The organism is Nitrospirota bacterium, assembly GCA_020846775.1.
In the GTDB taxonomy this organism is placed as follows: domain Bacteria; phylum Nitrospirota; class 9FT-COMBO-42-15; order HDB-SIOI813; family HDB-SIOI813; genus RBG-16-43-11.
Map to the genome: position 1 here is coordinate 1 of JADLDG010000005.1, position 42,130 is coordinate 42,130.

The 42,130-nt window shown below is 44.5% G+C and carries 45 protein-coding genes and 1 tRNA gene; 9 read left to right on the forward strand and 37 right to left on the reverse strand.

The window, feature by feature from the left end; translation table 11 throughout:
* Window positions 1–807, forward strand: an 807-nt coding sequence (locus tag IT392_00395; GenBank protein ID MCC6542947.1) for a sodium:calcium antiporter, incomplete at its 5' end; no start/stop codon positions are given.
* A 10-nt stretch (window positions 808–817) separates the two neighbouring features.
* Here IT392_00395 and IT392_00400 read toward each other — a convergent pair.
* The 4 genes from IT392_00400 to IT392_00415 form a co-directional block, all read right to left on the reverse strand.
* Entirely contained in the window at window positions 818–1,717 is a 900-nt protein-coding gene (locus tag IT392_00400) for an FAD:protein FMN transferase (protein ID MCC6542948.1), read from the reverse strand.
* A 95-nt stretch (window positions 1,718–1,812) separates the two neighbouring features.
* Window positions 1,813–3,039 (reverse strand): DUF3570 domain-containing protein, encoded by a 1,227-nt coding sequence (locus IT392_00405; protein ID MCC6542949.1) that lies wholly within the window; start codon window positions 3,037–3,039, stop codon window positions 1,813–1,815.
* A complete protein-coding gene (locus IT392_00410) occupies window positions 3,026–3,250 on the reverse strand; it encodes a DUF4266 domain-containing protein (GenBank protein MCC6542950.1) in 225 nt (74 codons plus the stop codon). Before IT392_00410 ends, IT392_00405 begins: the two co-directional genes overlap by 14 nt.
* A gap of 7 nt (window positions 3,251–3,257) precedes the next feature.
* A complete protein-coding gene (locus IT392_00415) occupies window positions 3,258–3,773 on the reverse strand; it encodes a TlpA family protein disulfide reductase (protein ID MCC6542951.1) in 516 nt (171 codons plus the stop codon).
* Between the two features lie 154 nt (window positions 3,774–3,927).
* Between IT392_00415 and IT392_00420 the strand changes: the two genes are divergently transcribed.
* The 3 genes from IT392_00420 to IT392_00430 are packed head-to-tail and all read left to right on the forward strand — an operon-like array spanning window position 3,928 to window position 8,327.
* Complete coding sequence (locus IT392_00420) at window positions 3,928–5,145, forward strand: hypothetical protein (GenBank protein MCC6542952.1); 1,218 nt, start codon at window positions 3,928–3,930, stop codon at window positions 5,143–5,145.
* A gap of 18 nt (window positions 5,146–5,163) precedes the next feature.
* Window positions 5,164–6,069, forward strand: coding sequence for a cytochrome C (locus tag IT392_00425; GenBank protein ID MCC6542953.1), 906 nt, complete (start codon window positions 5,164–5,166; stop codon window positions 6,067–6,069).
* Between the two features lie 29 nt (window positions 6,070–6,098).
* Window positions 6,099–8,327, forward strand: a complete 2,229-nt coding sequence (locus tag IT392_00430) for an OmcA/MtrC family decaheme c-type cytochrome (protein MCC6542954.1) — start codon at window positions 6,099–6,101, stop codon at window positions 8,325–8,327.
* Between the two features lie 64 nt (window positions 8,328–8,391).
* Here the strand turns inward: IT392_00430 and thiI are convergent, their stop codons facing one another.
* Window positions 8,392–9,531, reverse strand: coding sequence for a tRNA 4-thiouridine(8) synthase ThiI (thiI, locus tag IT392_00435; protein ID MCC6542955.1), 1,140 nt, complete (start codon window positions 9,529–9,531; stop codon window positions 8,392–8,394).
* Window positions 9,532–9,601: 70 nt separating this feature from the next.
* Here thiI and IT392_00440 point away from each other — a divergent pair, with 70 nt between their 5' ends.
* The gene (locus IT392_00440; GenBank protein MCC6542956.1) at window positions 9,602–9,802 is read left to right on the forward strand and encodes a hypothetical protein; all 201 of its coding nucleotides are present in this window, start codon (window positions 9,602–9,604) and stop codon (window positions 9,800–9,802) included.
* 1 nt (window position 9,803) lies between these two features.
* Here the strand turns inward: IT392_00440 and IT392_00445 are convergent, their stop codons facing one another.
* The 18 genes from IT392_00445 to IT392_00530 all read right to left on the reverse strand — a co-directional run bounded on the left by IT392_00445 (window position 9,804) and on the right by IT392_00530 (window position 28,571).
* Window positions 9,804–11,090, reverse strand: coding sequence for an adenylosuccinate synthase (locus IT392_00445; protein MCC6542957.1), 1,287 nt, complete (start codon window positions 11,088–11,090; stop codon window positions 9,804–9,806).
* 122 nt (window positions 11,091–11,212) lie between these two features.
* On the reverse strand, window positions 11,213–11,848 hold the full coding sequence (locus IT392_00450) for a hypothetical protein (protein ID MCC6542958.1): 636 nt from the start codon (window positions 11,846–11,848) through the stop codon (window positions 11,213–11,215).
* A gap of 100 nt (window positions 11,849–11,948) precedes the next feature.
* A complete protein-coding gene (ychF, locus tag IT392_00455; protein ID MCC6542959.1) occupies window positions 11,949–13,043 on the reverse strand; it encodes a redox-regulated ATPase YchF in 1,095 nt (364 codons plus the stop codon).
* Window positions 13,044–13,162: 119 nt separating this feature from the next.
* Window positions 13,163–15,160, reverse strand: coding sequence for a sodium-translocating pyrophosphatase (locus IT392_00460; GenBank protein MCC6542960.1), 1,998 nt, complete (start codon window positions 15,158–15,160; stop codon window positions 13,163–13,165).
* Window positions 15,161–15,184: 24 nt separating this feature from the next.
* Window positions 15,185–15,742, reverse strand: a complete 558-nt coding sequence (locus tag IT392_00465; protein MCC6542961.1) for an aminoacyl-tRNA hydrolase — start codon at window positions 15,740–15,742, stop codon at window positions 15,185–15,187.
* The gene (locus IT392_00470) at window positions 15,739–16,428 is read right to left on the reverse strand and encodes a 50S ribosomal protein L25 (protein MCC6542962.1); all 690 of its coding nucleotides are present in this window, start codon (window positions 16,426–16,428) and stop codon (window positions 15,739–15,741) included. The genes IT392_00465 and IT392_00470 overlap by 4 nt, the downstream gene beginning before the upstream one ends.
* A gap of 48 nt (window positions 16,429–16,476) precedes the next feature.
* Entirely contained in the window at window positions 16,477–17,421 is a 945-nt protein-coding gene (locus IT392_00475; protein MCC6542963.1) for a ribose-phosphate pyrophosphokinase, read from the reverse strand.
* Between the two features lie 140 nt (window positions 17,422–17,561).
* Window positions 17,562–17,633: transfer RNA gene (locus tag IT392_00480), tRNA-Gln, on the reverse strand.
* A 6-nt stretch (window positions 17,634–17,639) separates the two neighbouring features.
* Complete coding sequence (gene spoVG, locus IT392_00485; GenBank protein ID MCC6542964.1) at window positions 17,640–17,909, reverse strand: septation regulator SpoVG; 270 nt, start codon at window positions 17,907–17,909, stop codon at window positions 17,640–17,642.
* A 20-nt stretch (window positions 17,910–17,929) separates the two neighbouring features.
* Window positions 17,930–18,895, reverse strand: coding sequence for a 4-(cytidine 5'-diphospho)-2-C-methyl-D-erythritol kinase (gene ispE / locus IT392_00490; protein MCC6542965.1), 966 nt, complete (start codon window positions 18,893–18,895; stop codon window positions 17,930–17,932).
* Window positions 18,892–20,280, reverse strand: a complete 1,389-nt coding sequence (locus IT392_00495; GenBank protein ID MCC6542966.1) for a sigma-54-dependent Fis family transcriptional regulator — start codon at window positions 20,278–20,280, stop codon at window positions 18,892–18,894. The genes ispE and IT392_00495 overlap by 4 nt, the downstream gene beginning before the upstream one ends.
* A gap of 65 nt (window positions 20,281–20,345) precedes the next feature.
* Window positions 20,346–21,989, reverse strand: a complete 1,644-nt coding sequence (locus IT392_00500; GenBank protein MCC6542967.1) for a PAS domain S-box protein — start codon at window positions 21,987–21,989, stop codon at window positions 20,346–20,348.
* A gap of 28 nt (window positions 21,990–22,017) precedes the next feature.
* Window positions 22,018–23,223, reverse strand: a complete 1,206-nt coding sequence (locus IT392_00505) for a type II secretion system F family protein (protein ID MCC6542968.1) — start codon at window positions 23,221–23,223, stop codon at window positions 22,018–22,020.
* The gene (locus tag IT392_00510) at window positions 23,223–24,314 is read right to left on the reverse strand and encodes a type IV pilus twitching motility protein PilT (protein ID MCC6542969.1); all 1,092 of its coding nucleotides are present in this window, start codon (window positions 24,312–24,314) and stop codon (window positions 23,223–23,225) included. The genes IT392_00505 and IT392_00510 overlap by 1 nt, the downstream gene beginning before the upstream one ends.
* 50 nt (window positions 24,315–24,364) lie before the next feature.
* On the reverse strand, window positions 24,365–26,071 hold the full coding sequence (gene pilB, locus IT392_00515; GenBank protein ID MCC6542970.1) for a type IV-A pilus assembly ATPase PilB: 1,707 nt from the start codon (window positions 26,069–26,071) through the stop codon (window positions 24,365–24,367).
* A gap of 78 nt (window positions 26,072–26,149) precedes the next feature.
* A complete protein-coding gene (locus IT392_00520) occupies window positions 26,150–27,028 on the reverse strand; it encodes a shikimate dehydrogenase (GenBank protein MCC6542971.1) in 879 nt (292 codons plus the stop codon).
* Window positions 27,029–27,073: 45 nt separating this feature from the next.
* Window positions 27,074–27,601, reverse strand: a complete 528-nt coding sequence (locus tag IT392_00525; protein MCC6542972.1) for a CDP-alcohol phosphatidyltransferase family protein — start codon at window positions 27,599–27,601, stop codon at window positions 27,074–27,076.
* A 7-nt stretch (window positions 27,602–27,608) separates the two neighbouring features.
* Window positions 27,609–28,571: an HD domain-containing protein gene (locus IT392_00530; GenBank protein MCC6542973.1), complete on the reverse strand. Its 963-nt coding sequence runs from the start codon at window positions 28,569–28,571 to the stop codon at window positions 27,609–27,611.
* Between the two features lie 146 nt (window positions 28,572–28,717).
* On the opposite strand from IT392_00530, the gene fbp reads away from it, so the two are divergent.
* On the forward strand, window positions 28,718–29,725 hold the full coding sequence (gene fbp / locus IT392_00535; GenBank protein ID MCC6542974.1) for a class 1 fructose-bisphosphatase: 1,008 nt from the start codon (window positions 28,718–28,720) through the stop codon (window positions 29,723–29,725).
* Window positions 29,726–29,846: 121 nt separating this feature from the next.
* Here fbp and IT392_00540 read toward each other — a convergent pair whose 3' ends face one another.
* The 7 genes from IT392_00540 to IT392_00570 form a co-directional block, all read right to left on the reverse strand.
* On the reverse strand, window positions 29,847–29,972 hold the full coding sequence (locus IT392_00540) for a transposase domain-containing protein (protein MCC6542975.1): 126 nt from the start codon (window positions 29,970–29,972) through the stop codon (window positions 29,847–29,849).
* A 19-nt stretch (window positions 29,973–29,991) separates the two neighbouring features.
* Entirely contained in the window at window positions 29,992–30,465 is a 474-nt protein-coding gene (locus tag IT392_00545; protein MCC6542976.1) for a hypothetical protein, read from the reverse strand.
* Between the two features lie 35 nt (window positions 30,466–30,500).
* Window positions 30,501–31,031, reverse strand: coding sequence for a DUF488 domain-containing protein (locus IT392_00550; protein MCC6542977.1), 531 nt, complete (start codon window positions 31,029–31,031; stop codon window positions 30,501–30,503).
* A gap of 63 nt (window positions 31,032–31,094) precedes the next feature.
* A complete protein-coding gene (gene folK / locus IT392_00555; protein ID MCC6542978.1) occupies window positions 31,095–31,637 on the reverse strand; it encodes a 2-amino-4-hydroxy-6-hydroxymethyldihydropteridine diphosphokinase in 543 nt (180 codons plus the stop codon).
* Window positions 31,630–32,004 (reverse strand): dihydroneopterin aldolase, encoded by a 375-nt coding sequence (gene folB, locus IT392_00560; protein ID MCC6542979.1) that lies wholly within the window; start codon window positions 32,002–32,004, stop codon window positions 31,630–31,632. Before folB ends, folK begins: the two co-directional genes overlap by 8 nt.
* Window positions 32,005–32,010: 6 nt before the next feature.
* The gene (locus IT392_00565; protein ID MCC6542980.1) at window positions 32,011–32,775 is read right to left on the reverse strand and encodes an SDR family oxidoreductase; all 765 of its coding nucleotides are present in this window, start codon (window positions 32,773–32,775) and stop codon (window positions 32,011–32,013) included.
* A 21-nt stretch (window positions 32,776–32,796) separates the two neighbouring features.
* Window positions 32,797–33,444: a GTP cyclohydrolase I gene (locus IT392_00570; GenBank protein MCC6542981.1), complete on the reverse strand. Its 648-nt coding sequence runs from the start codon at window positions 33,442–33,444 to the stop codon at window positions 32,797–32,799.
* Between the two features lie 600 nt (window positions 33,445–34,044).
* Here IT392_00570 and IT392_00575 point away from each other — a divergent pair.
* Both IT392_00575 and IT392_00580 read left to right on the forward strand, forming a co-directional pair.
* Complete coding sequence (locus IT392_00575) at window positions 34,045–34,767, forward strand: FAD-dependent oxidoreductase (GenBank protein ID MCC6542982.1); 723 nt, start codon at window positions 34,045–34,047, stop codon at window positions 34,765–34,767.
* 20 nt (window positions 34,768–34,787) lie between these two features.
* Entirely contained in the window at window positions 34,788–35,138 is a 351-nt protein-coding gene (locus tag IT392_00580; GenBank protein ID MCC6542983.1) for a DUF488 family protein, read from the forward strand.
* A 114-nt stretch (window positions 35,139–35,252) separates the two neighbouring features.
* Here IT392_00580 and IT392_00585 read toward each other — a convergent pair whose 3' ends face one another.
* Complete coding sequence (locus IT392_00585; GenBank protein ID MCC6542984.1) at window positions 35,253–36,290, reverse strand: NAD(P)/FAD-dependent oxidoreductase; 1,038 nt, start codon at window positions 36,288–36,290, stop codon at window positions 35,253–35,255.
* Entirely contained in the window at window positions 36,256–36,540 is a 285-nt protein-coding gene (locus IT392_00590) for a hypothetical protein (GenBank protein ID MCC6542985.1), read from the reverse strand. Before IT392_00590 ends, IT392_00585 begins: the two co-directional genes overlap by 35 nt.
* An 833-nt stretch (window positions 36,541–37,373) precedes the next feature.
* Here IT392_00590 and IT392_00595 point away from each other — a divergent pair.
* Window positions 37,374–38,519: a hypothetical protein gene (locus IT392_00595; protein MCC6542986.1), complete on the forward strand. Its 1,146-nt coding sequence runs from the start codon at window positions 37,374–37,376 to the stop codon at window positions 38,517–38,519.
* A gap of 91 nt (window positions 38,520–38,610) precedes the next feature.
* Here IT392_00595 and IT392_00600 read toward each other — a convergent pair whose 3' ends face one another.
* The 5 genes from IT392_00600 to IT392_00620 all read right to left on the reverse strand — a co-directional run bounded on the left by IT392_00600 (window position 38,611) and on the right by IT392_00620 (window position 42,127).
* Window positions 38,611–38,910 (reverse strand): hypothetical protein, encoded by a 300-nt coding sequence (locus tag IT392_00600; GenBank protein ID MCC6542987.1) that lies wholly within the window; start codon window positions 38,908–38,910, stop codon window positions 38,611–38,613.
* Between the two features lie 118 nt (window positions 38,911–39,028).
* The gene (locus IT392_00605; GenBank protein ID MCC6542988.1) at window positions 39,029–39,835 is read right to left on the reverse strand and encodes a restriction endonuclease; all 807 of its coding nucleotides are present in this window, start codon (window positions 39,833–39,835) and stop codon (window positions 39,029–39,031) included.
* Window positions 39,836–39,919: 84 nt separating this feature from the next.
* A complete protein-coding gene (locus IT392_00610) occupies window positions 39,920–40,243 on the reverse strand; it encodes a type II toxin-antitoxin system RelE/ParE family toxin (protein MCC6542989.1) in 324 nt (107 codons plus the stop codon).
* The gene (locus IT392_00615) at window positions 40,240–40,461 is read right to left on the reverse strand and encodes an addiction module protein (GenBank protein ID MCC6542990.1); all 222 of its coding nucleotides are present in this window, start codon (window positions 40,459–40,461) and stop codon (window positions 40,240–40,242) included. The genes IT392_00610 and IT392_00615 overlap by 4 nt, the downstream gene beginning before the upstream one ends.
* Before the next feature lie 724 nt (window positions 40,462–41,185).
* Window positions 41,186–42,127 (reverse strand): MBL fold metallo-hydrolase, encoded by a 942-nt coding sequence (locus IT392_00620; GenBank protein MCC6542991.1) that lies wholly within the window; start codon window positions 42,125–42,127, stop codon window positions 41,186–41,188.
* Between the last annotated feature and the right edge of the window lie 3 nt (window positions 42,128–42,130).

Consider the following 42,130-nt stretch of genomic DNA (forward strand, 5'->3'; position numbering starts at 1 on the left):
CCTGACATAGCTGTTGGTGATGTACTTGGAAGTTGTGTGTTCAACATGTTCATACTTGCCTTCCTTGATGTCTTTTACAGGCCAATGCCGGTATCAACAAAGGCCAATCAGGGGCATGTATTATCTGCAGGTTTCGGTATACTCATGTTGAGCATAATTGCGCTGAGCCTGTTTGCACAGAGTTATGTTCCTGCAATATTATGGATTGGGGCATACAGTCTTTGTACTTTGTTTATATATATTATTGCAATGAGGTTGATTTTCTATTATGAAAAGCGCCAGATGTCTAAATATCTGGAAGAGATTGCAACTGAAACAAAATATGAAGATGTAACAATAAACAATGCAGTTATGCATTACGGAATTAATGCATTTTTCGTAATCGTTGCAGCCGCCTTTCTGCCAGGTTTAGGCGAAGGCATTGCAGAAATGACCGGTCTTGGACAGACATTTGTTGGAAATATTTTTATTGCAGTATCCACTTCCCTGCCTGAAGTTGTGGTTTCAATAGCCGCTATAAGGATGGGCGTTATAGACCTTGCGGTGGGGAATTTATTTGGAAGTAATATCTTTAATATACTCATTCTTGCAATTGATGATATTCTTTTCACCCGGAGCCCCATCCTCTCTGTCGCCAATCCTCACCATATCGTCTCGGCAATAGCTGCTATAGCAATGGCTGTAATCGCCATAATCGGTCTGACTTATCGTGCTGAAAGGAAACCGTTTTACTTCATGGCATGGGATTCCCTTGGAATAGCGACAGTCTATATTGTCAATCTTATGCTCCTCTACAGGATGAGATGACTCAAAACGATTAGTCTTTTTTTTCGATCCCCTGTGAGTAATGAATCCTGCCGTTGCTGTCTACAATTATTCCTTCAACACCAGGAAGGCCCTGTATCAGTTGCATCCCCTTTTCCGGTCCTAGGACAAAGACAGTTGTGGATAATGCATCTGATGTCATTGTATCCGGCGCAAGTATGGTTACGCTCGTACAGCCCCTTGCCGGCATGCCGGTTTTTGGATCAATTATATGGTGATAGAGGACGCCATCTTTAATGAAAAACCGCTCATAATCACCTGATGTTGAAACTGATATGTTGCTTAGGGGAAGCGTGGCCATGACCTTGTCTTTATCCCTCGGATGCTGAATTCCAATATCCCATGCCGCCCCGTCATTCGTCCCCTGAATCCGCATATCCCCGCCTGATTTTATAATCGCATCAGTTATACCCTGTTTAACCAGGACATCCATCGCCATATCTACAGAATAACCTTTCGCTATCCCCCCAAGACCGATGGCCATACCCTGCCTCGTCAGGAACACTGATTTCTTTGTTTCATTCAACTTAATTTCCCTGTAATTTAAATACGGCAATTTCTCTGCGATTTCTTCCAATGAAGGGACACGCTCTTCCCCTTTCGAAAACTTCCATAATCCGCGCATTGCTGCCCATGAAATATCAAAGGCGCCACCGGAAAGTTCAGCAATCTTCTGAGAGGCAGCTATTACATTAAACAGCTCCGCAGGGACTTCAATCTCTGCCCTCCCGGCATTTCGATTAATTTTAGAAACGTATGACCCATCCTTCCACTCGCTCATCTCCATCTCGATACGTTCCATTTCCCTTACAGCAAGGTCAAATGCCTTTTCAACCTTTAAGTCATCTGAATCAGATGAGATTGATGCAATCAGCTCAACATCCGTGCCCATGAGAACGACATTCCGTTTAATCAACTTCGCTGAACATACAGATGGGCTCAGAAACAGCAAAAAGGTAAGAATATATAAGAGGGGGTATTTCAATATTAGAAAATAAATTTTAGACTGACTATAAAATCATGTGCACTGACATTGGTAGATTGCGTATAAAACTCATATCCACCTTCCAGATAACTGTTTGCAAATATTCCAATATCTGGATCATCCGCAAATTGGTGTGATAGTTTTACTCCAAAAAGATATGTATCCTGCTTTTCCAATTGTGGTGACACGGACAGGTATTTATCACTGCTTGTGTAAATACTTCTGACAAAGGATGCCTTTGACTGCTGATACATTCTTGCGTCTAATCTCAACAGGTTTTGATAGGGAAGATACTGATAATACTCTGCCTGCTCTGTAAACGAGTCTACGTTCCAGTCATCCTTATAATATCGTAAGGTCAACCTGACAGATGCTGCTGAAGGAGAATAAATTAGGCCATGCTGCAAATAATGGTTAATCCCAAGTATTAATGCATCACGATTTCTTGAGTCAGGAAATTTCTCAACCTTGCATGTTGTTGATATGTCAGTGCATGACAACGCAGTTGCACCATTTACAGGCACAAGCCTGTTTCCCTCAGACAAAAACCCTGCTGCCTCACTCCTTAAATAACCGATCTGTGCGATTGTCTTAGATGTTATTATCTGTGTAAAACCTGCATAGTAATTATTAGTGTTCTTTTTCTCCGTTAATGTCATGTACTTACCATCAACACTATCCATGTTCTTTGAATATCCAAGTATCAATGTCGTGTTTTTCAGGAACAGATCCTTTTTCAGAGTTATTCCAGGTGTGTTCGACACATAATCTTTTTCAGCGCTATAGTCATAACCTGCCTCAACACTGATTATATTGTCAAAGTTATGGGTTAAACCTAATGTAATGTTATTTCTTGTATCTGTCGCCGCACTACTGCCTCCTATGGTAGATGCGCCTGAGACTGCGGCAAGGGCCTTTGGAGCCGACTTCTTATCTGCCTCCACACCCCCACCGCCTCCTCCACCGCCTTCTTCAAACAGATTTGGATTTATCATATCTACAGTGTACTTAAAATATGCCGTTGTATTGAGAGATACGTCCTTGTTAAGGGCAAATACACCGGTGTAAACAGTTATGTTATTGCTGAATGCGTGTATATACGTCTGTGCCGTTGCATAATCTTCAGAGAAAGCAGGCGAAACGGTAATTAAGAAGATGAAAAGGTTTAAAAGTAAACAAAGGATCAGCTTGTACTCATGTGGCTGTCTATTATGTTTAATTGCAGCCACAACCGCCTCCGCTCACTCCAAAACTTCCGGAACTGGCCTCTCTGGTACTTAGAAAATGCTCCCGGACAGCCTTTTCTTCCCTGCAGTAATCAAACTGCATGATCGGATCAGCAAGATATTCCCTTTCCCAGGGCTGTACAACAGCACATCCTGAAAGCCCCGGCAGTATCAGGACAATTAAGATGAATATAACCCTTCCAGTCAGGGGGATGCGTTTTTTATTTGATGAGGCTGTCAATTTCCTTAATCCATTTTGACGGGTCAGTCTCACTAAACCCAAAGTGTATATACCTTACAACCCCTTCTTTATCAATGATAAAGGAAGTCGGCATTGCCCTTGGACCGTAAGATGATATGACAGAAAATTGCGGATCTGTCAGTACCTTCATGTTAGAACTTGATATGGGATTCTTATCGAGAAATTCCACCATACCTGACCTGGTCTTGTCCTGATTTATCGCAAGTATAAAAAGACCAGAGCCGGAATACGTTGCGGCAAGTTTTTCAAGCTGTGGAAACTCCTGTTTACATGGTCCGCACCAGCTTGCCCAGAAATTTATATAGACTACTTTTCCCTTTAGACTGTTAAGAGATACGGTTTTCCCATAGATATCAGGCAGGTTAAATTCAGGCGCCTTGTTATTAACCTGAATAGCCCACGAGTTAGTTGCGATGAGCAGCACTATGACAGACAGGGTAATGCTATTTACTATTTTATTGAGTCCTAAAACCACGTTGTCTTATCCCAAATCAATATTTGGGAATATTATCACAAATTTATTTATATGCAAGAACTATTTTTTCATCATTAAATCAATCGAATTATTTAATACGCCCGGTTTAACTTTCAACTGTAACCTCCGATGAAAAACTCAAAGGAGGTTGTAAATGAGGCTGGTAATTCTTTCCGCCTTCTCTGCCTTATTGTTTTTTGTCTTGCCGTTAACGGCAGATTCAGCCGAGGTTAGCGGCCGAATCTCTACACAGCTCCTGTGGTATAACGATATTGTTGACGCAAGCCGGCAGAATGATGTTTCCGAGTATCTTCGTTTCTCTGTCACTCACTTAGATAAAGAAAACAACATTTCTCTTACCGGTTATGGCAGACTGCTCTGGAATATCAAAGGCAGCAATACAAGGGATGAAGTTGAAACAAGACTGTACTATCTGTATGCCGATTACAGAAATTTTCTTAATGTATCTGACCTGCGGGTTGGCCGTCAGTTCGTGAACTTCTCCGCTGGCAGTGCACTGATGGAAGGTATACAGGCAGACATACGTGATATCGGACCTGTCGGGTTGGTGGTCATAGGGGGCCGCAATGTCATCTTCGGCGAAGATAAATTACTCACGAACCATTCTTATTCTGCCGGTTTTTCTGTGTATATTACCGGTAAATCCATGAACTATTTTGATGTCAGCTACTTACGAACCTACGATCACGGCGATATAGCTCGCGACATAATCGGCAGCAGTTATAAACAATATATATCAGAGTTGTTTAAACTTTATGCTAATGTGCGATATGATTTGACTGCAGAAGTCTTAAACGAGATACTGGGAGGCATCAAGTATTTCCCCACAAGCGATCTAATCTTAACCGCTGAGCACTACCAGAGTTATCCCACATTTGACTCTACATCTATATATTCTGTATTCGCTGTTGACCATTTCAAAGAGAATATTGTAAGGGCTGATTATACAGCAGCAGAGTGGGTTGATATCAACCTTCGTTACGGTTATGAGAGCTTCGGTGAAGGCACTGATGCCACGCTGTATGAAGCAGGATTAAAGGTCCGGCCTTCTGTTCAAACTGCAATAGGCCTGTTTCACGATAGACGATGGGGTTATCCAGGAGACCTCGATGGATACAGGGTATATGCAGAATTCAACAATACGGCGAAGTGGAATGCTGCAATAGGAATTGACCATGACGTATACAACAGAGACAACATGACCGGAGAGGAATCGGCCAGGAGATACTGGGCTTCAGGCAGATATTCCTTTGCAAGGAAAATGTCAGGTTCATTCCGTCTTCAGGACAGCGTGGACGTCAACTACAAAAAAGACATTCAGGGGAGGCTGACCTTCGATGTGGACTTCTAAGGTATTACGGAGGCATTTATGAACAAACCTGTTACTCTTCTGATATTCATTATCACCTTTGCTATTACAGTCTCAGCCGGCTTCAGCAGATTGCCAATGGCACAGGACATTCCCGGGATGCCGGAGGAGACTAAAACAGACGCCAATGTTTCGGCACCAGTAGCGGAGGGAACATCAGCACCCTCCGGGGACAAACAGGTAACAGAGAAAAAGAGCTTTATGGTTAAGCTCTCCCACAAAGAGTTTGCAGATATGGATCTGAAGAAGTGCGCCGAATGCCACATGGGCTCAGGTGTCGCTCCCACCCATGGTGGAGATCAGATGCGGGAACATGTATCGACCGCCCGTCGGGAAGAAGGGAACTGCGTTGACTGCCACAAACAGCAGTTCTGCCTTGATTGTCACACTGGCGGCGGAATAGATGCCAAATTGAATGTCGCAAATTACCGTGGGAACTATGTACCAAATACCCACAGGACCAGCTTCAGGGAAATCCATCCGCTTAAGGCTCTGGATAACCCGCAGACCTGCATTCGCTGCCATGACACAAAGTTCTGCACTGAGTGCCACGAAAAGTTCCGGGGCGAGGATTTGAGAACCCTTTCTCACCGGAGGTCTTTCTCTGACCTCTCTGCAGGGACAGGCCCTTCTCATTCAAACTTTACTACAGGCCAGTGCCGGACCTGCCATCCCGGAGGACTTTTGCCGAAACAGGCCTGGTCGGCTGACCATGCCGCAGAGGCACGAAGGAATTTGCAGTCATGTCAGGCCTGCCACAGCGACGGAGATATATGTTTAACATGCCACAGCGCCAGGCAGGGATTGATAGTCAACCCCCACCCGCGTAACTGGAGCGATGTCAAGGACAAATACAGATTTAAGAGCGGGGGGCGAAGCTGTAATAAATGCCATGATAACTTTTAGGGATATTTTTTGTTAAGGAGGACCGGGTAATGGTTAAGCGGAACAAGGCACATGCAATTGTCCTTATAGCGATTATATTGGCTGGTATTGTCACAGGCTGCGGGAGCAACAAAAAAGAAGGCGCTCAGGCGCCAAAGGCTGCGGTCAGTCCCGGTGGAAATCTCCAGTCAACTATTCAAGGCTTTGATACTAATGGTCCCAAACCAGTAGTCACCTTTACGCTGTTTGATGAGAAGGGGGAGCCGATTGACCCCTCTACACCAGGCATGAGCGTGAGGTTTACTCTTGCCCGGATAGGCGCTGACGGTAATTACAGGAACTACATTAAGTCTTCTACCGCTGGTCAGCCAGGGCTGGACTCTGGAGGAACCTTTGCCGCGACAGACCAAGACGGCACCTATACATATACTTTCGGGACCGACATTAAAGACACAACAAAGACATTAGGGGGCCTGGCGTTCGATTCATCTTTAACCCACACGGTCGGGGCACAGATACAGCGTACAGTAGTTTCTGCAGCCGGCACCCCATTTCAGCAGGCAGTGAATCCATACCTGAACTTCAGGCCCGACGGCAAGGCAGTAACAGTAAGCAGGGAGATAGTTTCTATCTCTGCCTGCAACGGTTGTCACGGTAAGCTTGGACTTCATGGGGGAGGAAGGCGGGAGATTGCCCTGTGTATACTCTGTCATAATCCGGGACCGACTGACCTTGAAACTGATCAGGCAATTGACATGAAATCACTTATACACAAGATACATATGGGTGAAAAACTTCCAAGCAATGCTGCAGGCGGCGACTACACTATTATAGGCTTCGGTGGCGCCGTTCACAGTTACAAGACAGTGGCCTTTCCTTTTATGTCAGGAGACACTACTATAACTGCTACGCCGATAGAGTGCATCAAGTGCCATGTGTCAGGGACGGATCTTTCAGGCAATAGTTATGGCAAAGATGCAGATAAATGGAAGGAATCCCCGACAAGAGAAAAGTGCAGCACCTGCCACGATTTAACGACATATGACGACAGCGTTACAAAAGTGGTTAAGAACGGAAAAGACAACATTACTGCTACAGCAGTGCCGCACACAGGAGGTGTACAGACCGGTGATAGTCTTTGTGCAGGATGTCACCCTGATACGGGCGGCAATGATTATGATATTACACCGAAAGATGCAGAGGAGCCCAGGGTGCCTGTCCCAAGCGCACACACTATACTGGAAAGATCAACCGTATATTCCGGAATAAACTTTGCGATTATTTCAGTTATTGACGCAACTGCAGGCAGCGCCCCGACTGTGACCTTTAAGGTAACAGACGATGAAGGAAATATAATTTCGCCTGCATCACCGTCAAGCTTCAGTTTAAAGGTCGGGTATTTTTCTCAGACGGACTATATCAATAACGGGATGGTAGAATATGGTCAGCCGTTAACACAGGCGCTCACAGGGGCCACAGCAAACGGAGACGGCAGTTATACTATAACCTTTGCCTCACCAATCCCGGCGACGGCAACAGGCGTCGGCGTCATCGGTATAGAGGGCAGAAGACCATACTCAGTGTCTACACCACATAAGGGGACACAAAATTACAATGTGGGTGGAAAAGCAGTGCAATATTATTTTGACCTCGCAACTGGATTAAAGATCACTGATCCATCAAAACAGAGGCGTCAGGCAGTAGACACAAACAAATGCCTGGTCTGTCACAGCAGGTTATCATTGCACGGTGCAAACCGTGTCAACAATGTGATGGAATGTGTAATTTGCCATAACCCTAACGCTACTGACAGGAGCAGAAGACCTGCTACCCCGGTAGACGGCCTCACAGAGCGGCCTATTGACTTCAAGGTTATGATCCACAGCATCCACACAGGTGAAAACCTCGACCTGTCAAAACCATACGTGATTTACGGTTTTGGAAACAGCGTCAACGACTTCTCCGAGGTCCGGTTTCCGAGGGATCGCAGGGACTGCCTTGCCTGCCATATTGATGCAGAGCCAGTGACGTATGGAGTTCCTTTGACGGCAAATATACTTGGTACGACTTCCAATACCGGTACGGATCTGAATAATAAAGTGTCAGATGACAACTCAAGGACACTGCCGCATAAATCCGTATGCGTATCGTGTCACAATAATGCCATAGCATCCGGCCATGCTGACGGCAAGGTAGTTAATGGAGTGGAAACTTGTTCACAGTGCCACTCTACAGGGCTGCTACTCGGACCGGATTTTGCTCATTTACCTGCGAGATAACTGAATGAAGCCTGTGACCGTCAGTGTTTCGTAAATTGAAGAAGCCCGATCTACCTCATAGGTATTAATTGGTATGAAACAGGGCCATCTTGATCAGCTTTTCAACATCAAGCCTTTGTTCCGACCTTTCTATCTCCCTGATTTTCGTCTTTACTGCAGGATTTTTGGGGATAAACAACTGACAGCAGTCCTGATCAGGGATTATTGATATTTCATAAGTGCCTATACATTTAGCCTGATCTATTATCTCTCCCTTGTCCATCCCGATAAGCGGTCTTAACACAGCAAGCGTTACTGCATCCTCAGTTGTAGTTATGTTCTCAAGTGTCTGGGAGGCCACCTGTCCGAGGCTGTCACCTGTTATAAGGGCAAGGGCGCCTGTCTCACCTGCAACACGTTCAGCAATCCTCAGCATCATCCTCCTGTATATCACAACCCTGTACTTCGCAGGCACACTCAAGACTATCTCCTTCTGTATCTCCCCAAATGGAAGCATATATGTCTTAACAGGCGGTTGATATTGATTCAAAATCTCTGTGAGGTCCTGAACCTTCTCCTGCGAGGTCTTGCTGAGAAATGGATAGCTGTGGAAATGGACATAGATAACAGAGCATCCCCGTTTCATCATCCTGTACGCAGCCACAGGTGAATCTATGCCGCCGGAAAGCAGACAGACTACAGTCCCTCCGGTGCCAACAGGAAGACCGCCGGGGCCCTGGACCCTGTCAAGATAAAAGTATGTCTCTCCTGACAGGATCTGGATAAATATAGTAAGTTCAGGTTTCGTTAGATTAACCTTTGCGCCTGTGGACTCTTTTATGTGGGCGCCGACTATCCGGTCTACATCCATTGAAGTAAGAGGATACCCCTTATAACCCCTTCTTGCAGAAACCCTGAAGCTTTTAAACTCTCTGCCCTTTATGTACCGGAGGATCTCCTCCCGGAACACATTGACATCATTTGAAATCTTATGGGTCAGGACAAAATTAGCAATTCCAAAGGTCTTTGACAGCCTGTCAGATATCATTCCTTCCCGGGCCCCTGCTGAAATGTCCAGTATAAGCCTGCCGTCTTTGTGCCTGATCTGTTTTACACCAAGGCTTGTCGTTGCGTACTTGATATTCTCTATCAGCTTGTTGACGAAGATATACCTGTTTTTACCTTTAAGGATGATTTCCTGATAGTGTACGATAAAGTGCTTCATAACTTTCCTATTGAACTCCTTGACCCATATATCCGATATCCCTTATACTTAGAATATAAGGGGGTTATCAATGAACACATTATGTCCTTTCATGAGTACACCAGCGGAAGAGGTTATCTGTAAAGAAAATTGCACTATGTATATTGCCGGCCAGGGGAAAAACTGTGTCTTCTCAAGGCTGCCTATATATTATAATCAGACGAGAGAGTCATTGACCGTTCTCTCAAACAAGTTAGAATCGCTTCTGAATGTAAGTAAAGAAAAAATATAACTTAGAAGATTTTTCTTAGGATTATGGTCTCATCTCTCCTGATACCTGTAGAGATGATTACTATGTCAACTCCTATTAATTCCTTTATGCGGTCAATGTATTTTTTTGCATTCAGAGGCAGTGCCTCATAATCAGATAGTCCCGCCGTTGATGCCTTCCAACCCTTAATCGTTTCGTATAGAGGCTCACATTCCTCCAATACATTCAACTGGGATGGCATGTCTGTATACAGCTTCCCCTTATATCTGTAACCGGTGCATATCCTGATCTCATCAAGCTCATCAAGAACATCCATCTTGGTAAGCACCATACCGGTAAATCCGTTGACATCCGCGGCATACCTTGTCGCCACTGCATCAAACCATCCGCATCTCCTCGGTCTGCCTGTTGTTGCTCCATATTCCCTTCCCTTGTCCCTGAGGAAATCCCCTGTAGCGTCATTAAGCTCAGTTGGAAATGGGCCACTCCCGACCCTGGTAGTATAAGCCTTGACCACCCCGACAACCTTGTCTATCTTAGTAGGTCCCACGCCGGTGCCAGTGCATGCCCCCCCTGATGTTGCATTTGATGAGGTAACATATGGATAGGTGCCGTGGTCTACGTCAAGATGAGTCCCCTGAGCCCCTTCAAAAAGTATGTTCTTTCCCTCCCTTAATACCCTGTTAAGGAGTACAGCAGTGTCGGTAATATAATCACGCAGTCTCTCTGCATATCCTGTATATTCATCATATATATCTTCAAGATCAAAACCTATTGCACCATAAAGCCTGTCGAGAAAGTAATTCATCTCCTGAATGTTAGTTTTTAGCTTTTCCCTGAAGACCTCTTTGTCAAGGAGATCGGCAACCCTGATCCCTACCCTTGCCATTTTATCCGCATAGGTCGGACCTATTCCGCGGCCTGTAGTGCCTATCTTGAGCGAACCCTTCTGCTTCTCACTCTCTTTCTCAATAGCACGGTGATAAGGCATGATTATGTGTGCCCGTCCACTGATTAAGAGATTCTCTCTTACAGCAATTCCTTTTTTGAACAATCCATCAATCTCTGCAAGCAGCGCCTGTGGGTCTATAACAACACCATTCCCGATTACACATATTTTACCTGGCCGGAGTATCCCTGAAGGTATAAGATGGAGGACAAATTTACTCTCTCCGATCACAACCGTATGACCTGCATTATGTCCACCCTGATAACGGACGATATAGTCAGCGTCTTCCGTCAGGATATCTACGATCTTCCCTTTTCCTTCATCACCCCACTGGGCGCCTGTAATTACTACTGTTGACATATCACCCCTTTATTTACTCGAATATCCTTTTCCCACATTTTCCCAGCTTACTGCTTTTCACGAATTGCTTTTTACTCATTGCTCTACACTCATTGCTCATTGCTTCTTATACTCATCACTTCTTAAAAAGGGCTTATCGCCATATAACCTTCCGGAATAACGAATAGCGACGGATCTATTACATCTTTCTTAATATTTTCATATTCAATTATTTTTTTACTTTCATCAGAGAAATCGAACTCGTATCTGACAGGCATCCCATCCAGGGCATCAGCCTCCCACAAGAGATATTTCTCAATTATACGGTCTTCTTTATCCCTGCCCTTTTCTGCCTTCTTGATTACCTTTATTTCATATATAGTCGTATCATAACCTTCTATTGTATCCTTGCCTTTCCTGGTCTTTTCAACCTTGAGCTCTTTCCTCAAAAAATATTTTTTATCAGGAGGCTGTTCAAACATTATGGCATCCTTTTCAGCGGCAAGGTCCTGTTCCAGATATAACTTCACATTCAACATAATAGTGAATAATTTCTTTTTCTTAAAATCATAAATCTTTATGCCCGGATTACCTTCTATCCCGGATGATTCCTCTTCGACCCTAAGTACATCCCCGTCCGAGAAGAACTTCTGCTCAAGCACCACATTATCTTCATCCTTTGTCACAATTCTGGTCTTCTTAACAAATGAAAGACCGGCAAAGGCGGAGTCAGCCATAAAAATCGCCAATATAATTATTAATGATAATGTTTTATTCATATTTGCTTACCCCTCCGACTCCGCGTTAAATAGGGACAGCGACTATTTATTTGAACATCAATAAATAGTCGCTGTCCCTATTTAACAATTTAACCAAAAGCTACACGTTAAAACGAAAGTATACCACGTCTCCTTCCCTCATAACATAATCCTTCCCTTCAAGACGGAGCAAACCTTTTTCTTTAACCGCAATTGACGAACCCAGTGAATCAAGGTCAGAATATGACATGACCTCGGCCCTTATGAAACCTCGTTCTATATCTGTGTGTATCCTGCCTGCTGCCTGAGGGGCCTTCGTCCCCTTTAGCACTGTCCACGCCCTGACCTCTTTCTCACCTGCTGTAAAAAAGGTCAGAAGATTTAGCAAATCGTATCCAGCACGGATTAATTTATACAATCCTGGCTCTGAAAGCCCCATCTCTTTCAGAAACTCCTCATGCTCCTCAATTGGCATAGTTGACAACTCGTCCTCTATCTTACCACAAATCGTAACTACAGTAGCCCCCTCTTTGGCCGCAATATCTTCTATCAAGCGAACGTATTGATTCCCTTTAAGCATCTCCTCTTCACTCAGGTTAGCTGCATAGAGGACAGGTTTTGATGTCAGGAGATGCAGCTCATCGAGGATTTTATTTTCACTATCAGAATAGTTTAAATGTCTTAGAGGTTTCCCTTTTGAAAGCTGGTCGTTGAGCATTATCAGGAATTCCACTTCAGCTTTGACGTTCTTGTCACCTGACCTTACCTGCTTTTCAGCCCTCTGAATCCTCTTGCTTATTGAATCTATATCAGCAAGGGCAAGTTCTGTCTCAATTATTTCGATGTCACGGATAGGGTCAACATTACCATGAACATGCACAACATCAGGGTCTTCAAAACATCTCACAACATGCACAATAGCATCAACCCCCCTTATGTGCCCGAGGAATTTATTGCCAAGCCCCTCTCCAGCAGAGGCTCCTTTAACAAGACCCGCTATGTCAACAAACTCCATTGTAGTTGGAGTAACTGCCTCTGGCTTGAACATCTCAGTGAGTCTCTTCAACCGTATATCAGGGACAGAGACTACACCCACATTCTGGTCAATAGTACAAAAGGGGTAATTCGCCACCTGCGCACCAGCTGACGTCAGTGCATTGAATATTGTGGACTTGCCGACATTTGGCAGTCCGACTATGCCGCAATTAAAACCCATATTACTCCTTCAAAAATATAAAGGGGACATTCCGCGTCCCCAGTTTAAATCCCCCCTCACCCCCCTTTGAAAAGGGGGATTAAGGGGGGATTTGCTTTGTCCTTAGTAAACCTAACTGCCTACCCTATCAACAGCGGTGCAATAACCAGCGACACAATTGACATCAGCTTTATCAATATATTCATTGCAGGGCCTGATGTATCTTTGCACGGGTCACCTACGGTGTCGCCTACAACTGCGGCCTTATGGGCATTAGAACCCTTGCCGCCAAGGTTTCCCTGTTCTATATATTTCTTTGCATTATCCCATACGCCGCCGGCATTTGCCAGAAAAAGCGCCATTGGAACACCGACTACCGTAGCGCCTGCAAGGAATCCTCCAAGCGACTGTGCGCCCAGCACAAAACCGACAATAATAGGGGCAACCACTGCCAGCACGCCAGGGATAATCATCTCCTTCAGGGCTGCAGTTGTACTGATTTCAACACACCTTACTACATCCGGCTCTGCCTTACCCTCCATTAGACCTTTGATCTCACGGAACTGGCGTCTTACTTCCTCGACCATCTTGCCTGCGGCCCTTCCAACTGAAGACATTGTTAGTGCAGCTATAAAAAACGGCATAATTCCGCCAAGAAGCACTCCCATAACCACAAAAGGCTCAGTTAACGATATAACCTGTATTTTTGCTGCCTGTGAATAGGCTGCAAAAAGGGCGAGGGCTGTAAGCGCGGCAGACCCTATCGCAAATCCTTTACCGATAGCCGCCGTTGTATTACCCAGTGCATCCAGACTGTCTGTTATCGCCCTCGTGTCTTTACCCAGACCAGCCATCTCTGATATACCTCCTGCGTTGTCTGCTATCGGGCCATAGGCATCTACTGACATGGTAATCCCGATAGTTGCAAGCATGCCTACTGCTGCTATACTTATGCCGTACAGACCAGCAAAATAATTTGATAAATAGATACCTATTATAATTGCAATCATTGGAAGGGCAACACTCTCCATGCCTATTGCAAGTCCGGTAATAATATTGGTTGCAGCGCCTGTGTTCGAGGCATTTGCGGTCTTTGCGACCGGTGACCCGGCTGTATACCATTCAGTTATAAGACCAATAGAAATACCTACTATACACCCGACAGCAATAGCCCAGAAGACTCCCATATCAACACCGATAGACTGAGTCATAAAATATGCCAGAACCAGGAAAATCCCGGCTGCAATGAATGTAGCATACCTGAGCGCTGCAGCAGGACTTAACTTCTCCAGTATCAGCATTGAACCTATTCCAAGTAGAGATGAAATAAGGCCGACTATTATTACTGCAATTGGAAATGCCATGTAAGTAGTTAACATTCCGGTGCTAAGTATGGATGAAGAGGTTGTAGCAAGCGCTATTGTGGCAATAACTGCTCCGACATAAGACTCAAACAGGTCGGCTCCCATGCCTGCTACATCACCCACGTTGTCGCCGACATTATCTGCAATAACGGCAGGGTTTCGCGGGTCATCCTCGGGAATACCCGCCTCAACCTTGCCGACGAGGTCTGCACCGACATCGGCGGTCTTTGTATAGATACCGCCGCCTACACGGGCAAAAAGGGCTATAGAACTTGCCCCCATCGCATAACCGCTGACTGCAGATATAGTCGAGAGGTCATGTCCGTATAAATAGTATAATATCCCTATGCCAAGCACACCTATACTCGCTACACACAACCCCATGACTGAACCGCCTGCAAAGGCAATAAAGAGTGCCCTGGCAGAATTAGGCTTGTATAAATTGGCTGCATTTGCCGTCCTGACATTAGCACGGGTCGCAGCGTTCATCCCAAAAAAACCTGCGAGCATGGATGAAATGGCTCCTCCAACATATGCTATTGCAGTCTGGATTCCAAGACCATACATAAGTGCAAAGAATATAATAATAATGAAGACGGCCAGTATTGTATATTGCCTCCTGAGATATGCCATAGCACCTTCGTGGATCTTGTTTGCAATGCTGCGCATCTTATCATTGCCGTCAGGCTGCCTGCTTATATAGAGGAATATGAATCCAGCAATAATCAAACCTCCTGCTCCGAATAACCAGGCAAAATCTACCAGTCTTTCCATCTCATCCCCTTTCTTGAAAAAAAATTAGTTATATTTGTTCATTGCCGCAACAATATTATTCCCGACGGTCATCCTTACTGCATCTACTGCGTTGTCCACTGCAGTTTCAATAAGCGGAACCTCTTGACGGGAAAATCTTGACAAGACATATCCCACCACATCAACTCTACCTGCCGGCCTTCCTATCCCTACCCGAATCCTTATAAAATCTTCCGTACCAATGGCAGCTATTACAGATGAACACCCATTATGGCCGCCGCTTCCGCCTTGTGTCTTTATCCTGATATCACCGGAATCAAGGTCCATGTCATCATATATAAGGATAAGGTCTGATGGCAACAGTTTGTAATATCTCATCAACTCTCTAACGCCATCACCGCTTCTGTTCATATATGTTACAGGCATCGCAAGCATTACATCTTCACCTGCTATCTTACCTTTCCCCGACATGTAGAGACTGCTTTCTTCTCTGATCTTAATTGAATGGTACGCAGCAAGTTTTTCTATCACAAGAAAACCGGCATTATGTCTTGTATCCTTATATTTATCTCCAGGATTGCCAAGTCCAACAATCAACTTCAGGCCTTGCCCTCCTTCTCAGCTGCCTTCTCACCTTCCTTAACAGGCTTCTTTATAACCTCAGGCTCCTTTGCCGCCTCTCCAGGGGCAGGTGCTGACAGTAGTTCCTGCATCTTCTCCTGAGATACAGGTGCAGCTATATTTAGAATTACATGCTCTGGTTCAGTAACGAACCTGATCCCATCAGGTATACTTAAATCACTGACATGTAGGCTGTCTCCAACCATCAGAGCTGAGGCATCTGCAAGGATATTGTCAGGAATCAATGATGGAAGGCACTCTATCTCTACCTCCCTGCTCACGAGCTGGAGAAGACCTCCCTCTACAACGCCTAAAGGGGTCTTTCCTGTCAGTTCAATCGGCACTGTAACCCTGATCTTTTCGTCCATTGAAACCTCAAAAAAATCTACATGCAAAAGCTCTCCGGTCAAAGGGTCTTTTTGATAATCCCTTAATATGGCAATCTTGTCAGACTTATCAGCAGCGCCTTCAAGTTTAAGATCAATGAGTGTACTTTCAGCATGTCCCAGCATTATCAGCTTCCTCACCTTTGAAGGATCAAGACTGAGACTGGTTGACACACCTTTACCACACAGAACTGCAGGGATACGTCCGCTCCTTCTAAGGCTTCTTGCAGCGCCTTTTCCGCTTTCGCTCCTGACATTTGCATTTAATGATATTCTTTCCATGATACTAACTCCTCCTTAATTGTTGTTGTATTTAGATTTCTTTTCTGTTTATAGAAAGAGAGAGCTTACAGATGTCTCATTGTGGGTATTTCTTATAGCCTCACCCAGAAGAGGTGCAACTGATAAGGTTGTGATCTTTTTACAGGACAGGTCTTTCCCGTTGAGAGGAATAGTATTCGTTACTATAACTTCATCAATCACTGATCCATTCAGACGATCTATCGCTGAACCTGACAATACAGGATGGGTACATGCAGCAAAGACTTTCCTTGCCCCGGCCTTTTTCAATGCACCTGCTCCCTGAGTAATTGTGCCTGCCGTATCTATCATATCATCCAGCAATAGTGCATCTCTGCCTTCTACATCACCTATTATGTTCATTACTTCCGAGACATTAGCCTTCTCCCTCCTCTTATCTATAATAGCAAGAGATGTGTCCAGTTTTTTTGCAATCGCCCTCGCCCTCTCCACACCGCCGGCATCCGGTGATACGACCACCAGGTCCTTTAAGTCTAATTTCTTCAAATACTCCAGAATTACCGGAGTTGCAAAGATATTATCAACTGGTATGTTGAAAAAACCCTGTATCTGACCAACATGCAGGTCTAAAGTAAGAACCCTGTCAGCGCCTGAAACAGTAATAAGATCAGCAATCAGTTTCGCCGTAATCGGAACCCTTGGCTCAGCTTTTCTATCCTGCCTCGCATATCCATAATAGGGCAGAACTGCAGTTATCCTGTATGCTGAGGCCCTTTTAAGGGCATCCATCATAATCAGCAACTCCATCAGATGCCTGTTAACCGGATTTGAGAATGTCTGAATGACAAAGATGTCTTTGCCCCGTACATTCTCATTTAACTGCACATTTATTTCACCATCACTGAAAGTGCCAACTGAGGCCTTACCTAAAGTTATCTGTAAATATTTACATATCTCCTGAGCAAGGTCCCTGTTAGAATTTCCGGTAAAAATCTTCATTTCATGATCAATCATTATACCCTTGAATAAAAACTAAATTCTAAACCCTAAACATGATGAATCAAAAATACTTATACCCAAACTGCTGATTGTCCTCGAAAAACACAATGTGCCGCTTCAGTGTTTAGGAGTTAGAACCTGGTATTTATCTGAAGCTGGGGCGGGAGGATTCGAACCTCCGGATGCGAGATCCAAAATCTCGTGACTTACCGCTTGTCGACGCCCCATTACGTTTACTGAATTACATTCCTGCCTAATTCTTTCTCATATTCCTTTAATATTACCCCTTCGATCATCTCCCTTGCTTCATTATTCAGCGGATGGGCGATATCCCGGAAAGTACCATCTTTCCTCTTACGGCTTGGCATAGCTACAAATAAACCTGTATTCCCATTTATAACCTTCACATCCCTGACAATAAAAGCATCATCAAATGTAACCGTTACATATGCCTTTAATCTTTCTTCATTAACCGGGAAAACTTTAACCTCTGTAACTTCCATGTTGGTCGCCTCCTCTATTATTATGAAACAATCTGATACGGGGAACTTCGCAGGGCTTGAACAATCCATGTTCTCCATTCGTAATGCTGCATATTACGCCTGGCCCTCTCTACGCTTTCTCTATCCCTGAAAATCCCGAAAACTGACGATCCACTCCCAGACATCAATGCATTAATTGCCCCACTGGCAACCATCTCGTCTTTTATTTTCTTAATAACAGGATATCTGCGTATCACCACCCCCTCAAGGTCGTTATAAGGAAACAACCAGATTTTATTACCATCAAGCCTAAAGCCATCAGGCACAAAAATTTTAATATGGACTTCCTCTTTTGTCAACTCTAAATTTGGATTCACAAGGGGACCAATCCAATTATCAATCTCCCGGGGAGAAATATCGCATCTGACATTCTCAGAAGTGGTATCAACATGACTATATACCCATGCAGTAGAAATCAGAATCCCGGGGTTGACAAGCAAGTACCAGAAATCCGTCTCATTCAAAAGATGAATAAGTTCATCACCCCTTCCAAATCCAGCTGCAGTGGGTCCTCCCAGAAAAAACGGGACGTCGCTTCCAATTTCACAGCCCAGGCTATGAAGCGTTTCTTTCGACAACCCCAGACCCCACAAAAGGTTCAACCCTGATATTGCGGCAGCCGCGTCACTACTGCCTCCTCCAAGCCCTGCTGCAACAGGAATATTTTTTTTTAGATTTATCCTGGCGCCCTTATTTGTCCTTGTAAACTCCCTGAGCTTCACAGCCGCCTTATAAATCAGGTTATTTTCATCTGATGGGACCTCCGGAGAATTGCATATTATTTCAAGTTGATCTGCCTCATCAATAAAAAGCTCATCAAACAGGTCTACTGCCTGCATGACTGTAACTATATCGTGATACCCGTCCGACCTTTTCCCCTTTATATGCAGCAGGAGATTTATCTTCGCTGGAGTTTTAATCTTTACTGATGCCGGTGATGAAGTCACTCTTCATCCCTGGATAAATTATATTTGACAAGCCTGTAGCGAAATGATCTCAAATCAAGATGGAGCAGTTCTGCAGCATCTTTTTTCACACCTTTTGCCATATTCAGCGCCTTAATGAGAAAATTCCTCTCTATCTCCATAAGGAATTCCTCCATATCAAGACCACCTGCAGGGATATCAGTTGAAACAGGTACTTTGTAAGGTATTCCCCGTTGAAGGCATTCATCTATAGTTTGTTCTTCTATAATCGTTCCTACCCCCAGTGTCGCAGCCCGTTCTATTACGTTTTCAAGCTCTCGTACATTGCCTTTCCATGGAAAGTTAATCATTTTCTGCATTGCTTCCGGCGTCAACCCCTTAATATCCCGGCCAACCAGACGGCTGTATTTTGAAATAAAATACTCTGTAAGCAGTGGAATGTCATCCTTCCTCTCCCTTAATGGAGGCATCTCAACTGGAATCACATCAAGTCTGTAGAAAAGATCTTCCCTGAAGTTCCCCTCTGCGACAGCCTTTTTAAGGTCTCTGTTAGTTGCAGCAACAATCCTTACGTCAATCTTTGCCTCCTGTGCTCCCCCGACACGTTTAACTGACTTGTCTTCAAGGACACGCAGCAGTTTTACCTGAAAATTAGGGGGGATATCTCCAATCTCGTCAAGAAAGACCGTTCCACCATCAGCTGTTTCAAAGATTCCCTCCTTATTTGCAATTGCACCTGTAAATGAACCCTTAACATGTCCAAACATCTCGCTTTCAAAAAGTCCCTCAGGGATTGCACTGCAGTTTATGGCTACGAACGGGCGGTCCTTTCTGTGACCATAATTATGTATAGCCCTCGCAACCAATTCCTTGCCTGTCCCTGATTCGCCAGTTATCAGCACATTACTGGGACTGTCAGCTATCTTGATAATCAGTTGAATTAAATTTACGATAGAAGGACTTTTACCGACAATACCTCCTATGACGCCGGATGTTGTCCACTCCTGAATCTTCCTTCTCAGGATTAGATTCTCTTCGCTTAATCTTCTTTTCTCAATTGCGTTTCTTACAATCAGTTTAATCTCTTCAATCTTGAACGGCTTTGTTATATAATCATACGCACCCTGCTTCATGGCATCAACAGCTGTCTCTGCTGAAGCATAAGCCGTAATCATTATAACAACTGTCTCAGGGGCGCTCTCTTTAACGGTTCTCAATACACCAATCCCGTCAAGCTGCGGCATCTTCAGATCAGTAATAACAATATCAAATGTCTGCTGACCTATTAAACTAACAGCCTCCTTGCCATTCGATGCAGAGGCCACATCATGACCTTCTTTCTGCAGCATTATTGTAAGAAACTCCCTCATACCCCGTTCATCATCAACAACAAGAATCTTACCCAATCAATACCTCCGAGCTATTTCAAGCAGCATGCAATTGATGCCAATAATGTCTAATTGCCTCTATATTACCCCACTGGCAGGTATATTGTAAACTGCGTCCCAATGCCTTGTTTGCTGTCAACATGTATCCACCCGTCATGCTCTTCAATTATCCTGTGTACAATAGACAAACCAAGCCCCGAACCATTTTCCTTTGTTGTAAAAAATGGTACGAATACCTTATCCAGGATACCGTCATCAATGCCCTGACCTGTATCCTTAAACACTATCTCAGCCCACTTTCCCGATCTTGAGTTTTTAACATCTCCCTTATCACCGCTCATCCCTGAGCTGATAGTTAACACTCCACCATCAGGCATTGCCTGGACTGCATTTATAGCAAGGTTCCAGAATACCTGTGACATTTGATGCGGGTCAACAGACAACATGAGATTCTTTTCTTTAAATTCTTCACGTGTGTAATTTTTCGCACTCCTGTAGATATCGCTGTTCTTCAATAATTTTATTGTATCAAGCAGCAGGTCATTAATATCCATAAGTTTCTTTTGAGGCTGGTTTGGCTTGGCATATGTAAGAAATTCTGTAATTGTCATATTAAGCCTGTCCATTTCCCTGAGGGCAATCTCCATGAGGTAAGCATTTTCACCCTCCAGGGATAACTCTTCCTTCAATATCTGCATTGAACCGCTGAGGGATGCAAGCGGGTTCCTTATTTCATGTGCCATACCTGCTGCAACCTCACCTATCATGGCCATCTTCTCCCTGTCTTTAACTTCCTTTTCCATCTCTTTGACCTTAGTCAGGTCCTGAAAAATAACTATCAAACCGTGGCTTTTGCCACTTTCATCCAGGAGGTGAGAGACATTCATACCCAGTATTATCCGGGAATCATGTCCTTTGTTAACTTCACTTTCAAAACGGTAAATCGGGAGAATCTGTTTCACACTGCTTAGAATATCTTCAATTTCCTTTACCGGTAAAATCTCGAGGAACCCTTTCCCCCGCACATCATCCCACTTAAGGCCTGTTATTTCCTCTGCAGCCCGGTTGAACGCCGTAATCCTGCCCTGTCCGTCTGTAGTAAGCAGCCCCGTACTCATGCATTGGGCAACATTTACATTAAATGCCTGGAGTTCCTCGATGTTGCTGTCTTTAGCCCTGAGCTCCTCCTTCATCCTCCTGAGTGTTTCGACTGCACTGCTGCCAAGATATGCAACTGCGAAGAATGCGGCAATGTGGAGTGACAACACATAGAATAATGTTTTTCCAGGAAGCGCCGTGCCTGTCAGGAATGGAAACAATTCATAAAACTGAGCATTTACAATCACCCCGTACGAGATGCTCGCTGCAGCGGCCGCCAAAAGGGCGCCTCTGCGATAAAGTAATATTGATGCCGGTATGATTGAGATGAGATATAAGAATACAAAGGGGCTTTCAACTCCCTCTGTTGCTGAAACGAGTGCTGTCACAAGGATTATGTCACTGAAGATCTGTATGTAGGCAGATACTCTGTGGCTGATTAATTTATAAAGGATTGCATAGATTATTGTGAAGAAATATGTAATTGCTATGAGGGAGTAAAAGGCTGGGATTAAAAACGGGCCTTCCTTGAATCTAATACCAAGGAATAGGAAAGAGCCCAGAAAAAGGGTCACAAAAACAACCCTTACAACCATTAAGCTTATAAGCTTTTTCCCCAGTTCTTCCAAATCTAACCCGGCTTATTACTACCTTCCATTATCCTATAGTCCCCGCTAACTTGAATATTGGCAGATACATGGCTACAACTATGAATCCTATAACCACACCAAGAAAAATCATCAAAATGGGTTCAAGAAGAGATGTCAGGATTCCTACCGTTGAATCAACTTCTTCATCATAAAAATCTGCGATCTTTGACAACATAGCATCCAATGCCCCTGTTGTCTCACCTACAGCTATCATCTGTACAACCATAGGTGGAAACACTTTGCTTGCTTCAAGGGGCTCAGAAAGGGTTTTCCCCTCACTTATGCTCTGCCTTGTAGCGTAGATTGCCTTTTCAACCACCTTATTTCCAGATGTCTTTGCAACAATGTCAAGGCCGTCCAATATAGGCACTCCACTGCTTATCAGTGTGCCAAGCGTTCTGGTAAACGTTGCAACCGAGATCTTCCTTGCAAGCATGCCAAATACAGGTAATTTCAAAACCATAGAGTCTATTACCATTCTACCTTTTTGGGTCTTGTAATATTTACGTACACCGAAGATTGCAGCGGCCAATATCCCTATGATAATAAGAATATTAGCACGCATGAAATTACTTGCACCAATTACCAATTGAGTCGGCACCGGTAGGGTCCCTCCAAAATCTGTAAACATTTTGGCAAAGATAGGTATAACATAGACAAGCAATACTATGATTACGATAAAGGCAACGGCTACAATTGTGGAGGGATAAAACAGGGCGGCCTTTACCTGGCGTTTAAGCTTTATATTCTTTTCTATGTATTTGGAAAGCCTGTTTAATATCGTATCCAGTATACCGCCAACCTCCCCTGCGGCGACCATATTCGCGTACAAGTCACCAAAAACTTCCGGATGCTTCTTAAGAGAATCTGCATATGTAGAGCCGGCCTCCACATCCTGCCTTATCTCGTTAATAATTGAGGCAAAGGCTTTATTATCAGCCTGTTTGGACAAGATGTCCAGGCACTGTACAAGTGGTAAACCTGCATCTATCATTGTGGCAAACTGACGGGTAAACAATGCTATATCCCTGTCAGAGGCCTTAGATTGAAAAGGTAAATTAATACTGAATTTCCTGGCACGTTTTGCAACAGAAGTAACCATTATATTCTGTTTGCGCATTATAGAAATTACTTCATCCTTATTTTGGGCAGTTAATTCTCCCTTCTGCCTTTGTCCCTCTCTGCTCCTGCCGCTCCACACATACGTTTCCATTATCTTACACCTCCTGCACCAACACCTCCCCTATTGATCATTGCCAGCAACTCTTCCGGCAGATTCGAACGACCTAACGCATCGTCTTTAGTGATAACTCCGCGTAAAAAAAGGTCATTAAGGGATTGGTTCATTGTTTGCATTCCATACTTGTTTTGACCTGTTTGCATGATTGAGTAGATCTGATGAACCTTGTCTTCTCTTATAAGGTTTCTGATAGCCGGATTAGGGACCATAACCTCCAGACAAAGAGCACGCCCCATACCACCCTTTTTCGGCAGTAATTGCTGTGAAATAACACCCTCAAGGACAAAGGAAAGCTGAGCCCTTATCTGCGGCTGCTGATGGGGGGGGAACACATCAATTATTCTGTTCATAGTCTGAGCACAGGAATTGGTGTGCAGTGTGGCAAAAGTAAGATGTCCTGTCTCTGATATTGTCAGCGCAGCCTCTATGGTCTCAAGGTCTCTCATCTCACCGATCAGTACAATATCAGGGTCCTGCCTCAAAATATATTTCAATGCATTCTTAAATGACTTGGTATCAGCATGAACTTCTCTCTGATTTACTACACACTTCTTGTGGGCATGTATAAACTCAATCGGATCTTCTATTGTGACTATATGTTCTTCACGCTCGGCATTAATCATATCAATCATAGTAGCCAGAGTGGTAGATTTCCCACTGCCGGTAGGGCCCGTAACAAGAATAAGACCACGTGGTTTCCTTACGAGATCTTTAATAACTTGAGGAAGACCCAGCTCTTCAAATGATCTTATATGAAATGGAATAGACCGGATAGCTGCAGCCACTGCACCCCTCTGGACAAATATATTTGCCCTGAATCTGCTAAGACCCTTAATACCAAATGAAAGATCAAGCTCGTTTTCTTCCTCAAAACGGTGTTTCTGGGATTCCGTCAGTATGCTATAGCACATCTGCTTAGTATCAGATGCAGTTAGCTCATTATTGCCTACAGGAGTCAACCTCCCATTAACCCTCATTTGCGGCGGCGAACCGGTTGTTATATGCAGATCCGACCCCCCCCGCTGAATGGTAAGCTGAAGCAGCTCATACAAATTTGCACTCATATTCCACCTCCTTGCAATGAGTATCTGCTGTTACGCTATCGTCATAATTACTATCCGAATGTAGTTCTCAGTATTTCTTCTACCGTTGTCACGCCCTCTTTAAGCTTTGTCAGCCCGCTCATCCTGAGTGTCTTCATACCTGAATCTACTGCCTTCTTCTTAACTTCTGCTGCTGATGCACCCTGCAGAATCAACTCCTTAATCTCATCATTAACTGTCAAAACCTCATATAATGCAACACGTCCTTTATACCCTGTGTTATTACATGCAGGACAACCTTTCCCCTTGTATGTGATAATTGACTCAACTTCCTGCTGGTTTATTCCTAAATCCAATAGGATAGCCGGGGTCATCTTTTCTTCCTCCCTGCACTCTTTACATATACGCCTCACCAGCCTCTGGGCTATTATCAATAATAAAGAAGAGGCAACAAGAAACGGTTCTATCCCCATATTCAGGAGCCTGGTAATTGTACTCGGTGCGTCGTTAGTGTGAAGTGTGCTCAAAACAAGATGTCCTGTAAGTGCGGCCTTGACAGCTATTTCAGCTGTCTCATAATCTCTTATCTCTCCAACGAGTACTACATCCGGGTCCTGTCTTAAGAAAGACCTGAGGGCCGCTGCAAAATTCAACCCTATTTCCTCTTTCATCTGAACCTGATTTACCCCAAAAAGGTTATATTCTACGGGGTCTTCTGCTGTCATGATATTGATGCCGACTTCATTTATCTGCTGAAGGGCAGCATAAAGTGTTGTACTCTTTCCGCTTCCAGTGGGACCGGTAACAAGCACCATACCAAATGGGGAATGAATGGCCTTCATAAGGTCATCAAGCGCCTGCTGCTCCCAGCCCATTTTTTTAAGATCAAGACTCAGAGCGCCCTTGTCGAGAATCCTCATTACTACCTTCTCACCAAAAAGACAGGGAAGTGTACTTACACGCAGGTCAATCTCCTTGTCTTTCATCTTCAGCTTTATCCTCCCATCCTGCGGGAGACGCCTTTCTGCAATATCAAGCTCCGCCATGATCTTCAGCCTCGATGTCAGGGCCGCCCTTAGCTTCATTGGAGGATTCATTACTTCATAAAGAACTCCGTCAATACGGTAACGGACACGGAACTTCTTTTCATACGCCTCAATATGGATATCACTTGCGCCCTTTTTTATTGCGTCTGATAAAATCAAATTTACCAGTTTGACAACCGGAGCCTCATCAACGGCCTCCTTCAGCTCTCTTAAATCAACCTTTTCCTCTGCATCAGCCTCTACTATGTCCAAACTGTCATCGCCGCCGTCCATGCTCTTCAGTACCTGCTGGAGGTTCATTGAGCTCGTATCATACATTTTAGCCATTGTGGCCTTGATGACACTCTCAGAAGAAACAACAACCTCGATGTCATAACCTGTCATAAACTTAATGTCATCAATTGCAAAAACATTAGAAGGATCCATCATGGCCACAGTCAGGACAGCCCCTACACGGCGAATTGGTATAACATTATACTTTTGAACCACCTCTGGAGGGATCAGTTTAGTGACTGAAGCGTCTATTTCAATCTTTGTGAGGTCAACGGACTGCACACCATATTGTTTACTCAGGAAATGCAGGAGTGTTTGTTCCGGAATATAATCGAGCTTAACTAAAATGCTGCCAAGACGCCCGCCTTCTTTTTGTTGAAATGCAAGGGCCTTTTCGAGTTGTTCTTCTGTAATAAGACTTTCATTGACAAGCATCTTTCCTATTTTGCTGATTATCACTTGTTCTCCAATAGTCAACTGCACGCAAAAGCAATCAGTCAGCAGTTTCTTAATAAACCTACCAACAATAAGCTCACTTTAAGATCTGCTTGAAGATAAACTCTGATGAAGTGCGTCTTGCAATACTTGTCTCATGACATGAACTGGCGGCTCAATACCGGTCCATAATTTAAAGGAGGCTGCTCCCTGAAAAATCAACATTCCTGAACCATTCATATACCCGCTGCACAACTCCTTTGCATATCTTATTAATTCGGTATCAGGAGGATTATAAATTAGGTCGCAGACAAAAAGATCTCTATGAAGGAATTCTCTGGGTACGGGAGAGGGATCTTCCTTCATTAGCCCTATAGAAGTTGTATTTACTACCATGTCAACGCTGTTTATTACGCCTCGTAAATCTTCAGGGTCCATTCCTTTAACGTCAAGATTAATTGAAGAAAAGTATTTACCAATCTGCTCTTTAAGGGACTTTCCCTTGCTGATAGTCCTGTTAGCAATAAGAATGGAACCGGCTCCTCCTCTTGCCAGAGAAAAAGCTACAGCCCTTGCTGCACCGCCGGCGCCTATAATCAGGATTGAGCGGCCATTAACAGACTGTCCGCATTCATTAAGGGAAGCAATAAAACCTTGTCCATCCGTGTTATGACCTACAAGTCTGTCACCGGAAACTGTAATTGTATTAACTGCCCCTATCATCTTTGCCTCTTCTGACAATTCTGAAAGACAAGATATTACACTTTCCTTATATGGAATAGTTACATTAAGTCCGGCGATATGCAAGGCTCGAATGGCGCTAATAGCTGTCTCTAAGTGTCCTGCATCAACAGGAAACGGGACATAGCAACAATCAAGTCCCAGAAACTCAAATGCGGCATTATGTAATACAGGTGAGAGGCTATGGCTGACAGGCCGTCCAATAATTCCAAAGACTTTCGATTTTCCAGTCACTTTCATGTGTTATTATATCATCTAATCCTTGAAAGACAAGATAAGCATGAACTAACTATAAAAAGTTCTAATCTCCCTGTATATATAATGTAATCCGGATAAAGCGGTAGCAGCAACTGTAACGACTAAAAAGCTATAGAGGACATATCCTTTTATTCCTGACAAGACTGTCAAAATTGTCAGCACCTGCAGAACTGTAGATGCCTTTCCTAAAACAGATGGCCTTATATGATATTTACTTATATCAATAAACCCCATCAGTACCAGCAAAGTAATACCTATTAAAACATCCCTTCCCACAATAACTATTGAAACCCATACTGGTATCATTTTTAACGCTGCAAGGGTGACAAACGAGGCAAAGAAAAGGAGCTTATCCGCAATAGGGTCAAGATATTCCCCTATCCTTGTTTTAAAACCCCATGTTCGTGCAATAAACCCATCCAGGGCATCGGAAATACCTGCTGCCGCCAGGACACCAAGCGCATACATGTTATGACCCCGGATCAGCAAAGATACAAATACCGGGATTAAAAGTATCCTTATGAAACTTATAAGATTGGGCAGATGCTTCAACAAGGTCTGTTCACTCTGTATTTCCGCTTTTATACAGGTACCTGTCAAGGGGTTTGTTGTAACTGGTAAAATCTCCCTCGCCCGTGTCTGTCAGGACAGCTTTGCGAAAAACATTGACCTTGGCGCTCAAATCATCCAGATTATGGAGTATGATCGCCTCCAGGGTCTGAGGTACCTTCGGCGAACCCCACTCATATGTCCCCTGATGACTGACTATGAGGTGCCTTAAGAGCATGGCAAGTTTGACTGGAAAGTCTCTGATTAAGCGGATCCTCTCATCCACCATCTCTACCCCTATCATTATATGTCCAACAAGCCTTCCTTCGTCAGTATAATCAAGGCTTCTATTGAACTTTAACTCCCGAACCTTACCGACATCATGTAAGATTGCCCCGGTAACGAGAAGATCCAGGTCTATCTCATCATAATGATTCTTCATATCCTTGCACAGGTCAACAATCTCGAGTGAGTGTTCAAGGAGTCCCCCCAGGAAAGCGTGGTGAATCTCCTTGGCTGCCGGAGCCGTCCTGAACAACCCCATGAATTCTTTATCTTCATAAAAGAGTGTCAGCAGTTTCTTTAAGAAAGGATTCTTGAGATTTCCTATTACTGCTAATAACCTTTTCTCGAGTGCATCAAAATCATATTCTGACACTGCAATAAAATCACTCAGATCAACCACCTCGTCTGCAATCTTCTCTACAGCCTTTATGTTGATCTCCTTTGTACCCTTATAACTGCTCATAACCCCTTTTATCATTACAATATCATCTGCAGCAAATCTGCCGGTCAATTCTTCAACATTGTCCCAGACTTTACCATCTATAATACCGGTCCTGTCGCACACCTTGAGCATAAGATAAGGCCTCCCGTCTTTTCTCAGAAGCTGCTGTTTAACTTTTACAAGAAAGATGTCTTCAACCTGGTCGCCATCTTTTATATTCGTAATTTCACTTATAAATATTGTTTTCATATTTATATCCTTTCCTTTGAGGGAATTATATGGAATAGTAATATGGCTGTCAACCGATTCAGACTGACGAATACTGTGTCTTTAATTTGACAAGCACATCCCGCTTTGTTACCATCCAGTAAATCTACTCACAGGGAGGTCATGCCATGAAACTAAAGACCATAGAACGGCATATACTTGAACAGCAGCGTAAATATCCTGAGGCATCGGGCGGGTTTTCCGGACTACTTTATGATATAGCACTGGCTGCAAAGATGATCTCAAAACAGGTCAACATGGCTGGTCTGGTCAACGTCATAGGCCCTACAGGAGATGTCAATATTCAGGGCGAGGTTGTACAAAAGATGGATACCTATGCTAACGAACTCCTGATTAATATATTGACAAACAGCGGTAAGGTCTGCGCAATTGCCTCAGAGGAAAATGAGAATATTGTTGAAATCCATGATGAGTTTCTGGTGGGTAAATACGCCATCAACATGGACCCCCTTGATGGATCTTCCAATATAGGCGCCAATGTAAGTATCGGAACGATATTCTCAATACATCGTAAAATAAGTAAAGGACATAAAGGGGCAGAAGAAGACTGCCTTCAGAAGGGGACACAACAGGCCTGTGCCGGCTATGTCATTTATGGGTCATCAACTATGCTGGTATACACTACAGGGACAGGTGTCCATGGATTTACATTAGATCCGACTGTCGGTGAGTTTATCCTTTCTCACGAGAACATTCAGATGCCGGAGCCTTGCAAAATATATAGTGTAAATGAAGGTAACTTTAATTACTGGGACAACGGCACAAAAAAATATATAGAATCTCTGAAGGAGGTGGATAAACCTACAAACCGTCCGTACACTTCACGATATATTGGCTCTCTCGTATCAGACTTTCACAGAAACCTTATATACGGCGGGATATTCCTGTATCCTGCTGATTACAAAAAAGACCCGAAAAATCCGGAGGGAAAACTCAGGTTACTGTTTGAGGCATCACCGATTGCATTTGTCGCTGAACAGGCCGGAGGATATGCAACCACTGGGACTCAAAGGATACTGGACATAAAGCCGGAACATCTGCACCACCGGGTTCCATTGATAGTGGGGAATAAGAATGAGGTTTTGCGGTATGAAGAGTTCGTGAAGAAGGGCTAAGGGATCTTTGACATCCTCCCTGACACTATTTATCTTCTTGGTTTACTCAATTTCATATGACTGCATAACGACTGAGAGCCTTCGACTATATCAACTGTAAGCGTCTAATTAAGCGCATCCCTCAGAATTTCATATTGATGATGAGTTCACGATCTGCGTACTGAGGCAGCAGTGCCTTGTAATCTGAGTCACTCGTAACCACAGGCAGCCGTTCAAAGAGATATCTGAGGTATCTGTATGGCTTCAATCCATTGGTCTTTTCAATATCATAGACTTTGGATAGTTCGCTTAATCTCTTGCAATTCTCGGACTCTAATAATGGCTTCGCCGCGTAAAGGGAAATGCATGACAAAAACTTTTGACGCGCTTATATTTTCTTGCCAGCCAAAAGAGAAATCCTTTGATCCGGCGTACTTTTCATACGTGACTTTGCCGATGAAGCAGACCACCTTCGGCATCTCAGCTTTTATAATACGAGAAATCTTTTTACGGCCGGGCAACTCCTCGTGCTTCTTAATCCCTGTTATATCTCGCGTCGGTCTATCAATAATGTTCACGAATCCAAGCTCATATACCGTATTAAATTTTTCTTTGTAGACACGTTCCAATGTCTTGTCGTCGCGCAATTCGTCTCTTTTCTCCTTAATGAGACCGGCGTCCGAGAGGAGGTACCAAAAGAGCTTATTGTTGGAAAACGGCACTCGACGATTGAACGATCCGGGATGAGGATTAATACCCACGAAAAGTATTCCCGGCTTCTTGTATCTATAGCGGATCATGTTTCAGGCCCGGGATATATGATCTGCCCTTTCTTTACTTTCAAAAAAGGCGTCAGGCGGTGCTTTGTGGCGGAGGTGCGGCTCATGATGTCTTTCACTGTCCACCCTCTTTTCGTGAGTGCGTCGGCAATAAGCGAGCGGTGGCATCGCCACGGCACGGCTTCGGCGCACATGATAGTTGTTTCTCTCAAACTAGCGGTCTTTATAAGGGCTTCCAGACCTTCTGAGAATTCAGGCGTTGCCATGTAATCGGCGAATCCTCTAAATGAGGCGTTGCGCCAACCGAGATTTAACGAATCTTTCGTTGAGTGGCGTAGCCCTCCGAGTTTTTGTACATGCTTATACCGTATGTGCGCCCGTTGTAATGATTCTTTGAGCGTCTCTGAATTGAACTGAGGGTTATGGCGCGACTTTGGTATTGACCTTACGTCAATGATCTCTTTAATACCATGTGCCTGTAACAGCTCCACAAATTCACCGATAGGATGAGTAGAATGGCCGATGGTAAATATTACAGGTTTCTTCATAGTGCATTTTTTGTATCTTTATTTTCCATTAAGTATCAGCATTTTTATTCAGTGAGTGGCCTGTCAACGCAAAATGAGGCGGCGAAGCATATCGGTGAATTCGCTTTCAAGGTGCAGGGCGATTTTAAGTTTTGTTACAGGTTCAGTTGAAAGCAGCTTGCCGGTATCCGGCATGACAATGTCAGGTGCAAGCTCTAAAAACGGAACAGCCACAAACGAATAGGTGTAAATTGACGGATCTGGCAGGCGAAGGCCGGGCTCATTAATTACTGATGTCCCGTACAGAATGAGGTCGAGGTCGATAGTTCGCGGTGCGAATTTATCGTCAGAACGCACGCGGCCAAGGCGTACTTCAATTTTTCGCAGGATATCAAATTTTATTTCGTGCGGTTGATGATCGGTTTTAATTCTGACAACGCCATTTAGAAAATAAGGCTGCGCAGAGGCGCTGACGGCGACGGTCTTGTAGAAATTAGAAATGGCGGCAATCGGCATTTGTGTGCTGAGCATAGTCAAGGCGCGGCAAATATTGTCCTTCGGATCGATATTTGAGCCAACGGCAATAAAGGCATCGGCCACAGGCCCGGTATGCAATATTTCAGTCATCGCTGCGCATCCTGAAAATTTCGATTCCGACGCTTTTTGCGTATCGCAGTGCGCCGGGTTTCTCAACTCGTATAGTTACGGCCTTGACGACTGGGTGGGTAAGACAAATCTGAGCGATGCTGCCTGCCAGCCGCTCGACAAGATAGAAACTTGAGCTTTCCACTGTTGTGACTATCTGCTTTTTTATTTCTTTGTAGTCAATGGAATCATTAATGCGGTCGTTTTGACAGGGAAGTCTCAAATCGGCATAAAGAGTGATGTTAATGAGCACATCCTGTTTTTGCGTGCGCTCCCAGTCGTTTAGGCCGATAACGCATCGAAGCAGCAGATCAGTAATACAAATTTTGTCGAACTTTTCTCTATCCATAAATCTTCATCCGTACGTATTGCCAATAAGGTGTCTGCCGCCATCGACATAAATGACCTGGCCGGTGACAAATTCGTTATCTATCAGAAAGCGGACGGCGGCCGTGATCTGGCCGACATTACCGATGTTGTTGAGCGGATTGGTGGATTTAAGCTGCTCAAGATAAGCCCGATCTTTACCGGCCGGAGGCAGTATCAGACCCGGTGCAACAGCATTGACGCGGACATTAGGGGCAAATTCGAGCGCCATCATTTTTGTCAGTGCAAAGAGTGTGCGCTTGGCCAGATGATACGCGGCGTGCTGACGGTCGTAATCGGTAATACGTGAATCAAGAAAATTAATGATCACCGGCAGCACGGCCGACGCACGATGTTTGTTCAAGCTGGCAAATGAACGGGAAAGCAGAAACGGTGCGAAGGCATTGGTCATCATGTTGCGCTGGATGTCTTCCATTGAAATTTCAGTAAGGCCGCCGGTTTCAAAAATTGAGGCATTGTTAATGAGCACATCGATCGGCCCTGCTATGTCCCATACTCGCTTGAGCAGATTTTGCGCCTCAGCAGGGGATTCAAGGTTTGCGGCAATCGTAAAGGTCGTGGTTCCGTTGTCGCGGATTTCTTTGGCCAATTCTTCAGCAGCTGATTGAGACGAGCGGTAATGAATAACTACGGCGGCGGCTTGATGAGCGAGATATCGTGCTAATTCCCGGCCGATCCGATTGGCTGCGCCGGTGATCAAATAGGTTCGTTTTGAGTTTTGCAATGCCGTCATCAAAGTCCTCGCGTTATACTATCATTGTTTCTTTCCGCATGCCGCCAGAAATTCCGCTCGCAGCGCTGAATCGCCATCATAATTTCCACGCCAAAACATCGTGCGGCTAATGGAAGATATTTCTTTAACGCCGCGCATCTCGACGCATAAGTGATGCGCCTCAATGTACACGGCGACCCCGTGAGGAAGAAGAAGTTGGTTGAGGGTGTCAGCGATCTGTTGACCGATTCGTTCCTGTACCTCAAAACGACGCGAAAAAAGATGCACCAGACGCGTGAGTTTGGAAAGACCGATAATATGTTCATGTGAGATATAGCCGACATAGACCACGCCGTAAAACGGCAGGCAGTGATGTTCGCAGAGAGCGAAAAAGCTAATCGGGCCTTCGATTATCTGACTCAGGCGACAATCAGGCCCGCCGCGGCACTCGGTTTCAAACACCTTGACTAATTTTGCGTCGCCGTCATAACCCTCAGTCGACTCGATAAGAGCCTTGATAAAACGGCGGGGCGTTTCCTCTGTGGCGGCGGTATTCAAATTCAGCCCCAGTGCGGCGAATATCTCGGCGGCATATCCCTCGAATTTGCGGATTTGTTCGTCACTGATCTGGCGTTTTTTAACCTTCAGGAAATTATTTTCGTCAGCGATTACATGCTCGTCAGCGTTCATACTCAAAGCCCTCTTTTCTTTTTTAAATGATAGATGAAAGGAAATTACTTTTTTTCATCTCATGGTTATTTTAGAAAAAACAAAGAAATATTACAAATTATTTTTATTTCATCATTATGTCAACATGACTTGTGACGTGTTTGCTTTTGAATATATTTGCCTAACCTTGACGTCTCCTGTTTTGGAGAGTAGACTAAGACTCAACATTTCCATTTTCCTGTTTGCAAGATCTTGAGGAGCACAAATCGATTGTCGCCGCGTTGGAGAAGCTCTTAGCGGCAGCGAAAAAAGCGAACAAGGTGGAATACGTGGAGTTCGCCAAAGAACCGATGCATCACGGGCAAACTGAACAGGAGGTGTCGTACATTCATTATGTCGAGGGGATGTACGAGACTGCAATGAATCCGGCATCTGGGCATTACCCAGAAGGGGCAACGGTTCCACACTAAGACAAATGACACCGCGTGCAACGCGGCCTGACAACTCATTGCAGGCGCGACGGACTTAACGGGCCGCGCGGCCTGAACTCGAACGTTCGAGCCACTGCGCGTGGCGTTTTTGTGTGTGTTATTTTCTAAACGACAGTACGGAGAATTGCATATGCCAATCTACAAAGTCAAATTAAAATACAAACGGGAAATCGCTGATGGAACGATGGCGTTTCATTTTGAAAAGCCGGAGGGGTTTGCCTACAAAGCTGGCCAATCCGCGGACTGCACCCTGATCAACCCCGCAGAAACTGACGCCGAAGGCGGCACACGAACGTTTTCTATGACGAGCGCCCCTTACGAAGACGATCTCATGTTCGCAACACGGATGCGTGACACTGCGTTCAAACGGGTATTAAAAACCATGGAGCCAGGCACGGAAGTCACTCTGGATGCTCCTCATGGCTCGTTCACGCTCCACAACAAGATGAGCATTCCAGCCGTTTTCCTCACCGGCGGTATTGGCGTTACGCCTGTGAGAAGCATTGTCCTTCAAGCTGTTCACGACAATGTTCCGCGCCAAATCTTCGTCTTTTATTCCAATCGCAGGCCGGAAGATGCGGCGTTTCTGGACGAGATGATGAAATCCCACAAGACAAATCCGGACTATACCTTTGTAGGCACGATGACGCGGATGGAAGAATCCAGCCGCAAGTGGCATGGGGAAACCGGGTTTATCAACAAGACCATGATCCTGAAATACATTGATGATTTGACGCTCCCCATCTACTACCTCGACGGCCCGCCAGCGATGGTGAATGCGATGCGTAAATTACTGAGCGAAGCGGGAGTCGATGATGACAATATCCGTACGGAAGAGTTTTCAGGCTACTGATGACGGCTTAAGAGTAAACCATGAAAATCAGGATTAAAAGGGTATATGAACAGCCGGATAAGCATGACGGCCGACGTATCCTCGTGGACCGGCTCTGGCCGCGCGGTTTAACAAAGGAAAAAGCAAACATTGATCTGTGGTCAATAGATATTGCCCCCGGCACGAAACTCAGGAAATGGTTTGGCCACGATCAGAGCAAATGGGAAGAGTTCAAGGAAAGGTATCTCGCCGAACTAAAAGGCAACAACGAGCAAATCCGGCTCTTAAAGCAAGAGTTGGACAAGGGCATCGTGACGCTCGTCTACGGCGCAAAGGACGAAGAACACAACGAGGAGGTTGTCATCCAGGAGAACAGCGCATTATTCCGTTAATCAATGCTTCCGGCACTCAAGATACGTTTTGCTGGAATTGCAGGGATAAGAGGGGGTATACCAGGGCTAAATGCCATATATTAGAACTGCTGAATTCTGAACACCTGTGGCAGATTATGATTGCTTGTCAAACACCTTCAGAGAAGTACTGTGTATATCCCTCATCTTGCCTCTTGGCCTTACGTATGGGACACTTCTTCGAACCGCCTGAGCAGCATCTGAAAATCCTGTAAGAATCAGCTTTAATTTACCAGGATAGTTTGCAATATCTCCAACAGCAAAAATACCTTTACGGTTAGTCTCCATATTTATATCCACTTTTATCCGACTGTCTTCTATATCTACCCCCCAATTCTCTATGGGTCCAAGATCAGATGTAAAACCTAACAGAAGCAGTATGTGATTAGCTTTTATAAACACTTCTTTTCCCGTCAAGTCTGTGATGATTACTTCTTTCGGATATTCAGTGCCTGTAACACTCTTTACCTCATAAGGGGTAAGAATCTTTATACGTCCTGTTTTTGAATACTCAGTAATCCTTCGAACCGAATCAGGATGCGCCCTGAACGTCTCCTTACGATGGACAAGGGTTATCTCTCCCGCAGTATCAATAAGGTTAAGAGCCCAGTCAATGGCTGAATCCCCCCCTCCTACAATAACAACATCTTTTCCTTTAAATAAGTTTTTTCCCCTGACAAAATAATAAACACCTCTTCCCTCAAATCTTTCAATGTCCGGCAGCCCAAGTGTTCTCGGCTTAAATGCACCAAACCCGGCCGCTATAATAACAGTCTTTGTGAGATACAGGCCTTTGTCAGTTTTAACATGGAATACATCCGCGGAGTTAACAATCTCTAATGCTTTTTCGTTAAGACGTAACTCCGGAGAGAATTGATCTGCCTGATTGAACAGATTCTTTACCAGATCTTTTGCTGTTATTTTCGGAAACCCGGGGGCATCAAAAATATATTTTTCCGGATAAAGAGCTGATAGCTGGCCGCCAGGTTCTGATATACTGTCAATGATACGAACCGACTCCTCATACATCCCTGCCTGGAAAGCGGCAAAAAGGCCAGAGGGACCTGCACCGATGATTGTAATATCTTTTATTTCTTCCTCAGACATATTTTTTAATGGTAAAACCCATATCATCTATAATCCCGAATTCTATATACAGGATATGTCCATTCTCTTCCATTTCCCTGATTTCAACATAGGTTGCCTTATCCTTCGGCAATATATTACCAGCGGCGTCTGTAAAATAAAGATATGCAAAACTACCGCCATGAGGTGTAGCGCCATCATAGCGATATACCCCCTCTGACTCCTGAACAAGCACACATTGCCCACCTTCTGCAATAGCATCACAACCTATACATTGACAGTAAAATCCTTTATCCAAGCTTTGAATATTACATCTTGGGAAACGCATATATGATCTTTTCCTATACCTATAAGCGGAAATCTATCATTCTCCGGGACCTGATGCCGGTTCAGTACCCTTGAGCAGATACTACCTTCCGTGAAATCCGAACACGAAATGCGATCGCATCCAGGTAGAGAAAAATAATTCTCTACTCACCAAGGCTGTGCTTTCACCATTCGTCAATAACACGCTTGAGCCGTCCCACAACCCTGGAGACAGCACTCTTAGACAAAGGAGCGCCTCGAATGGTGTACATTCATTCTTCATAGGCGTGTCCCTCCTTGGTTTTGGCCCTCTCAAAGGTCTTTTTTTTGGTTACTAACAGGATACGCCTTTTTAATTTTCACAGCAAGAGGGACACTACCGGTAAGAATAACCCTGTTCTGATCATGAAAGTGCCGTTAACTATGTGCACTTGCTGCCTGGTGATGCCCTGTTGTTTGTGCAACTCCTCGTGGCATCGCATCAACTCATATAGCTATCCTCCTCAATTTACCACGAGCTGTTGAATAAGACTCACAGGTATCCTTCCGGCCTTCTCCTGCAAGACCGGTTCTTTATGCCCCTCATGCCATGCCAAATGCTCTGTGGTCTTTTCTGAGTGGGGCGGTTATTTAGACGCTTACTTTTCCAGTTGTAAATGATTCTTATTTAGATTAGCATTATTTTATTCGATTGTATGTTTAAGTTTTTTCACAATAAATATTGTTAACTGAAGAACGCTGTTTTGATAATTTTATACCATTAGTTTTTGAATCTTATTCTGCTAAAATTTTAATAATACGGAATTAAATATGAGAAAATTTTCTTTGTACTTACTTAAAGGTAGTTTGCCCCTTGTCAGTTTTATTGTGCTTGCTCATTCGGGGCTTGTATCTGCCGCATCGGATCTAACTTGGTCTGGTGATTTCCGAACAGGTTATTTTTCGAATAAAAAAGATGCGCGTGATGGTGTAAATAGCTCCAGAGATGAAGGCCGGGTGCGGCTACGTATTGGTGGTGAATATACAGCGAGCGAAAGCTGGAAATTTAAACTCAGAGCTGCCGGAAGAACTTTTCTGGAAAATAATCATCCAGACGCGGAGATAAAAATTTTCAGCGAAATCCCTTCGGGTGATGGTCTACGGGCGGGGGATGCAACACTAGATGAAATCAATGCCAGGTATATAAAAGATAATCTGGATGTGATATTTGGTCGTTTTCAAACCAAGATGGAATTAGATGGGGTAGCAAAAAAATCATTGGATCGAAATGATAGTCCAAATACGGATATTACCTGGACAGATGGTGTTTATGCCAAAATAAAAGTGGCGGGTGACTGGGCTCATCATTTTATCCTTCAATATAATTACTCAACGGGTGCAACCGAAGTCCGTCGTTCACCGCTTGATTTTTCTTCATCGGCAAGTCGTGCGAGCGCATTTTGGGCATTAGAAAATCGTAAAAAAGCAGGTGCTTTTGTACAGCGTGGAGTTGATATCACTTATTTACCAGATGCTTTATGCACTGATGGCGGTTCATGTAACCAACGTAAAGATTACATCACAATAGTTGGACGAGCAGCGATGGAATGGCCTTTAGGCACATCAGGCACAAAATTTATGTTGGGTACAGAAGCGGGGTATGCTGTAAATACCCAGACACGTGTTGCAGCAAATACTGGCACAAGTGGTGATGCAGATGGCCTTGCATGGCAACTGACATTTAACTTTATTGATATTGTACCTAAACATAGTTTAGGACTTGTCTACGCAAATGCCGGTGCAGGTTGGTTGATATCACCGGATATTCGCAACAATAACTCTTTAGTTGAATTGCGTTATAAATGGGCAGTTGATAAACGTAACAGCATAGAAGCACGTATCCGTCAGCGTCAGGATTTAGAAACACTCGTTGGTGAAACGCGTAAACAGGTTGATGATGATTTATATGTTCGCTATACGTGGAAGTTCTAAGCATAAGGACAAAAGCCGCCTTCGGGTGGCTTTTGTTTAAAATGGCTTAACTCTCGCAAGAATAATAATAGCGACTAATAGTAATATTGCCTCATGGTTCGATTCCTACAATTTCGAATTTATTAACATCAACAAGACCTTTGTCTGTTATCTTCAGTTCCGGGATTACCGGAAGTGCAAGAAACGAGAGCTTAATGAAAGGTGACAGAGGCATTACTCCAAGCCCCCGGGCAATAGCGAGAAGCCGTTCTTCTTCTTTCACAACATCCTCAAGAGATTTGTTCGATAACAAGCCGGCTATTGGTAACGGCATGCTCCCCAGCACCTCGTCTCCGGATGTTATTACGTGACCTCCCCCCAACCTGATTAATTCCTTCACTGCAGAATACATGTCGAAATTAAAAATAGTCGCTGACACTATTTATCCTCTTGGTTTACTCAATTTCATATGGCTGCATAACGACTGAATCCAGTGGATGGCGTTATTCGCCACTCGCTGGATTTGCTTGTTAACCCTCATATGGTTTTATTGCACGACAATTAGGAAACTTTGAACAACCCCAGAATTTTTGACCAACATTTGAGCCCTTCTTTGCAGTTCTTAAAACCATTTCACTGCCGCATTCTGGACAAATAACAGACGCCTTTGAAACAAGCAGCGAAGCTTTACGATCGCGCTGAACGTTTCTAATAAACTCCAACAGTTGAGAGCCTTCGACCATGTCAATGGGTTTGTTTGCTGCGAAATTCTTTGCTTCTTGAGTAAAGAAACCAGAAGTCATTAAAATTGACTTGTTTGCATTTTGAGAAATTTGAATGCCGTATAACTCGCGAACTTTATCAACACCTACCTTGATATTTCGCCACTGCTTACATTGAACAAGAATCAGTTCGCCATTCTTCTTCAATGTCAAATCAATGCCGCCATCAGGACCAGCACTGGTATTTTCATATACGGTATATCCTTGGCGCCGGTAAGCCTCCCCGACTAATTCCTCAAATTCCTTCCAGTTTAAATTACGAACGGTATCAATGGATTCCTGCTTATCCAAGAGTTTACGCTTCCGCCAAGAATTAATTACCGAAATAGGAGCAGGAATTAACAATAATAGTGCAATTATCGGAGCAATCAAGGGCGCGGCATTAGCCAGCCCTTTGAAAAGCATATATGTCATTTGTGACAGCCCCTTTTGCTGAATTTCTATTGAGGGTATGAAGTATTTGAGAATCAGATATGAAATGCCAGATAACGCAACACTAACCCACCACGGAAACAGAACCAGCAGGTCGAGAATTGATTCATTCTTTTTTGCCATTAAATTTCCTCTATTTTATGGATTAACGAACTAAGCTCACCTGCGAGTGTGCCCGCAGGGGCGCACGTCAGATGGAGCGCCTTGTTAGGGTGGCTTTGGTGCATTTCGATCCCGGAGTTTTGCTTCGACGGTGAGGGGGTCGCGGGCACAATGGAAGACCCCAAACACAATAATCGTGTCGTCTTCTATCCTGAAGTAAACAGCGTAGGGAAATCTCCGAAGCAGACGACGCCGAAATTCGCCGTGCACCTTTGGGTAAAGCACTGGATTGCGTGGAATCTCACCAGCACAGGCATAAAACACCCGAAGGAATTCCTCTCCGAGGCTCGGCGACTTCCTTTCATACCATACATAACCACCAATGACATCTTCCGCGACTTCGGGAAGGAAACGCAGGGTGTATGTCATTTCGTCCCTTCTATTCTTGTCCGAAGTTCCTCAAGAGATAAAAGGTTGCCAGGACCCAGTTCATATCTTTTGAGCCTTTTGTCCAACTCATCCATATGGCTCTGGGGGACAGGTACGACAGACTCATCCGAAGCAATGTTGTCCCACAGATCCTCAACCAACAGGATCTTTTCCGGCGTGTTTAATTTTGTGATTTCAGGAATATCGCTTATACGCACTGTTTATCTCCTTTCTTTATAGATGCCTTAATAATAACATTTTTGGGTTTGTTTAGCTATGTCCCTAACGTTCGCCATAACCGGCAGTGAAAAGTGGGGCGACGAAGGCGCACAGCTTTTCACTGTCCGCGTTGATGGCGTTGTTAGATGCTAGTGTAGTGCGTCATAAATAGCCTTACATAATAGAAGAATTACATATACTGTCATGCATGAGCAGATGAGCGGCGCCGATTGTTTTATCACCGGAGGAACGGGCCACGATAGATATGTGGTCACGTGGAAAGCGTTTTCCTGCGCGATTAGTCCAAAGGGCACAGATTGTTCTAATGGCAGCGGGGGTCAGTGGTCCGGTTAGTCGGGGGTCCAGGTCGGGGGTCCAGGGTCGGACCACGCTAACCTATTGATATTTACGATAAGCATTCCTATAATAGGTGTATTCAGCCCTTAGAACACTATTTTCAGTGGTAAAATTGGCATTGTAAGGAGGGGGGAGACTCTCTAAGTTCCTAAGTATCATTAGTTTTTTTCGCAACATTTGATCCTGTTGCTCTTGTATCAATTTATTATCCGTGTGATTTTATCCCTAAAATGACTGCTCTAAGCCATAAATTAGGGCATCTGTTTCGATTTTACTGCGTAAATTCATATAGTTAGTTCGGTCCGACCCTTGCAACGCCGCTGCAACGCAGCCGCTCAAACTTGCAGCTCAAACCCGGTTGCGGACTTACCACTCGCCCCTCCGGTGGTTTGAGACCCACCGATACATGCCCATGATGTTTAGAGTCTTCATGGTGTCAAACCCGATCCAGTGTATTGTTTCATCACTGAATTTCACGTTGCGATAGAGCTGATCCCATGACTGGCCGGCTCGCACTAGATCCAGGACTTGCTGGTGAAGGTCCACCATATAATTGCGCAATGCCGCCTCGTCTGCCTTTATTGCGGGGCTGTAGTGGCCAACGTCGATAATCTCAACGTCTTGCTTGGCCACCCAGTCAAGTGTCTCTATCCACCCGGGGTAGTAAAAGTCCAAGAAGTCGTTGTATGGCATTGACTTGCTTTCGCACACGTCGGTGCACTGCAGGGCCTTGTACTTGGGAAAAAGCACCATGGTCATGCTGTCCGAATGGCTCGGCGCGACCCGGTGAAGCAATACGGTTTCGCCTCCAAGTGTGATTGTCATGTCCGTATCGAACGTTCGATCTGGCAGTGCTGTTGGTATCTTCTCCCCAACAATTGGCTCGACGGCGCGCTGATTGGCAACAACAATTGCACCTTCGCTCTGGAATATTTGCCCACCACTAATATGGTCGGCGTGAGCGTGGGTGTAGATGACATATTTGACCTGAACGTTGAAGCGCTTTTTGATCTCATCGCGAAGCCATCCCGCGGTGCAGGTCATGGCAGGGTCAATTACCAAAGCGCCCTCTTTAGTGACCAGCACGAAGCCGCTGTGAACGGCGAGTCCTGCGCCAGTTGTATGGCGATAGAGATTGCCATTAATTTGATCAAGGCTGCGAGGATTGTTAGGGCAATCGCCTTCAGTAAAGTCAGGGAGACGTGGTCTGTTCTCAAACTTGGAATGATCAACAGGCAAGCCATTGTCTGAAGCAACTGCGGCAAGCGGGGTTATAACGCTCAAGGCAAGCAACAATAGAGAACGAATGAG

Bases quoted from the DNA above. Each gene is read 5' to 3' on its own strand.
- IT392_00400 (MCC6542948.1), bottom strand. From the start codon at position 1,717: ATGGGCACGGATGTTGAGCTGATTGCATCAATCTCATCTGATTCAGAT.
- IT392_00420 (MCC6542952.1), top strand. From the start codon at position 3,928: ATGAGGCTGGTAATTCTTTCCGCCTTCTCTGCCTTATTGTTTTTTGTC.
- IT392_00425 (MCC6542953.1), top strand. From the start codon at position 5,164: ATGAACAAACCTGTTACTCTTCTGATATTCATTATCACCTTTGCTATT.
- IT392_00430 (MCC6542954.1), top strand. From the start codon at position 6,099: ATGGTTAAGCGGAACAAGGCACATGCAATTGTCCTTATAGCGATTATA.
- thiI (MCC6542955.1), bottom strand. From the start codon at position 9,531: ATGAAGCACTTTATCGTACACTATCAGGAAATCATCCTTAAAGGTAAA.
- IT392_00440 (MCC6542956.1), top strand. From the start codon at position 9,602: ATGAACACATTATGTCCTTTCATGAGTACACCAGCGGAAGAGGTTATC.
- IT392_00445 (MCC6542957.1), bottom strand. From the start codon at position 11,090: ATGTCAACAGTAGTAATTACAGGCGCCCAGTGGGGTGATGAAGGAAAA.
- IT392_00450 (MCC6542958.1), bottom strand. From the start codon at position 11,848: ATGAATAAAACATTATCATTAATAATTATATTGGCGATTTTTATGGCT.
- ychF (MCC6542959.1), bottom strand. From the start codon at position 13,043: ATGGGTTTTAATTGCGGCATAGTCGGACTGCCAAATGTCGGCAAGTCC.
- IT392_00460 (MCC6542960.1), bottom strand. From the start codon at position 15,160: ATGGAAAGACTGGTAGATTTTGCCTGGTTATTCGGAGCAGGAGGTTTG.
- IT392_00470 (MCC6542962.1), bottom strand. From the start codon at position 16,428: ATGGAAAGAATATCATTAAATGCAAATGTCAGGAGCGAAAGCGGAAAA.
- IT392_00475 (MCC6542963.1), bottom strand. From the start codon at position 17,421: ATGATTGATCATGAAATGAAGATTTTTACCGGAAATTCTAACAGGGAC.
- spoVG (MCC6542964.1), bottom strand. From the start codon at position 17,909: ATGGAAGTTACAGAGGTTAAAGTTTTCCCGGTTAATGAAGAAAGATTA.
- IT392_00505 (MCC6542968.1), bottom strand. From the start codon at position 23,223: ATGGAAACGTATGTGTGGAGCGGCAGGAGCAGAGAGGGACAAAGGCAG.
- IT392_00510 (MCC6542969.1), bottom strand. From the start codon at position 24,314: ATGAGTGCAAATTTGTATGAGCTGCTTCAGCTTACCATTCAGCGGGGG.
- IT392_00520 (MCC6542971.1), bottom strand. From the start codon at position 27,028: ATGAAAGTGACTGGAAAATCGAAAGTCTTTGGAATTATTGGACGGCCT.
- IT392_00530 (MCC6542973.1), bottom strand. From the start codon at position 28,571: ATGAAAACAATATTTATAAGTGAAATTACGAATATAAAAGATGGCGAC.
- fbp (MCC6542974.1), top strand. From the start codon at position 28,718: ATGAAACTAAAGACCATAGAACGGCATATACTTGAACAGCAGCGTAAA.
- IT392_00550 (MCC6542977.1), bottom strand. From the start codon at position 31,031: ATGAAGAAACCTGTAATATTTACCATCGGCCATTCTACTCATCCTATC.
- folK (MCC6542978.1), bottom strand. From the start codon at position 31,637: ATGACTGAAATATTGCATACCGGGCCTGTGGCCGATGCCTTTATTGCC.
- folB (MCC6542979.1), bottom strand. From the start codon at position 32,004: ATGGATAGAGAAAAGTTCGACAAAATTTGTATTACTGATCTGCTGCTT.
- IT392_00565 (MCC6542980.1), bottom strand. From the start codon at position 32,775: ATGACGGCATTGCAAAACTCAAAACGAACCTATTTGATCACCGGCGCA.
- IT392_00570 (MCC6542981.1), bottom strand. From the start codon at position 33,444: ATGAACGCTGACGAGCATGTAATCGCTGACGAAAATAATTTCCTGAAG.
- IT392_00575 (MCC6542982.1), top strand. From the start codon at position 34,045: ATGCCAATCTACAAAGTCAAATTAAAATACAAACGGGAAATCGCTGAT.
- IT392_00580 (MCC6542983.1), top strand. From the start codon at position 34,788: ATGAAAATCAGGATTAAAAGGGTATATGAACAGCCGGATAAGCATGAC.
- IT392_00585 (MCC6542984.1), bottom strand. From the start codon at position 36,290: ATGATATGGGTTTTACCATTAAAAAATATGTCTGAGGAAGAAATAAAA.
- IT392_00600 (MCC6542987.1), bottom strand. From the start codon at position 38,910: ATGTATTCTGCAGTGAAGGAATTAATCAGGTTGGGGGGAGGTCACGTA.
- IT392_00605 (MCC6542988.1), bottom strand. From the start codon at position 39,835: ATGGCAAAAAAGAATGAATCAATTCTCGACCTGCTGGTTCTGTTTCCG.
- IT392_00610 (MCC6542989.1), bottom strand. From the start codon at position 40,243: ATGACATACACCCTGCGTTTCCTTCCCGAAGTCGCGGAAGATGTCATT.